At 73.0% G+C, this 45,641-nt stretch carries 39 protein-coding genes and 1 pseudogene; 17 read left to right on the forward strand and 23 right to left on the reverse strand.

The features are described 5' to 3' along the window. The first annotated feature begins 208 nt into the window (after positions 1 to 208). Positions 209 to 742 carry a DUF4396 domain-containing protein gene (locus tag ACFWJB_RS30755; RefSeq protein ID WP_385468634.1) on the forward strand — a complete coding sequence of 178 codons (534 nt, stop codon included), beginning with the start codon at positions 209 to 211 and terminating at the stop codon, positions 740 to 742. A gap of 109 nt (positions 743 to 851) precedes the next feature. On the opposite strand, the gene ACFWJB_RS30760 is transcribed toward ACFWJB_RS30755, so the two are convergent. After that, the gene (locus ACFWJB_RS30760; RefSeq protein ID WP_386926291.1) at positions 852 to 2,285 is read right to left on the reverse strand and encodes an MFS transporter; all 1,434 of its coding nucleotides are present in this window, start codon (positions 2,283 to 2,285) and stop codon (positions 852 to 854) included. Between the two features lie 148 nt (positions 2,286 to 2,433). Here ACFWJB_RS30760 and ACFWJB_RS30765 point away from each other — a divergent pair, with 148 nt between their 5' ends. Next, on the forward strand, positions 2,434 to 3,081 hold the full coding sequence (locus ACFWJB_RS30765) for a TetR/AcrR family transcriptional regulator (protein WP_385462742.1): 648 nt from the start codon (positions 2,434 to 2,436) through the stop codon (positions 3,079 to 3,081). Here the strand turns inward: ACFWJB_RS30765 and ACFWJB_RS30770 are convergent. The 3 genes from ACFWJB_RS30770 to ACFWJB_RS30780 form a co-directional block, all read right to left on the reverse strand. After that, on the reverse strand, positions 3,060 to 7,970 hold the full coding sequence (locus ACFWJB_RS30770) for a DNA repair ATPase (protein WP_386926293.1): 4,911 nt from the start codon (positions 7,968 to 7,970) through the stop codon (positions 3,060 to 3,062). The genes ACFWJB_RS30765 and ACFWJB_RS30770 overlap by 22 nt on opposite strands. A gap of 77 nt (positions 7,971 to 8,047) precedes the next feature. After that, a complete protein-coding gene (locus ACFWJB_RS30775; protein WP_386926295.1) occupies positions 8,048 to 10,081 on the reverse strand; it encodes a flotillin family protein in 2,034 nt (677 codons plus the stop codon). Positions 10,082 to 10,179: 98 nt separating this feature from the next. Beyond that, on the reverse strand, positions 10,180 to 10,527 hold the full coding sequence (locus ACFWJB_RS30780) for a hypothetical protein (RefSeq protein ID WP_386926297.1): 348 nt from the start codon (positions 10,525 to 10,527) through the stop codon (positions 10,180 to 10,182). Positions 10,528 to 10,836: 309 nt separating this feature from the next. On the opposite strand from ACFWJB_RS30780, the gene ACFWJB_RS30785 reads away from it, so the two are divergent. Both ACFWJB_RS30785 and ACFWJB_RS30790 read left to right on the forward strand, forming a co-directional pair. Next, on the forward strand, positions 10,837 to 11,265 hold the full coding sequence (locus tag ACFWJB_RS30785; RefSeq protein WP_386926299.1) for a hypothetical protein: 429 nt from the start codon (positions 10,837 to 10,839) through the stop codon (positions 11,263 to 11,265). 117 nt (positions 11,266 to 11,382) lie between these two features. Further along, positions 11,383 to 11,685 carry a heavy-metal-associated domain-containing protein gene (locus tag ACFWJB_RS30790; RefSeq protein ID WP_385462757.1) on the forward strand — a complete coding sequence of 101 codons (303 nt, stop codon included), beginning with the start codon at positions 11,383 to 11,385 and terminating at the stop codon, positions 11,683 to 11,685. A gap of 50 nt (positions 11,686 to 11,735) precedes the next feature. Here the strand turns inward: ACFWJB_RS30790 and ACFWJB_RS30795 are convergent, their stop codons facing one another. The 4 genes from ACFWJB_RS30795 to ACFWJB_RS30810 form a co-directional block, all read right to left on the reverse strand. Continuing rightward, entirely contained in the window at positions 11,736 to 13,187 is a 1,452-nt protein-coding gene (locus ACFWJB_RS30795) for an ATP-binding protein (RefSeq protein WP_386926301.1), read from the reverse strand. Beyond that, entirely contained in the window at positions 13,188 to 13,952 is a 765-nt protein-coding gene (locus ACFWJB_RS30800) for a response regulator transcription factor (protein ID WP_385462763.1), read from the reverse strand. It lies immediately after the preceding gene. Positions 13,953 to 14,013: 61 nt separating this feature from the next. After that, positions 14,014 to 14,616, reverse strand: a complete 603-nt coding sequence (locus ACFWJB_RS30805) for an FMN reductase (RefSeq protein ID WP_385462766.1) — start codon at positions 14,614 to 14,616, stop codon at positions 14,014 to 14,016. Continuing rightward, entirely contained in the window at positions 14,613 to 15,710 is a 1,098-nt protein-coding gene (locus tag ACFWJB_RS30810) for an LLM class flavin-dependent oxidoreductase (protein WP_386926304.1), read from the reverse strand. Before ACFWJB_RS30810 ends, ACFWJB_RS30805 begins: the two co-directional genes overlap by 4 nt. A 123-nt stretch (positions 15,711 to 15,833) precedes the next feature. On the opposite strand from ACFWJB_RS30810, the gene ACFWJB_RS30815 reads away from it, so the two are divergent. From ACFWJB_RS30815 to ACFWJB_RS30825, 3 genes are all read left to right on the forward strand, one after another. Beyond that, on the forward strand, positions 15,834 to 16,172 hold the full coding sequence (locus ACFWJB_RS30815; protein WP_385462772.1) for a YnfA family protein: 339 nt from the start codon (positions 15,834 to 15,836) through the stop codon (positions 16,170 to 16,172). Between the two features lie 43 nt (positions 16,173 to 16,215). Further along, positions 16,216 to 16,995: an SDR family NAD(P)-dependent oxidoreductase gene (locus tag ACFWJB_RS30820; protein WP_385462775.1), complete on the forward strand. Its 780-nt coding sequence runs from the start codon at positions 16,216 to 16,218 to the stop codon at positions 16,993 to 16,995. A 158-nt stretch (positions 16,996 to 17,153) separates the two neighbouring features. Further along, the gene (locus ACFWJB_RS30825) at positions 17,154 to 17,981 is read left to right on the forward strand and encodes an LAGLIDADG family homing endonuclease (RefSeq protein ID WP_386926307.1); all 828 of its coding nucleotides are present in this window, start codon (positions 17,154 to 17,156) and stop codon (positions 17,979 to 17,981) included. A gap of 51 nt (positions 17,982 to 18,032) precedes the next feature. Here the strand turns inward: ACFWJB_RS30825 and ACFWJB_RS30830 are convergent, their stop codons facing one another. Next, complete coding sequence (locus ACFWJB_RS30830; RefSeq protein ID WP_385462781.1) at positions 18,033 to 19,226, reverse strand: RtcB family protein; 1,194 nt, start codon at positions 19,224 to 19,226, stop codon at positions 18,033 to 18,035. Positions 19,227 to 19,430: 204 nt separating this feature from the next. Between ACFWJB_RS30830 and ACFWJB_RS30835 the strand changes: the two genes are divergently transcribed. The 3 genes from ACFWJB_RS30835 (at position 19,431) to ACFWJB_RS30845 (ending at position 22,683) form a co-directional block, all read left to right on the forward strand. Then, positions 19,431 to 20,291: a DUF3558 domain-containing protein gene (locus ACFWJB_RS30835; RefSeq protein ID WP_385462784.1), complete on the forward strand. Its 861-nt coding sequence runs from the start codon at positions 19,431 to 19,433 to the stop codon at positions 20,289 to 20,291. Positions 20,292 to 20,423: 132 nt separating this feature from the next. Then, the gene (locus ACFWJB_RS30840; protein WP_386926311.1) at positions 20,424 to 21,254 is read left to right on the forward strand and encodes a DUF3558 family protein; all 831 of its coding nucleotides are present in this window, start codon (positions 20,424 to 20,426) and stop codon (positions 21,252 to 21,254) included. A gap of 109 nt (positions 21,255 to 21,363) precedes the next feature. Next, the gene (locus tag ACFWJB_RS30845; RefSeq protein ID WP_386926313.1) at positions 21,364 to 22,683 is read left to right on the forward strand and encodes a DUF2637 domain-containing protein; all 1,320 of its coding nucleotides are present in this window, start codon (positions 21,364 to 21,366) and stop codon (positions 22,681 to 22,683) included. A 69-nt stretch (positions 22,684 to 22,752) separates the two neighbouring features. On the opposite strand, the gene lysS is transcribed toward ACFWJB_RS30845, so the two are convergent. Then, on the reverse strand, positions 22,753 to 24,495 hold the full coding sequence (lysS, locus tag ACFWJB_RS30850) for a lysine--tRNA ligase (protein ID WP_386926315.1): 1,743 nt from the start codon (positions 24,493 to 24,495) through the stop codon (positions 22,753 to 22,755). Between the two features lie 163 nt (positions 24,496 to 24,658). Between lysS and argS the strand changes: the two genes are divergently transcribed. Beyond that, entirely contained in the window at positions 24,659 to 26,416 is a 1,758-nt protein-coding gene (gene argS / locus ACFWJB_RS30855; RefSeq protein WP_386926317.1) for an arginine--tRNA ligase, read from the forward strand. Positions 26,417 to 26,455: 39 nt separating this feature from the next. Here the strand turns inward: argS and ACFWJB_RS30860 are convergent, their stop codons facing one another. From ACFWJB_RS30860 to ACFWJB_RS30880, 5 genes and pseudogenes are all read right to left on the reverse strand, one after another. Further along, positions 26,456 to 27,403, reverse strand: a complete 948-nt coding sequence (locus ACFWJB_RS30860) for a hypothetical protein (RefSeq protein WP_386926319.1) — start codon at positions 27,401 to 27,403, stop codon at positions 26,456 to 26,458. A gap of 143 nt (positions 27,404 to 27,546) precedes the next feature. Further along, the gene (locus tag ACFWJB_RS30865; RefSeq protein WP_386926321.1) at positions 27,547 to 28,392 is read right to left on the reverse strand and encodes an arylamine N-acetyltransferase; all 846 of its coding nucleotides are present in this window, start codon (positions 28,390 to 28,392) and stop codon (positions 27,547 to 27,549) included. A gap of 71 nt (positions 28,393 to 28,463) precedes the next feature. Further along, positions 28,464 to 29,693: a PLP-dependent aminotransferase family protein gene (locus ACFWJB_RS30870; RefSeq protein WP_386926323.1), complete on the reverse strand. Its 1,230-nt coding sequence runs from the start codon at positions 29,691 to 29,693 to the stop codon at positions 28,464 to 28,466. 65 nt (positions 29,694 to 29,758) lie between these two features. Beyond that, a complete protein-coding gene (locus ACFWJB_RS30875) occupies positions 29,759 to 30,658 on the reverse strand; it encodes a hypothetical protein (RefSeq protein ID WP_385462852.1) in 900 nt (299 codons plus the stop codon). Between the two features lie 774 nt (positions 30,659 to 31,432). Continuing rightward, positions 31,433 to 31,768, reverse strand: a pseudogene (locus ACFWJB_RS30880) (helix-turn-helix domain-containing protein); the annotation flags it as partial. A gap of 66 nt (positions 31,769 to 31,834) precedes the next feature. Here ACFWJB_RS30880 and ACFWJB_RS30885 point away from each other — a divergent pair. After that, positions 31,835 to 32,575 (forward strand): DUF4232 domain-containing protein, encoded by a 741-nt coding sequence (locus ACFWJB_RS30885; RefSeq protein ID WP_386926325.1) that lies wholly within the window; start codon positions 31,835 to 31,837, stop codon positions 32,573 to 32,575. 43 nt (positions 32,576 to 32,618) lie between these two features. Here the strand turns inward: ACFWJB_RS30885 and hemB are convergent, their stop codons facing one another. After that, entirely contained in the window at positions 32,619 to 33,611 is a 993-nt protein-coding gene (gene hemB / locus ACFWJB_RS30890; RefSeq protein ID WP_385462808.1) for a porphobilinogen synthase, read from the reverse strand. 133 nt (positions 33,612 to 33,744) lie between these two features. Here hemB and ACFWJB_RS30895 point away from each other — a divergent pair, with 133 nt between their 5' ends. Both ACFWJB_RS30895 and ACFWJB_RS30900 read left to right on the forward strand, forming a co-directional pair. After that, a complete protein-coding gene (locus ACFWJB_RS30895) occupies positions 33,745 to 34,242 on the forward strand; it encodes a hypothetical protein (RefSeq protein ID WP_386926327.1) in 498 nt (165 codons plus the stop codon). A gap of 1 nt (position 34,243) precedes the next feature. After that, positions 34,244 to 35,203: a D-2-hydroxyacid dehydrogenase family protein gene (locus ACFWJB_RS30900; protein WP_386926329.1), complete on the forward strand. Its 960-nt coding sequence runs from the start codon at positions 34,244 to 34,246 to the stop codon at positions 35,201 to 35,203. Positions 35,204 to 35,218: 15 nt separating this feature from the next. On the opposite strand, the gene ACFWJB_RS30905 is transcribed toward ACFWJB_RS30900, so the two are convergent. From ACFWJB_RS30905 to ACFWJB_RS30935, 7 genes are all read right to left on the reverse strand, one after another. Further along, positions 35,219 to 35,512, reverse strand: coding sequence for a hypothetical protein (locus ACFWJB_RS30905; RefSeq protein ID WP_386926333.1), 294 nt, complete (start codon positions 35,510 to 35,512; stop codon positions 35,219 to 35,221). Then, positions 35,509 to 36,186 carry an RNA polymerase sigma factor gene (locus ACFWJB_RS30910; protein WP_386926335.1) on the reverse strand — a complete coding sequence of 226 codons (678 nt, stop codon included), beginning with the start codon at positions 36,184 to 36,186 and terminating at the stop codon, positions 35,509 to 35,511. The genes ACFWJB_RS30905 and ACFWJB_RS30910 overlap by 4 nt, the downstream gene beginning before the upstream one ends. Positions 36,187 to 36,428: 242 nt before the next feature. Further along, positions 36,429 to 38,126, reverse strand: a complete 1,698-nt coding sequence (locus ACFWJB_RS30915; RefSeq protein ID WP_385462828.1) for a uroporphyrinogen-III synthase — start codon at positions 38,124 to 38,126, stop codon at positions 36,429 to 36,431. Then, positions 38,123 to 39,082, reverse strand: coding sequence for a hydroxymethylbilane synthase (hemC, locus tag ACFWJB_RS30920; RefSeq protein WP_385462831.1), 960 nt, complete (start codon positions 39,080 to 39,082; stop codon positions 38,123 to 38,125). The genes ACFWJB_RS30915 and hemC overlap by 4 nt, the downstream gene beginning before the upstream one ends. Next, entirely contained in the window at positions 39,079 to 40,809 is a 1,731-nt protein-coding gene (locus ACFWJB_RS30925) for a glutamyl-tRNA reductase (RefSeq protein WP_386926338.1), read from the reverse strand. The genes hemC and ACFWJB_RS30925 overlap by 4 nt, the downstream gene beginning before the upstream one ends. Continuing rightward, positions 40,806 to 41,573: a redox-sensing transcriptional repressor Rex gene (locus tag ACFWJB_RS30930; protein ID WP_385462837.1), complete on the reverse strand. Its 768-nt coding sequence runs from the start codon at positions 41,571 to 41,573 to the stop codon at positions 40,806 to 40,808. The genes ACFWJB_RS30925 and ACFWJB_RS30930 overlap by 4 nt, the downstream gene beginning before the upstream one ends. Before the next feature lie 274 nt (positions 41,574 to 41,847). Next, positions 41,848 to 42,189, reverse strand: a complete 342-nt coding sequence (locus tag ACFWJB_RS30935; protein WP_386926341.1) for a glutaredoxin family protein — start codon at positions 42,187 to 42,189, stop codon at positions 41,848 to 41,850. A 198-nt stretch (positions 42,190 to 42,387) separates the two neighbouring features. Between ACFWJB_RS30935 and ACFWJB_RS30940 the strand changes: the two genes are divergently transcribed. The 3 genes from ACFWJB_RS30940 to ACFWJB_RS30950 form a co-directional block, all read left to right on the forward strand. After that, complete coding sequence (locus ACFWJB_RS30940; protein WP_386926343.1) at positions 42,388 to 43,311, forward strand: HAD family hydrolase; 924 nt, start codon at positions 42,388 to 42,390, stop codon at positions 43,309 to 43,311. 343 nt (positions 43,312 to 43,654) lie between these two features. Next, positions 43,655 to 44,446 (forward strand): ECF subfamily RNA polymerase sigma factor, BldN family, encoded by a 792-nt coding sequence (locus tag ACFWJB_RS30945; protein ID WP_385462846.1) that lies wholly within the window; start codon positions 43,655 to 43,657, stop codon positions 44,444 to 44,446. A gap of 252 nt (positions 44,447 to 44,698) precedes the next feature. Continuing rightward, a partial coding sequence (locus ACFWJB_RS30950) for a DUF5667 domain-containing protein (protein ID WP_386926345.1) occupies positions 44,699 to 45,641 on the forward strand: 943 nt, incomplete at its 3' end.

Raw genomic sequence — 45,641 nt, forward strand, 5'->3', positions numbered from 1 at the left:
GTCGGCAGCGTATGTTGTGTATAAGAGACAGCGTCGGCACCCGCCCCGTCCCCTCTCCCTCCGCCCGACCGGGCGGGCGGCTCCCCCGGACTTCCCCGGATCCCCCGGCTTCCCCAGACTGTTGGCGATATACCCCCTGGGGGTATATGCTCTTGAGTCGTGAGGGGCCGCCGGCCGGCTCGTCACGACGTCGATTGGGGACGCAGTCATGGACCACAGCACGCACCACTCCGGCGCCGCGCACGACCACACCGCTCCCGCGGGCGGCCACGGCGAGCACCACGACGGGCACGGGCACGGGCACGGGCCGGCCTCGTGGGCGATGGCCGCGAAGGCGACGCTGCACTGCCTGACCGGGTGCGCCATCGGCGAGATCCTCGGGATGGTGATCGGCACCGCCCTGATGTGGGGCAACGTCCCGACGATGATCCTCGCCATCGCGCTCGCGTTCGTCTTCGGCTACTCGTTCACGCTCTTCGCGGTGCGCCGGGCCGGACTGGACCTCAGGGCCGCGATCAAGGTCGCGCTGGCGGCCGACACGGTGTCCATCGCGGTGATGGAACTGGTCGACAACGGGATCATCGCCCTGGTGCCGGGCGCGATGGACGCACACCTGTCGGACGGGCTGTTCTGGTACGCGCTGCTCGGCGGACTCGCCATCGCGTTCGTGCTCACCACGCCGGTCAACAAGTGGATGATCGGCCGCGGCAAGGGCCACGCCGTCGTCCACGCCTACCACTGACCGCACCGTCACCGGCCCGGGCGGCCCCTCGATCGCCGAGGGGCCGCCCGGCGTCCGCGCCGTACGGCCTTCCGCGCCGTACGGCCTTCCGCGCCGTACGGCCGCGGGGTCAGTGGACGTGCGGTCCGGCCGTCGTCCGGGGCCTGCCCCTGGGCACGAGGGGCAGGGCCACCACCGCCCCGACGGCCGCCACGACCGCGCACAGCGCGAACGCGTCGGCGAATCCCCCGGCGGACCCCCGTTCGAGGCCGGCGGCCGCGACCGTGGAGACGATCGCGACGCCGACCGAGCCGCCCACCTCGTGGAAGGTGTTGACGACACCCGACGCCAGCCCCGCCTCCCGGTGGTCGACCATCGCGAGCGCCGTGGTGGTCGCGGTGACGAAGACCGCGCCGAGGCCGAGGGCGGCGACGGCGAAGCCGGGCAGCAGCGTGGCGTACACGCCGCCCGTCTCCGACAGCCGGGCCAGCGGCACGGTCCCCGCGGCGGCGACCGCCAGCCCGCCGACGGCGACGGCCCGGCTGCCGACGACGCCGACCAGGCGGGAGCCGAGGTGCGCGCCGACGCCGGTGGCGACGGCCACCGGCAGGAAGACCAGGCCGGTCCGCAACGGGCCGAAGCCGCGCACGTGCTGGAGGTGGGCCGAGCCGAGGAAGAAGTAGGAGATCAGCAGGCCGGTGGCCACGAGCATCAGGAAGGCCCCGGCGAGGACGGGACGGCGGGCGAACGTGCCGAGGTCCATCAGCGGGGTCCGGCTCGCCCGCTCGACGGCGGCGAACGACGCGTAGAGCACCGCGGCGCCCGCCAGCGGCAGCAGGGCCGAAGGACTCCCCCATCCCGAGTCGCCCGCCTCCACGAGCCCGTGGATCAGCGCACCGGTGCCCGTGGTGACCAGCAGCGCCCCGGGCACGTCGAGCCCGGTCGGCCGCGGGGCACGGGCCGCCACGGCGAAGGGGACGGCGGCGAGCACGGCCAGGCCCACGGGCACGTTGACGTAGAAGACCCACTGCCAGCCGGGCCCGCCGGTCAGCGTCCCGCCGACGAGGACCCCGGCCGCGGCACCCGACCCGCCCAGGGCCGCCCACACGCCGAGGGCCTTGTGGCGTTCCCGGCCGTGGAAGGTGGTCGTCACGACGGAGAGCGCGGCCGGTGAGAGCAGGGCCGCACCGACCCCCTGGGCGACGCGGCCGGCCAGCAGCGTCGCGGCACCGCCGGCCAGACCGCAGACCAGCGAGGCCGCCGTGAAGAGCGCGAGCCCGGCGAGCAGGGTCCGGCGCGCGCCCAGGGCGTCGGCGAGACGTCCGCCCAGCAGCATGAGACCGCCGAAGCAGAGGGTGTACGAGGTGACGACCCAGGTCAGCGCCGAGCGGCCCAGGTGGAGGTCGGCCGCCATGCCGGGCAGCGCGACGTTCACGACGGTGACGTCGAGGATCAGCATGAACTGGGCCAGGCAGACCAGGGCCAGCGCGGCCCAGCGGCGGGGGTCGGCGGCCGGGTCGGTGTGGACGGGCGCGGGTGACATGTCGGGCGGCGAGTGGGCCATGGCGTGTCCTTCCGGGGCGGCGGTCGTGCGGCAGGGCGGCGAGCGCCGGGGGCAACGGCCCACGCGACGCCGGACACCTGAACTGAACTGTACGGAACAGTTCAACTGAACTCAACTGTTCAGTACAGGCGGGTGCTAGGCTCGGCGCATGGACACGGAAGGGACCAGACGGCCACCGAGCGGGGCGCGCGCGGCGCTCAAGCGGCAGGCCATCGTGCGAGCCGCCCGTGAGCTCTTCCTGCGGGAGGGCTTCGGCGTCGGCATGGACGCCATCGCCGCCGCGGCGGGCGTGTCCAAGGTGACCGTCTACAACCACTTCGGCAGCAAGGAAGCCCTCTTCACCGCCGTGATCGCCGGTGCCGTGGACGAATCCCTCACCGGAGAGCCGACGGCCGCGCTCACGCACCTGGCCGAGGCCGACGACCTCCGCCCGGCCCTGCTGGACGCCGCCCGCGGCTGGGTCCGGTCGGTCCGCGCCGACGACGACGTGACGGCGCTGCGCAACCTCGTCGCCGCCGAGGCGCACCGCTTCCCCGAGCTGGGCCGCGCCTGGCAGCGCCACGGGCCCGAGGGCCACCACCCGGCCGTCGCCCAGGCCCTGCGCACCCTCGCCGACCGGGGCCGCCTGGTCGTCCCCGACCTGGACACGGCCGTCCTCCAGCTCTACGCGCTGCTGATCTTCCCCCACATCGTCTTCGGCTCGTACGGCACGCACATCGACGACGCCCTCACCGACCGTCTGATCGTCAGCGGCGTCGACATGTTCCTGGGCTACTACAGCCCCCGGCCCGCCTGACGGGCGCGGTCGATCGCCGACTCGACGGCGCCGATCCGGTCGGCGAGCAGGCCCAGGGCGGCCACGGCCCGGGTCAGCGGGTCGTCCTCCGGGCCGCCGAGCACCCGGCCGCGCACGTGGGCGGCCTTCACCTCGGCCCAGCGCTCCGCCTGCCCGGCGTCGAGCGTCCCGCGCAGTTCGGCCAGCTTGAGGAGGTTCGCCTCGGCTCCCGTGGTGAGGGTCTGCGCCTCGGCCCGGTAGTGGTCCTCGATCAGCGCCGACAGCTCCTCGTCGTTCATGACCGGCTGGATGCGCTGGGCGATCTTGCGCATGTTGCGGTACGACCCCTGAAGCCGGAAGGGCGGCTCCGTCCGGGCGTCGTCCGTCCGGGCGGCGGAGGCGATGTACGCGGCGTTCACGGCGAGGACCGTGTCGCGTGCCGTGAGCAGATGCCGCAGCACGGCCAGGACGCGTTCCAGCTCGGCCGGCGCGTAGGGGTGGAGGAGCCGGTCCACGCGGGCCGTGCCGTCGCCCTCGGCCAGGCGGATCAGCAGGTCGAGGTCGGCGCGGTCGCGGCCGGCGAGCGGGGCGAGGACCGGGTTGGCCGTCAGGGCGTTCTCGACGAAGCTCAGCGCGAAGACGTGCTCCTTGCCGGTGAGGACGTCGCCGAGGTTCCAGACGTCGGCGCGGTTGGCGAGCATGTCGGGGACCCGGAAGCGGCTGCCGGACTCGGTGTACGGGTTGCCGGCCATGCACACGGCGAAGCGCTTGCCGCGCAGGTCGTAGGTGTGCGGTTCGCCGTTCCGCACGCCGTCGACACGGCGGGTGGCGTCGCACAGCGGGATGAACCTCTGGAGGAGCTCGGGCGAGGTGTGCTGGATGTCGTCCAGGTACAGCAGGGTGTTGCTGCCCGCCTCCAGCGCGAAGTTGATCTTCTCGATCTCCTGGCGGGCGGTGGCGTCGGGTGCCTCGGCGGGGTCGAGCGAGGTCACCGCGTGCCCCAGCGCCGGACCGCTGATCTTCACCAGCATCAGGCCGAGACGCTCGGCGACGTACTCCACGAGCGTGGTCTTGCCGTAGCCGGGCGGGGAGACGAGCAGGAGGAGCCCGCCGCCGGCGGTGCGGTGCGCGGAGTCGGCGGTGCCGAGCTGCTTGGCGAGGCTGTCGCCGATCAGCGGGAGGTACACCTCGTCGATGAGCCGGTTGCGGACGAAGGCCGGCAGCACCCGCGGACGGTACTCGTCCAGGCGCAGCCGGGCGCGCTCGGCGGCCAGCAGGGTGCCGCGGTGGTGCTGGTAGGCGCGGTGGCCGGGCACGTCGTGGGCGCGGAACGCGCGGGTGCGGGCGAGGAGTTCGTCGACGCGCACGGTGAGGGTGCCGTCGATGACGCGCGGGTGCGTGCCGAGCAGGCCGCGCACGGCCTCGGTGAGCGGGGCGTCGTACGGGTAGCGCGGCAGGTCCGGGCAGAGCTCGGCGGCCACCGCCTCGGCCAGGTCGCCCGGCGTGGTCTCGGTGCCCGTGGACTCCGTGTACGCGGTGAGCCAGGCCTCGACCAGCTGGCGGCGCGCGGCCAGGTCACCGAGGGCGGCGATGTCCTCGTCGTACGCCGGACCGCCCACCGTGCGGCGGAACTTGTCCAGCAGCGTGCGGGTGCCCGCGCCCAGGACGAAGCCCTCGGGACCGCTCGTCAGCTCGTCGAAGAGGTACGCCGCGGCGGCCTCCGCCGTCTCCTCCGTCTCCCCGGTCCGGGCGGTGACGGCCCGCGCCAGCTCCTGCCGCAGCTCGGCGATGGCGGGTGCGAGCCCGAAGGTGTCCCGGGCGCGGGCCAGCGAGACCGCGCGCCGCCGCCAGTCCTGCCGGGCCCCGTCCGTCGTGCCGTGCGCCCAGAACAGCTGGGCGGCGGCCCGCGCGGCGGGCTCGTGGCGCAGCGGGCCCGCGCCGTCGTACAGGCGCAGCAGGGCGGTGAGGACGAGGGTGGCGTCGTGGTCGTGGACGCCTCGCTCGTAGCCCTCGTCGTACGCCTCCTGGGCCGCGTCCCGCACCAGGGCCGGCAGGTCGCCGGTCTCGGCGAGGGCGGCCGGGCCGTGGGCGTCGAGCAGGCGGGCGGCGAGGTGTTCGGCGCGGTAGACCCCGGGCGACTCGGACGGCAGCAGCCGGTCCCAGAAGGGGCGGGTGGCGGCGAAGTCCGGGTCGGTGACCGGTGAGCGGTAGTCGGTGCCGGTCACGGCGAGGGCCAGGCCGTCGCCGTGCGGGACCAGGGTCAGGTCGAGGGACTGGGTGCCGACGGCGAAGCGGTGGTTGCCCAGGCGCAGCGTGCGTCCACCGTCGGCGTAGAGGTCGGTGCGGTCGCGCAGGGCGCGGGACGCCTCCTGGCGGGCGGCCTCCAGGCGGCCGTCGAGTTCCTCCGCGCGCACCGGGTCGCCCAGTTCGCGCAGTTCCGCGGCGGTGCGGCGGACCTTGGCGGGCATCGGGTCGGAGGCGAAGTACGTGGTGACGGCGTCCGCGTCGGCGAGCGCCGCGGCCCGGCGCACGACCGTCCGCAGCACGCGGGCGGCCGAGTCCGCCAGGCGTTCGGCGCGGCGGGCGCGGGCGTCGGCGAGGGACTGCTTGCGGGCGGAGAGCGCCTCGTGGATCTCGTCGCGCTTGTCCGCCAGTTCGCCGAGGAAGTCGTCGAACTCGGCGAACCGGGACTCCAGGTTCTCCACCTGGACCAGCAGGCGGGCGAGCTGCTCGTCGCAACGCTCGGGGCTGTCGGCCACCGCCAGCGCACCGGTGACCGTCTGGCCGAGCAGCGCGAACTCGGCGGCGAATCCCGCTCGGCCCTCCTGGTCGAGCAGGGCGCGGCGGCGGGCGCCCAGGACGGCGCGGGCGCGGTTGACCCCGGCGAGCGCCTCGGCGACGCGCTCCAGGATGGCGGTACGGACGGTGGCGTCGCCGATGTCGAGCCCGGCGACGATCTCGGTCACCGTGCCGAGCTGCCCGGCGAGCTCGTCGAGGCGGCCGGCGAGCGGCTCGGCCCCGGCGGCGGTGCCGATCTCCTCGGCGTCCGCGACGAGCCGCTCGACGTCCGCGTGGTGCTCGGCGAAGGCGTCCTCGCGGGCCAGGTGGGTGACGGCCCGCTGCCCGAAGGCGGCCAGGTCGGCGTCGGCGCCGGCGGCGAGGTCGTCGATGCGGGCGGTGTCCGCGTACCGCATGTCCTTCAGGGTCAGCAGGTGCCCCTGGGCCCGGCGCAGTTCGGCCAGCCCGGTCACCCAGGCGGCGGCCCCGCGCGGCGCCTCGCCGCGCAGCCGGCGCACGACGGCGGCGAGCCGGTCGGCGGCCTCCTCCAGCGCGTCGTCCGCCCGTGCGGTCAGGGCCCGCACGTTCTCGAACTCGGCGAGCACCTGCCGCGCGGTGTCACGCACCTGCTCCAACGGGCCGGCCAGGTCGCCGGCCTCGGGGTCGCCCAGCCAGTGGTGGGCGTCGGCCGCCCGGACGCAGGCGGCGGCGAGCTCGGCGTACACCTCCCCGGTCGGAGTGGTCCCGGTGGCGGCACGGGTCACGGACAGGCAGTCGGAGAGGCCCCGGACGAGGTCGGCGTTGCCGATGCGGGCCAGCGGACCGCTGCCCGCCGGCCGGGCCGCCGCGTACGTGTCGGACACGTACGGGGAGGTCCACCGCTGCACCGGGTGCACCCGGGCCGGCTCGCCGCCGTCCTCGGCGCGCAGCAGGGTGAGCGTGCCGTCGTCGAACAGCGCCCAGCCGCGGCAGGACAGCGGGGTCGCCGCCTCCTTGCGGATCAGGTTGTACGGCAGCAGCAGGCTGCGGCCGTGCGCGGGGGCGTGGAAGGCGTACAGCACGTCCTCGCCGTTGGGCGCGCGCAGCTCGCGCTCGAACTCGAGCCCGGCCGTGTCGAGTTCGTACGTGCGGTGGGTGCCGGCGGCCAGGTAGTGGCCGCCGGGGAAGATGATGCCCTGGTCGTCGGGGAGGCGCCGGCAGGCCTGCCCGATGCCGTCGAGGCGGACCACCGTCCTGGTGAGGGTGTTGAACACCAGGTACCGGTCGGTCTCCTCCTTGTAGGGGCGTACGCGCAGCAGGATCAGCGCGCCGACGCGCGCGTGGGCGATGTCCGCGTCGGCGAGGGCCTGGAGCGGTTCGGCGACCGGCTCGCCGTGGACGCCCCGCTCGGTCTCGGTGTCGTTCTCCACCTTGACGGTGAGCGTGCCGCCGACGGCGGAGACGAAGACCTCGCCCCCGACGGAGACGTGCGGGTGGCGGCCGAGGACGTGGTCCTCGCGGGTCGTCCGGGTCCACGCGAAGTCGTGGGCGGGCGGCAGGACGTGGTCGCGGTCGCCGCGCGCGTCCAGGAACGACGCCCGTCCGTCGTCGGTGAGGGCCCAGCGCAGGACGCGGATGTCGTCGGCCTTCTCGCCGGTGCGGAACACGGCGAGCAGCCTGCCGTCGACGCGGCGCAGCCGCAGCAGGGTGGCCTCGCGGTAGTAGCGGTACAGGGCCGCGAACTCCCGGACGAAGGCCGGGTCGTCGAGCAGGCCCGGCACGGCGTCCTCGGGCAACCGGTTCAGGTCCCGGTCGTGCAGCGCGAGGACGTCGCCCACGGCGGTCTCGGTCCGGGTCGTGTACGCCGTGTTGTACCCGAACAGCAGCGTCCCGCCGACGGCGACGACGTCCTGGGGGACGCAGGGCCGCTCGGTCCGCAGCCGTTCGGTGCCGGCGAGTTCCAGTCCGGCCGAGCCGAACTCCTCGATCCGGCGGAGGTTCAGCGCCTCGGCCCGCCGGGCCAACTCGGCGGCCTGCGCGGTGAGCCGGTCCCGGAGCACCTCGTAGGTGCCGGTGTCCAGCGCTTCCTGCGGCCCTTCGTGGAGGCCGCTGTCCGGTGTCTCGTGCGCGCTGGTGTCCGCCCCGGTTGCCATGGGGCTCCTTTCCGCGAGTGGGCTCCCCGGCCGCCGCTGCCGTGCGGCGGCCGGGGGGCTGCGTGGTCGGGCGGCCGTCAGCCCCTGGAGCTGCCGTTGAGGGAGGTCAGCGGGGCGTCCGCGAGCCCCAGCTCCCCCGCCCTGTCGAGCAGCTTCTGCAGCTGGCCGGCCTGCGGGTCACCGGTCTTCATCAGCTTCATCAGCAGGGCGGAGACGGTCAGGTTCTGCACGTCGGCCGTGGAGACCGAGCCGAGGATCCGGCCGAGGTCGTCGGCGATGTTCGACGTGCCGTCCAGCCACGGCCCGGCCAGCGCCTGGGCGGTCCCGGAGTTCTCGACGAAGCCGTCGACGCTCTTGCCGAGCGCGATGGAGGACATCAGGCGGTCGAAGAACACCGACTCGCCGCCGACGATGTCGATGTCGGCGTTCTCCAGACCGGTGGCGAGCACGGTGGCCTGCGCCTCGGCGACCTGCCGCTGCACGTCCAGTCCGGCGAGCCGGATCTCCTTCTCCGCCTCCAGGCGCAGCCGGTACTCCTCGTGGGTGCGGGACGCCTCGTCGAGCGCGGCCATCGCCGCCGCCTTCTCGGTCAGGCCGGCCGCCTCGGCCTTGAGCTTCTCGCCGATGCCCTCGGCCTCGGCGAGGGCCTTCGCCCGTACGCCCTCCGCCTCGGCACGCATCCGGGCCTCGGCCGCCTCGGCCTCCGCGCGGCCGGCCTTCTCGATGACCTCGGCCTCCTTGTCGCGGACCTGGACGGCGGCCAGCCCCTCCGCGGCGCTCTCCGCGCGGACGGCCTCGGCGAGCCGCAGCTTGGCCTGGGCGTCGAGGTCGGCGCTCTTCAACCGGGCCTCGGCCAGGGTCAGTTCCTCGGCGGCGCGGTGGGTGGCGGCCTGCTCCGCGGCCTCCGCCGCCTTGATGTCCTTGACCAGCTTCTCCTGCGCCTCCGCCTCGGCGGCGATGATCACGGCCTGCCGCTGCCGCTCCGCCTCCTCCACCGCGCGGAGCTTCTTGATGGACTCCTCCTGCTCGGCGACCGTGCGGTCCACGGCGACCCGCTCGCGGATGACCTCGGCGATCTCCCGCTTCTCCGCCTCGACCTCCTTCTCGGCCGCGATCCGGGTCAGCTCGGTCTCCCGCTCCCGCGCGATGACCTCCAGCAGCCGGTCCTTCTCGATGCGCTCGTTCTCGATGGCGATGACCCGTTCCCGGTTCTTCGCGGCGACGGCGACCTCCCGGGCCTGGTTCTCGCGCTGGACGCCGAGCTGCTCCTCGGTGCGCAGGAAGGCGCCCTGCGCGCGCAGCCGCTCCTCCTCCACCACCCGCGCGGTCTCGGCCTCCTCGCGGGCGCGCACGGTCTCGATCTCCCGCCGCTGCTTGATCTCGGCGTCGGTCTGGCGGCGCTCCAGCTCCAGGATCGCCTCCCGGGCGTCGACGTTCTGCCGGGTGATCTCCTTCTCCTCGGTCCGCTGGGCCTCGTTGGTGCGCACGTGCTCCACGGCCGTCAGTTCCGTGATCTTGCGGATGCCCTGCGCGTCGAGGACGTTGGCCGGGTCGAGCTGGGACAGCGGCGTCTGCTCCAGGTAGTCGATCGCCGCGTCCTCCAGGTGGTAACCGTTGAGGTCGACGCCGATGACCTCGATGATCCGGTACCGCAGTTCCTCGCGCTTGGTGTAGAGGTCGGTGAAGTCCAGCTGCTTGCCGACGGTCTTCAGCGCCTCGGAGAACTTCGCGTGGAACAGCTCCTGCAGGGTGTCGCGGTCGCTCGCGCGCGCCGTACCGACCGCCTGCGCGACCTTGACGACGTCCTCGACGGTCTTGTTGACCTTGACGAAGAACGAGATGCGGATGTCCGCGCGGATGTTGTCCCGGCAGATCAGGCCCTCCTTGCCGGCCCGGGTGATCTCGATGGTCTTCACCGAGATGTCCATCACCTCGGCCCGGTGCAGCACCGGCAGGACGACCTGCCCGGTGAAGGTCACGTCGACCTTGCGCATCTTGGAGACGATGAGCGCCTTGCCCTGCTCCACCTTGCGGAACAGCCGGGAGACGACGAGTAGGGCGAGCACACAGAGGACGACGAGCGCGCACGCGCCCACGGTCATGGCATTCATCAGCACGTCCTTGGCGACTGGGAAGGGCGAGCCCGAGCAGGGCTCGGAGGTGTCACAGCGGCGGCCGGTGCGGATCGCACGGCACGGCACCGCGGAGTTCAGGCGGCCGTCCGGGACGGCCCGGGTTCGTCGGGGGAGAGCCGGCGCCTCGGCCGTACGGCGGGCCGGAGCGCGCGTCGTGCGGTGACGGGCGCGGCGGCGAGGTCCGCGGGGCCGGCAGGCGCCGATGCCTGGGCGACGGGACCGGGACGGGCGCCGGCGTCCAGGGCGCGGGGCCCGGCGAGCGCCGTCGGCAGCGGGTGCGGGGCCGCGGCCGGTACCCGGCCGGGACTCCGGACGCCGGCGTCCACGGACCCGACGGCGCGGCGGAGGCCGGTGGCAGTGCGCGGCGCGGCGGTGCGGGGGACGGCGGGGACTGCCTCGGCGGTTTCGTCGAATGTCCGCATGCCCTACCCCCCGTGTCCTGCCCGTTTCCCGCCCGGGACGGCAACGGCACGTCCGGGCTCCGACGGCTCCGACGGATCACCTGCCGGTGCCCGGCACCGGAGCCGTCCCACGCGCTCCCCTCGCGCCCATCCTGCCGAACGGCACGTCTCGCCGCATTGCCGACTTCCGGCAGTCTTGCCCCACGTCTTCATGCCGGACTCCGTCGGCACCCTCACCCGAGCGGCCCACACCGGCTCGCCGCCTCCCGGCCGCGGGCCAACACTCGAAGTCCCCCGAACATCGGGCATTTCCGAGGGACGGAGAAGACCATGGCCAACGCGACCCACAGCACCGGCGGCCGGGCCGGCGGCAGCAGGAGCGCCTGGGCCTCCGGCGGCGTCGTCTTCGCCGGGGTGCTGATGCTGATCGAAGGCGTCTTCGGCATCTTCAACGGCATCGCCGCCATCGCGAAGGACGACGTCTACGCGTCCGTCGGCGACTACGTCTTCAAGTTCAGCCTCACGTCCTGGGGCTGGATCCACCTGATCGTCGGCATCCTCCTCGCCCTCACCGGCCTGGGCGTACTCAGGGGCGCCCCGTGGGCGCGGGCCCTCGGCGTCGGGCTCACCGCGCTCTTCGTGATCCTCCAGTTCATGTGGCTGCCCTACACCCCGCTCTGGGCGATCATCTCCATCGGCGTCGGCGTCTTCGTCATCTGGTCGCTGTGCACCGACCGCGGCCACACGTCGTCGGTCTGAGCGCCGGCTCCGGCTTCCCAGGTACCCCTAGGGGGTATACAGTGGGCGGTGCGGGAGCGCAGTGAGAGGCGCGCATCCCGTACTGCCCATCTGCCGACGAACCCCCAGGGAGACGCCATGACCGCCGACCAGAAGAACTCCGGCTCCTGCTGCACCACCGACGGCTCCTGCCACAGCGGTGCCGCGGCGGAGGGCGGCCAGGGCGCCGGTGTCACCACCGTCTACCGGGTGACCGGCATGACCTGCGGTCACTGCGAGGGCGCGGTCTCCCAGGAGATCTCCGCGCTGGCGGGCGTCACCGCGGTCAAGGCCGTCGCCGCCACCGGCGAGGTGACCGTCACCTCCACCGCCCCGCTCGACGAGGAGGCCGTCCGCGCCGCCGTCGACGAGGCGGGATACGAGCTGGCCGGCCCGGCCTGACCCGACGCGCCCCTGCCCCGAAGGACGGCCACCGCCGCCGGCCCGCCCCGTCAGCCCGGTCCGGTGCCCGGCGGGTCGTCCGGGGCCGGGTGCTCGCCGACCGTGAAGCCGATCACCGACCCGCCCCCGTCCCGCCGGGAGGCGAACGGCGTGCCGCCGTGCGCCAGCGCCACCTCCCGCACGATGGACAGGCCGAGGCCCGAGCCGGGCTGGGAGCGGGCGTCGGCGGCGCGGTAGAAGCGGTCGAAGACGCGGGCCAGGTCGGCGTCGGTGATGCCGGGGCCCCGGTCGCGGACCTCGACGCGGATCGTGCCGGGGCGGGCCGGTCCCGCTACGGTGACCTCGATGGGGCCCGTGCCCGCCCGGTCGAACTTCGCGGCGTTCTCGACCAGGTTGGAGATCGCCCGGGTCAGCATGACGGGCCGGCCGTCCGTCGTCGTGTCGCCGCAGGCCCGCACGCTGATCTCGCGCCCGGTGCGGCGCCGCGCGTGGGTCGCCACCTCGTACGCGATCCCGCCCAGGTCGACCGGCCGCACCGGCTCCGTCTCTGACTGGCCGGCCGCCAGCTCGACCAGTTCGTTGACCAGGTCGGTCAGCTCCCGGGCCTCCTGCCCCAGGTCGGCGACCAGTTCCTCGCGGGCGGCGGGCGGGAGCTCGTCGATCCGGCGGAGCAGCGAGATGTTGGTGCGCAGCGAGGTCAGCGGGGTGCGCAGCTCGTGGCCCGCGTCCTGGACCAGGCGCCGCTGGTCCTCCTCCGACTGGGCGAGCCGCCCCAGCATGCGGTCGAAGGCGCGGCCCAGCCGGCCCACCTCGTCGTGGCCGGTGACCGGGACCTGGATGCCGAGCCGCCGGGTGCGGGCGACGTCCTCGGCGGCGGAGGTGAGGGCGATCAGGCGCCGGGTGATGCGCCGGGCCAGCCACCAGCCGAACAGGCCCGCGGCGGTCACCACGGCGGCCATCAGCACCAGCGTCCGGCGCTGGAGCGCCCGCAGCAGGTCCTCGGTGTCGCTGAACTCCTGCGCCACCTGGACGGCGCCCCGGCCGTCGCCGAGGGAGACGGTCGCGATCCGGTAGACGTCGCGGCCGACGTCCACGTCCTTGTGCTGCACCATCCGCCCGGCCACCGCGGCGCCCGCGGTCCGCCGGTCGCCGCCGGTCACCGGCAGCCGGCGGCCGGCCGGGTCGGAGACCTCGCCGTCCGGCCCGAGCACCTGCACGTCGGTACGGGCCGGGCGCACGATGTCGTGGCCGGGCGCGGAGGAGGAGAAGTCGCCGGGTGACATCGGCCGCTGGCGCACCTCGGCCCGCAGGTCCTGGACGACCTGGTCGAAGACGGTCTCCTGGTCCACCCGCACCAGGCGTGCGGCGGCGTTGTACGACAGCACGCCGACGAGGACCGTGACCACGGCCGTGACCGTCGCGAACGACACCGCGAACGTGGTCCGCAACGACAGCAGCCGGGGCCGCCGCCCCCGGCCGCCCGGTCCGGGCGAGGTGCCCACTCAGTCCTCCCGCAGCACGTAACCCACCCCGCGCACGGTCTGGATCAGCTGCGGGGCGTCCGGCTGGTCGAGCTTGCGGCGCAGGTAGCCGACGTAGACGGCCAGGTTCTTCGAGCCGGGGCCGAAGTCGTAGCCCCAGATGCGGTCGTAGATCGTGGAGTGGTCGAGGACGATGCCCGCGTTGCGGACCAGCAGTTCCAGCAGCTCGAACTCGGTGCGGGTCAGCTCCAGCTCCCGCCCGCCCCGCCAGGCGCGGCGGGCCTGCGGGTCCATGCGCAGCCCGGCCGCCTCCAGATACCGGCCGTCGGCCTCCGCGGCCGGCCCGGGCGCGTCCTCACCCGCCGCCGGGACGGGGGCGTCCCCGGCGGTGGCCGCCCCGGCGGCGTCGGGCTCCGTCCGGTCGGTGCGGCGCAGCAGCGCGCGGAGCCGGGCGAAGACCTCCTCGACGTCGAACGGCTTGACCACGTAGTCGTCGGCGCCCGCGTCCAGGCCCGCGATGCGGTCCGCGGTCTCCACGAGCGCCGTCAGCATCAGGATCGGGGTGCTGTCGCCCTCGGCGCGCAGCACCCGGCACACCTGGAGGCCGTCGATGCCCGGCATCATCACGTCGAGGACCAGCACGTCCGGGCGTCCGCGGTGCGCCTGCGCCAGCGCCTCGACGCCGTCGGCGACCGCGGTGACCCGGTAGCCCTCCAGGGTGAGGGCGCGCTCCAGGGCGTGCCGGATGGCGCGGTCGTCTTCGGCGAGCAGAACAGTCCGGGGCACCCGTCCAGTCTGCCAAGGCCCAGAGCCCCGCGACCGGGCGGCCGGGCTTCTTACCGAGATCTCACCCGGCGGGCCGCAGCGCCGCGAGCCGCTCCTCGAAGGGCACGACCTCGACGGTGTCCCCGGCCGGCTTCCGGGCCGTCGACAGCCCGGTCATCAGCGCGGCCAGTTCCTCCGCCGCCCGCCCGATCCGCCCGTCCAGCCCCTCGGCGCCCCAGTCCTCGGAGGCGGCGTAGACGCCGGTCGGGACGACGACGGCCTTCAGGTAGGCGAAGAGCGGACGCAGCGCGTGCTCGAGGACGAGCGAGTGCCGGGCCGTGCCGCCGGTCGCCGCGATCAGCACCGGCTTCCCGGCGAGGGCGTCCGGTTCCGTGGCGCCCAGCGCGTCGAAGAACGACTTGAACAGTCCGCTGTACGACGCGGAGAACACCGGCGTGACGACGATCAGGCCGTCGGCCGCCCGCACGGCGTCGAAGGCGGCGGACAGCTCCCGTCCGGGGAAGCCGTTGGTGAAGGTGTGCGCGATCTCCACCGCGAGGTCGCGCAGCTCCACGACCCGCACCTCGGCCGAGGTGCGCCCGGCGGTCGCGGCGGCCAGCCGGTCGGCCAGCAGCCGGGTGGAGGACGGGACGCTCAGTCCCGCGGAGACGGCGACGAGCTTCATGCGCGTGCTCCTTCCTTCTCGGTGTTCTTCGCGCTCAGCAGCGAGGCGTGGGTCGGGGCGTCCGGCACGTTCGCCGGGCGGTTCTTCGCGAACTCCTCGCGCAGCACCGGCACGACCTCCTCGCCGAGCAGGTCGAGCTGCTCCAGCACGGTCTTCAGCGGCAGTCCGGCGTGGTCCATCAGGAAGAGCTGGCGCTGGTAGTCGCCGGCGTACTCGCGGAACGCGAGGGTCTTCTCGATCACCTGCTGCGGCGAGCCGACGGTCAGCGGCGTCTGCTCGGTGAACTCCTCCAGCGACGGGCCGTGTCCGTAGACCGGTGCGACGTCGAAGTACGGGCGGAACTCGCGCACCGCGTCCTGCGAGTTCTTCCGCATGAACACCTGGCCGCCGAGGCCGACGATCGCCTGCTCGGGCGTGCCGTGCCCGTAGTGGGCGTACCGGGACCGGTAGAACTCGACCATGCGCTTGGTGTGGTCGGCGGGCCAGAAGATGTTGTTGTGGAAGAAGCCGTCGCCGTAGTACGCGGCCTGCTCGGCGATCTCCGGGGAGCGGATCGAGCCGTGCCAGACGAACGGCGCGACGCCGTCCAGCGGGCGGGGCGTGGACGTGAAGCCCTGGAGCGGCGTACGGAACTTGCCCTCCCAGTTCACGACGTCCTCGCGCCACAGCCGGTGCAGCAGGGCGTAGTTCTCGACGGCCAGGTTGATGCCCTCGCGGATGTCCTTGCCGAACCAGGGGTAGACCGGGCCGGTGTTGCCGCGCCCCATCATCAGGTCCGTCCGGCCGTCGGCCAGGTGCTGGAGCATCGCGAAGTCCTCGGCGATCTTCACCGGGTCGTTCGTGGTGATCAGGGTGGTGGAGGTGGACAGGATCAGCCGCTCGGTGCGCGCGGCGATGTAGCCGAGCATGGTGGTCGGCGACGAGGGCACGAAGGGCGGGTTGTGGTGCTCACCGGTCGCGAAGACGTCGAGCCCGACCTCCTCCGCCTTCAGGGCGATGGCGACCATGGCCTTGATGCGCTCACGCTCGGTCGGCGTACGCCCGGTGGTCGGGTCCGGAGTGACGTCGCCGACGGTGAAGATGCCGAACTGCATGGTCGCTCAACCTCCAAGTTGTTTACGCTTCAACTATACCGTCGAAACGACCTGCCCCCGGACGTTATTCCGGCCCCGTCCCCCCGCTCCGCGCCCCACCCCCGCCGTGCGAAGCTGGCCCGCATGCTCGTCCTGCGCTCCGCCGCCCTCTTCGTCGTCGCCGCCCTCTTCGAGATCGGCGGCGCCTGGCTGGTCTGGCAGGGCGTGCGCGAACAGCGCGGCTGGCTGTGGGCGACCGGCGGCGTCCTCGCCCTGGGTGCGTACGGCTTCGTCGCGACCTTCCAGCCCGACGCCCACTTCGGCCGTATCCTCGCCGCGTACGGCGGGATCTTCGTGGCCGGCTCGATCCTGTGGGGCATGGCGGCCGACGGCTACCGCCCCGACCGCTGGGACGTCACGGGCGCCCTGATCTGCCTGGCGGGGATGGCCGTGATCATGTGGGCGCCGCGCAACGGCGGCTGACTACCCTGGGCGGCGACCGGTCGTACGAACCAAGGAGCAGCCCATGGCCCCCGCAGCCGCCCCGTCCGCCGCCTCCCGCATCGCCGTCGTCACGGGTGCGAGCAGCGGCATCGGCGCCGCCACGGCCCGGCAGCTCGCCGCCGCCGGCTACCGCGTCGTCCTCACCGCCCGCCGCAAGGACCGGATCGAGGCGCTGGCGGAGGAGATCCAGGCCGCGGGCCACCAGGCGACGGCCTACCCCCTGGACGTCACCGACCGCGCGGCGGTCGACGAGTTCGCGTCCGCGTTCAGGACCGTCGGCGTCCTGGTCAACAACGCGGGCGGAGCGCTCGGCGCCGACCCGGTGGCCACCGGCGACCCGGAGCACTGGCGCCGCATGTACGAGACGAACGTCATCGGCACCCTCAACCTCACCCAGGCCCTGCTGCCCAAGCTGGAGGCGAGCGGCGACGGCACGGTCGTGGTCGTCTCCTCCACCGCCGGCTTCGCCACCTACGAGGGCGGCGCGGGCTACGTCGCCGCCAAGCACGCCGAGCACGTCCTCGCCGAGACGCTGCGCCTGGAGATCGTCGGCCGCCCCGTCCGGGTCGTCGAGATCGCGCCCGGCATGGTCAAGACCGACGAGTTCGCCCTGACCCGCTTCGCCGGCGACACGGAGAAGGCCGCCAAGGTCTACCAGGGCGTCGCCGCCCCCCTCACCGCCGACGACGTCGCCGACACCATCACGTGGGCGGTCACCCGCCCCGCCCACGTCAACATCGACCTCCTGGTCGTCCGCCCCCGCGCCCAGGCGTCGAACACCAAGGTGCACCGGGAGGGCTGACGCCGGTGGGTAACTCGCAGGGGTGAAGCGGGTTCGATTACCCGAACGGCTATTGAACTGGCGGCCTAGGCTCGCGCCACAACATCCAACGTGACGGCCCTCGGCCGGGATGCCGGTCCCGACCGAGAGCCTGACCAACATGGAAGTGGAGCTTCCCTGTGGCTGAACGCGAGCCTAGCGGTCATCAGTTCATGGACCTGACGGTCCCTGAGTACGCGTACATGTTCGGCTTCCTTCAGGCGGACGGACACCTTCAGCAGAGCGTCGGACGGAAAGGCAAGTTGAGCGTCGAGCTTGCCGCCCGAGACGCCGACCTCCTGCGCGAGTTCCAGAAACTCACGCCCTACAGCACCAGCATCACCGAGCGCACCCGGTCCACAAATTTCGCAGCGACCTACACATCGACCACCTGGACCTTGTGTTCCCTCGAAGCGAGGACCATCCTGAACGACCTCGGGCTCCCATACGGGCGCAAGTCGAAGACGATCGCTCCGCCGCGCGTCGAATTCTCGGGCCGCGACTACCTCCGAGGCGTCATCGACGCCGACGGGTCAGTGGGTTACACGAACAAGGGATTCCCCTTCGTTTCCCTCACCACGGCCAGCACTGCCATCGGCCACCACCTCTGTGACTACGCCCAGGAGGTGACCGGAGTCCAGCGCATGATCAAGCGCAACGCACGAGACGGCATCTACAACGTCCTCTACGCCATGGAGGCGGGCCAGCGTCTGGCAGCCGACCTGTACTACCCCGGCTGCCTGTCCTTGGCACGCAAGCGCGCCGCCGCCGGCTCACTCGCCGCTTGGGCGCGCCCGACCGGAATGAGGTCCGCGTACACGGCACGCCGCTGGAACGAGACCGAGGACCGAGTCCTGTTGAAGCTCAATAGCCCTACAGCGGCCGCCGAGGCGCTCGGCAGAACTCCGCAGAGCTGCAACCTTCGCATGTGGCGGCTGCGCTCTGGCCGAATGCCCATGCCCCGCTAACCGTCACCAGATGAGCCAGGCCCCCCGGTGTGGACCGGGGGGCCGCTCGAGTCAGCCCTTGACACAGACGACCTGCTTCAGCTTCGCCACGACCTCCACGAGGTCGCGCTGCTGGTCGATGACCTGCTCGATCGGCTTGTAGGCGCCCGGGATCTCGTCCACGACGCCGGAGTCCTTGCGGCACTCCACGCCCCGCGTCTGCTCCTCCAGGTCCTGCGTGGAGAACCGCCGCTTGGCCGCGTTCCGGCTCATGCGCCGGCCCGCGCCGTGGGAGGCGGAGTTGAAGGACTTGTCGTTGCCGAGGCCCTTCACGATGTACGAACCCGTGCCCATGGAACCGGGGATGATCCCGTAGTCCCCGGAACCCGCGCGGATCGCGCCCTTGCGGGTCACCAGCAGGTCCATGCCGTCATACCGCTCCTCCGCCACGTAGTTGTGGTGGCAGGAGATCTCCCGCTCGAAGACCGGCTTGGCCTTCTTGAACTCCTTGCGGACCACGTCCTTGAAGAGCGCCATCATGAGCGTGCGGTTGTACTTCGCGTACTCCTGCGCCCAGAACAGGTCGTTGCGGTATGCCGCCATCTGCGGGGTGTCCGCGACGAAGACGGCGAGGTCGCGGTCGACCAGGCCCTGGTTGTGCGGAAGTTTCTGTGCCACGCCGATGTGGTGCTCGGCCAGTTCCTTGCCGATGTTCCGGGAGCCGGAGTGGAGCATGAGCCACACCGAATCGAACGTATCAATGCAAAATTCCACAAAATGGTTGCCTTGGCCAAGGGTTCCCATCTGAGCAGCCGCCCGGTCCCTACGGAAACGAACCGCCTCCGCCACCCCGTCGAACCGCCCCCAGAAGTCGTCCCACCCGGCGGTCGCCAGCCCGTGGAACCGCCCCGGTTCGAGGGGGCTGTCATGCATCCCGCGGCCCACCGGGATCGCCTGCTCGATCTTCGAGCGCAGTCGGGACAGGTCGCCCGGGAGGTCGTTCGCCGTCAGGGACGTCTTCACCGCCGACATCCCGCAGCCGATGTCCACGCCCACCGCCGCCGGGCACACCGCGCCCTGCATCGCGATCACGGACCCGACCGTCGCGCCCTTGCCGTAGTGCACGTCCGGCATGACCGCCAGGCCCTTGATCCACGGCAGGGTCGCGACGTTGCGGAGCTGCTGCAGTGCCACGTCCTCGACCGTCGCCGGATCGGTCCACATGCGGATCGGCACCTTCGCGCCCGGCATCTCCACGTACGACATATCGCCCTCATTCCCCCGGAAGTACAACAGAAGTCTCAAAGCGCAGAACCGGCGCCAAGGGCAGCCAAAGAGACAGCTGACCGGCGTTCACGGCGGCGCGTGCGATACACATTGTCTCCAGGGGTCGCCCCCGCGCGGCAAGCGAATAACCAGCGGGGACACTGGAGTACCGACCACAGCCACACCGGCGAGAGGAGCCGCACCGTGCAGCGGAAGGCCTACGTATCCGGCGTCGCCGCCCTTCTGGCGGTGCTGCTGGCCGGCTGCACCGGCGGCTCGGACGACGGCGTCACGACGGACGACTCCCAGCCCGGCCGGCCCGGTGTCGCCAGCGAGGCGGCCCAGCCCGGCAGGTACCGCACGCTCCCGGAGCCGTGCCGCGTGGTCGGCCACAAGACGCTCGACTCGCTGCTGCCCGGCGTCCGGGAGATCGCGGACGAGGTCCAGCGCGAGAAGGCCTACCAGGGCGAGCCGACGCTCGCGTACAACACCGACCGCAAGGTCGGCTGCCGTTGGAAGGTCGAGTCCGCGGACGCCACCGACCATCTCTTCGTCGACTTCGAGCGGGTCGTGTCCTACGACAACTCCGTGAGCGACGACAGCCAGGCCGAGCAGCTCTTCGCCCGCCAGGTGGCGGCGGCCGACCTGCCCGAGCCGGTCGCACCGGAGTCGTCGGACCCGGCCTCCGGGACCCCGTCCGGCGCCCCGTCGTCCGGGGCGCCGTCCGCCGGTCCGAGCACTTCGCCGTCCGCGTCCGCCTCCGGCTCGGCGTCGGCCACCGCACCCTCCTCGGGCCCGTCCGCCTCCGACGGCACCCCCACCGACCTCCAGCCCCGTCTCCTGGACGACCTGGGCGACGAGGCGTTCCTGAACGACGAGCTGAGCAGCTCCGGCTCGACGGCGGAACGACGCACGGTGACTGTGGCGTTCCGCACGTCGAACGTGATGGTGACCATCGAGTACGCGGAGCAGCCGGCGACGGTCGGAGTCGTGCCCGACAGCAAGGAAATGCAGGACAGGGCGCGGAAACTGGCTTCCCAGCTGGCGGACTCGCTGGGCGGCTGAGCCCGATCGAGGCCCCGTGCCGGCCGCCCGTGAAGCGCGCGAAGCCGGACCGCGCACGGTGCCCAACGCGTACGGTGACCTCTCGGACCCGATCCGAACGCAGGAACCACGAGTGCCATGAGTGAAGGAACCATGCAGCGACGAGCCCAGCGTGATCAGCGAGCGAAGCGACTCACCCGTGTCCTTGCCGGCGCGGCCGCCGTACCCGTGATGCTGGTGGCAGCCGGCTGCTCCTCGGACTCCGGCTCGGACGACGGCAAGGACAAGGCCGCGGACACGACGACCGCGTCGGCGTCGGCCAGCCCGTCCCCGACGGTGCAGGCGGCGAAGTTCGGGAAGCTCCCCGAGCCGTGTGCGGCCCTGTCGAAGAAGACGCTGGACAAGATGGTGCCGAAGGCCGGCTCCGGCAAGGAAGGCGCCTCGAACGACACGGCGAACCGCGGCAGTTGCTCCTGGGACAGCCTGGCCGACAACGGCGTCAAGGGCTCGCAGTTCCGCTGGCTGAGCGTGTCCATGCTGCGCTTCGAGTCGGACGTGGCGCGCGGCGCGGGCGACGAGCTGGCGAGCGCCCACTACACCAAGCAGCTCCGGGACGCGCAGACCGCCGAGGGCGCGCAGGCCGTGAAGACGACGCCGGTGAGCGGCACGGGCGACGAGGCCGCGATCGTGCGCTACGACCTGAAGAAGAAGGAAGGCACCTTCAAGCAGCAGACGGTCGTGGCGCGCGTCGAGAACGTCGTCGTGACCGTCGACTACAACGGTGCGGGCCTGGCCGGGGACAAGACGCCGGACGCGGACGACCTGGCCAAGGCCGCCCAGAAGGCCGCCCAGGAGGCCGTGGCCGCGGTCGCGGCCGCCAACGGCAGCGCGGCGGGCGGCTCGTCGTCGCCGTCCGGGGCACCGTCGGCGCCGGGTTCCACGTCCGCGTCGCCCAAGTCGTCGTCCACGCCGGGCAAGAGCTGACGTCCGCCGCTCGGGGTCCCAGGCGCCGGAGGACCCACCGGCCACCCGTTCCCCGGACACATGTGCCACCCTGTTGCGCGCAACAACAGGCACACGGAGGGGAGTACGGGTGGCCGCGCCACTTCAGCTGACACGGACGCATCGCGTACTGATCGGCATGGTCGTCTTCGGTGCCGTCGTCATCGCCGGGATCGGCTTCGCCGGTTCGTACGCGGCGGTCCGCGAGCTGGCCCTCAAGAAGGGCTTCGGGAACTTCAGTTACGTGTTCCCGATCGGCATCGACGCGGGCATCTGCGTGCTGCTCGCCCTCGACCTGCTGCTCACCTGGATCCGCATCCCGTTCCCGCTGCTGCGTCAGACGGCGTGGCTGCTGACGGCGGCGACGATCGCGTTCAACGGCGCGGCGGCCTGGCCGGACCCGCTGGGCGTGGGCATGCACGCGGTGATCCCGGTCCTGTTCGTGGTGTCCGTCGAGGCGGCCCGGCACGCGGTCGGCCGAATAGCCGACATCACGGCCGACAAGCACATGGAGGGCGTCCGCCTCACCCGCTGGCTGCTCTCCCCGCTGCCGACTTTCCTCCTCTGGCGCCGGATGAAGCTGTGGGAGCTGCGCTCCTACGACCAGGTGATCAAGCTGGAGCAGGAGCGCCTGGTCTACCAGGCCCGGCTGCGCTCCCGCTTCGGCCGCGCCTGGCGGCGCAAGGCCCCGGTGGAGTCCCTGATGCCGCTGCGGCTGGCCCGCTACGGCGTCCCCCTCGGGCAGACCGCCCCGGCGGGCCTGGCGGCGGCGGGCATCGAGCCGGCGCTGCTGCCGCCCGCGCCGCAGCCGGAGCCGCAGCCGCGGGCCGAGGCCCCCGCCACGCCGGCGGCCCCCTCGCTGGAGAAGCGCCCCGAGCTGGTCCGGGCCGGCGCGGCCGGCCGGCCGCAGCAGGGGCCGGAGGCGGACGCCGAGGCGCGGGCGGAGGCGGAGGCGGAGGCGGAGGGGCCGGAGCAGAGCCCCTGGTTCAACACCCCCCGCCAGGTGGCGTACCAGGGCGGCTACGACCCGACGTACGACCCCGCCGAGCAGTACGCCCAGTGGTACGAGGAGCAGCAGCAGGCCGACGAGTACCGGGACCAGTACGAGGAGGAGCCGCCCGTCGAGGAGCCCTCCCCGGAGGAGACCGGAAGCTTCCCCATCCCGGTGGTCCCGGGCCGCACCCGCGAACTGGGGGACGGCGGCGGCACCCCCGCCGCGGAGCCGGACGAGGACGCGTACTACCAGGTCTTCAAGCAGTCGATCGACGACAGCTTCCCGACCCCGCGGGAGTTCGGCGAGAACATCGAGGCGACGTACGGCACGTCCCTCGCGGACGCGGAGGCCAAGCGCCTGGTCGTCCGCTTCGCCAACCGCTTCAACGCGGAGCTGGAGGAGAACCACATCGCCTGACGGCGTGGCGGTATGACGAGGGGGCGCCCGGTGTGCACCGGGCGCCCCCTCGTCGTCGTACCGGGCCCTCTACTCCCCGAGCAGGGTCCGCACCCGCTCCTGCCCGACCGCCAGCAGCAGCGTGGGCAGGCGCGGGCCGGTGTCGCGGCCGACGAGCAGGTGGTACAGCAGCGCGAAGAAGGTCCGCTGGGCGGTCTTGATCTCCGGCGGCAGTTCCTTGGGCGTGGCGTCGGCGGAGAACCCGGCCTGGACCTTGGGCACGCCGTAGACCAGGTGGGTCAGTCCGTCCAGCGACCAGTGCTCGGCGAGCCCGTCGAGCAGCAGCCGCAGTGACTGCCGGGACGGCTCGTCGAGGCCCTTCAGCAGCTCGGCGTCGGGCGCGTCGCGGACGATGGTGCGCTGGTCGGCGGGGACGTGGGTGTTGATCCACGCCTCGGCCTTGTCGTAGCGCGGCCGGGCCTCGGCCAGGGAGCCCAGCGGGTCGGACGGGTCGAGCTCGCTGAGGATGCGCAGCGCCTGGTCCTCGTGCCCGGCGGTGATGTCGGCCACGGACGCGAGCGTCCGGTACGGCAGCGGGCGGGGCGTCCTCGGCAGCTCACCGGCCGCCGTGCGCACGGCACGCGCGTGCGCGGCGACGTCGGCGGGCAGCGCGCCGCCGTCGGCCACCTTGGCGTCGAGGCGGTCCCACTCGTCGTAGAGCCGCTGGATCTCCTGGTCGAAGGCGATCTTGAAGGACTGGTTGGGCCGGCGGCGGGCGTACAGCCAGCGCAGCAGCTGCGGCTCCATGATCCGCAGGGCGTCGCCCGGGGTGGGCACGCCGCCCTTGGACGAGGACATCTTCGCCATGCCGCTGATGCCGACGAAGGCGTACATCGGGCCGATCGGCTGCTCGCCGCCGAAGATCCCGACGATCTGCCCGCCGACCTGGAACGACGACCCGGGGGACGAGTGGTCGACACCGCTCGGCTCGAAGATCACGCCCTCGTACGCCCACCGCATCGGCCAGTCGACCTTCCAGACCAGCTTGCCGCGGTTGAACTCGCTCAGCCGGACCGTCTCGGAGAAGCCGCACGCGGTGCACGCGTACGTCAGCTCGGTCGAGTCGTCGTCGTAGGCGGTGACCGTCGTCAGGTCCTTCTCGCAGTTGCCGCAGTACGGCTTGTACGGGAAGTACCCGGCGGAGCCGGAGCTGCCGTCGTCCTCGGCGGCGGCACCGGAGCCCTCGGCGGCCTCGAGCTCGGCCTCGTCGACCGGCTTCTGCTGCTGCTTCTTCGCCGGGGCCTTCTTGGTCCGGTACTGGGCGAGGATCGCGTCGATGTCCTGCCGGTGCCTCATGGCGTGCAGGATCTGCTCGCGGTAGACGCCGGAGGTGTACTGCGCGGTCTGGCTGATTCCGTCGAACTCCACGCCCAGTTCGGTGAGGGCGTCGACCATCGCGGCCTTGAAGTGCTCCGCCCAGTTCGGGTACGCCGAGCCCCGCGGGGCCGGGACGGAGGTCAGGGGCTTGCCGATGTGCTCGGCCCAGCTCTCGTCGACCCCGGCGATGCCCGCCGGCACCTTGCGGTACCGGTCGTAGTCGTCCCAGGAGATCAGGTGCCGGACCTCGTGGCCCCGGCGGCGCACCTCGTCGGCGACCAGGTGCGGGGTCATGACCTCGCGCAGGTTGCCCAGGTGGATGGGACCGGAGGGCGACAGGCCGGACGCGACGACGACCGGTTTGCCCGGGGCACGACGCTCCGACTCGGCGATGACCTCGTCCGCGAAACGGGAGACCCAGTCGGTGGTCTCTGTGCTCTGAGCCACGATCGGCACGTCCTCTTTCCCTGGTGTTCCTGGAGTACAGCTCGGGCAGCCCGTACGGCTGACCGCTCCATTCTCCCAGCCCGGCCCGCATCCGCGAAAACCGCTTTTCACCGCGTGGGATACTCGGTTTCCGTAGTACTCCAGGAACCCGAGCAGAACGGCGAATCCCTCCATGGCCTCGGTCACGTCCCTCAGCGACTCCGTCCAGCAGCACCTCGCGTCCGCCCTCTCGGCCGTCCGGCCCGAGGCCGCCGGCGTCGACCCGCTGCTGCGACGAAGCGACCGGGCGGACTACCAGGCCAACGGCATCCTCGCCCTGGCCAAGAAGTCCAAGGCGAACCCGCGGGAGCTCGCGGCCGAGGTCGTCTCGCACATCACCACCGGTGACGTGATCGCGGACGTCGAGGTCTCCGGACCCGGCTTCCTGAACATCACGATCGGCGACCGGGCGATCACCCGGAACCTCGCCGCGCGGCTCACGGACGGTGAGCGCCTCGGCGTGCCGCTGAAGGAGGACGCGGGCGTCACGGTCGTCGACTACGCCCAGCCGAACGTGGCGAAGGAGATGCACGTCGGCCACCTGCGGTCGGCGGTCATCGGCGACGCCCTGCGCGGCATGCTCGACTTCACCGGCGAGAAGACGATCGGCCGGCACCACATCGGCGACTGGGGCACCCAGTTCGGCATGCTCATCCAGTACCTGTTCGAGCACCCCGGCGAGCTGGCCCCGGCCGGGGACGTCGACGGCGAGCAGGCCATGTCGAACCTGAACCGGGTGTACAAGGCGTCGCGCGCGGTCTTCGACTCGGACGAGGAGTTCAAGGAGCGGGCCCGCAAGCGGGTCGTCGCCCTCCAGTCCGGCGACAAGGAGACGCTGGAGCTGTGGCAGCAGTTCGTGGACGAGTCGAAGGTGTACTTCTACTCCGTCTTCGAGAAGCTCGACATGGAGATCCGCGACGACGAGATCGTCGGTGAGTCCGCGTACAACGAGGGCATGCCCGAGACCGCCCGCCTCCTGGAGGAGATGGGTGTCGCGGTGCGCTCCGAGGGCGCGCTGGTGGTGTTCTTCGACGAGATCCGCGGCAAGGACGACCAGCCGGTGCCGCTGATCGTGCAGAAGGCCGACGGCGGCTTCGGCTACGCGGCCTCGGACCTGACCGCGATCCGCAACCGCGTCCAGGACCTGCACGCGACCACGCTGCTGTACGTCGTCGACGTGCGCCAGTCGCTCCACTTCCGGATGGTCTTCGAGACCGCCCGCCGGGCCGGCTGGCTGAACGACGACGTCACCGCGCACAACATGGGCTACGGCACGGTGCTCGGCGCGGACGGCAAGCCCTTCAAGACGCGTGCGGGTGAGACCGTGCGCCTCGAGGACCTGCTGGACGAGGCGGTGCAGCGGGCCGCCGAGGTCGTCCGGGAGAAGGCGCGGGACCTCACCGAGGACGAGATCCGGGAGCGGGCCGCGCAGGTCGGCATCGGCGCCGTGAAGTACGCGGACCTGTCGACGTCTCCGAGCCGCGACTACAAGTTCGACCTGGACCAGATGGTCTCGCTCAACGGCGACACCAGCGTGTACCTCCAGTACGCCTACGCCCGTATCCAGTCCATCCTCCGCAAGGCCGGCGAGGTCCGCCCGGCCGCTCACCCGGAGCTGGGGCTGCACGAGGCGGAGCGCGCGCTGGGCCTGCACCTGGACGCGTTCGGTGACACGGTCTTCGAGGCGGCCGCCGAGTACGCCCCGCACAAGCTGGCCGCGTACCTCTACCAGCTCGCCTCGCTGTACACGTCCTTCTACGACAAGTGCCCGGTGCTGAAGGCCGAGACGCCCGAGCAGGTGGAGAACCGCCTGTTCCTGTGCGACGTCACGGCCCGCACGCTGCACCGGGGCATGGCCCTGCTGGGCATCAGGACGCCCGAGCGCCTCTGAGCGGGCGGGCCGGGACGCACCCGGCCCGTCCGTCGGGCGTCAGGCGTAGTAGTGGATCGTCCCGCGCAGCGCCGGCTCGGCGCCCTCGCAGTGCTGGACGAACGTCGCGGCGAAGGCGGTGACCGCGCCGTCCTCGCCGCGGGCCAGCTTGGTGATGGTCAGGGTCCCGTTACTGGCGTTGCAGCCGCCGAAGCCCGACACGTCGAGGCCGGCCACACCCGGTCCGCTGCCGCGTTCCGTCCGGTAGACGCCTCCGGCCTCGAAGCTCTCGCCGGCCGGCGGGACGAGCAGGGCCGACCAGGTCTCGCGCTTGCCGGACACGTCGTACTGGAGTCCGCCGATGCCCCACTCCTGGAGCGAGAAGAGGCTGGTGGCGCCGGTGTGGGTACCGCTCCTGCCCTGGCCGGGGTAGTCACCGGGCTCGCTGACGTAGGTGAAGGAAAGCGAGTGGGCGCGGTATTTGACGACGCCCTTGAGGACCGGGGCGTCGGCCGCCTCGCAGCGCTGCGTGTAGGTCGCGTCCAGCACCGTGATCGCACCGGTCGCGTCCGCCTCGATCTGGTTGACCGAGAACTGCCCGTAGACCCGGTTGCAACCGCGTGAGTCGCCGCTGACGTCGAGGCCCGGGGCCCGCCCGGTGCGCGAGGACGCCCGTTCCGCGCCGCGGTAGACCCCGGGGTGGAGCTTCTCACCCGCCGGAGCGGCGAGCTCGACGGTCCACCGGTCGGTCTCGTTCTCGATCCGGACGGTCAGCGCCTCCCTCTCCCCGGACACGGTGATGTCCGCCGTCCTGGGCGTGTAGGCGACGCTCCCGCCCTGACCGACCCAGTCGCCGGGTGCGCTGGTGTGGCTGTACTTGGTGACGGCCACCGGTGTCCCGGTCGCCGCCGCGGCGGGCGCGGACAGTCCGGCCGTCAGGCCGATCGTCGCCGTCAGGCTCGCCAGCGTGCCGAGCAGGGCACGCCGCCATCCGGTGCGAGTACGCACGGATGCCTCCCCCTCTGTGTGGCGGGCACCACCCGGGCGCCCGAACTGGTGTTGCACAACGCCCAGTTGACTGTCCCGGAGTGCTTCACATAAACCACCGGAACCCCACGCGTTCCGCCAGAACCGGTCGCCGGCGCGTCGTGTCAGCGGAGCAGCCGCAGCCCCTCGGGCACGTCGATGCCGAACTCCGCCGCCAGCACCCGGCGGACCTCCGCGTCGTCCTCCAGCTTCCGCTCGGTGACCGTGCCGTCGGTCCCGGTCCTGGTGAGGACCCGCCCGTCGAGGAGCAGGTGACCGTCCGGCAGCAGCCGCTGCGCGTAGGGCCGCCGGGAGAACGGCGAACGCGGGTTCGTGGCGATGTGCCAGTTGACGACCTCGTAGTCGAGCTGCTCGAACGGCTCCACGGTGAAGGCGTACTGCGCCTGCCAGCCGGCCCCGGCGGACGCCCCGTGCGCCTGGAGCACCCACATCTCCAGCGGCCCCCGGTGCGGCACGTGCACCAGCCGGTGGCGGCGCCCGGCGTCGTGGAACTCGGTGTCCGCGACCAGCGGCACCGGCTCCAGCAGCGATCCGACGGCCCCGAAGCCGACGTCGGCCAGGTACGGCCGCGGTTCGCCGGGGACCTCGGCCAGCAGGGCCATGTGGGTGCGCGGCCGGTCCTCGATCCGGTCGGCGCCGACGACGACCCGCGCGGTCAGCCGGGTCACCCGGAAGCCGAGCGCCTCCAGGGCGAGCGCGAGCAGCGTGTTGTGCTCGTAGCAGTACCCGCCGCGCCGCCGCCCGTGGACCAGCTTGGCCGTCAGGCGGGCCGGGTCGAGGGAGGGTGCCGTACCGCCCAGGGCGTCGAGGTTCTCGAACGGGACGGCCCTCATGTGGGCGAGGTGGACACCCCGCAGCGCGGCCGCGTCGGGCTCCCGGTGCCCCTCCCAGCCGATCCGCCCGAGGTACGCGTCGAGGTCGAACGGTGCGGTCAGTTCGCTGTCAGCCATACCGCCAGCCTAGGGACGCACCGCCCGCCCCGTCCGCCGTCCCCGGCCGGACCCGCACCCGGTCTTTCGTCCTAGGCCGGCAGCCCCTGTGCGGACAGCGCCGCGCCCAGCCGCCGCAGGCCCTCCGCGATCTCGTCCGGCGTCTGCGTGACGAAGCACAGCCGCAGCGTGGCGCGGTCGGGCTCACCGGCGTAGAAGGGGGCGCCGGGCACGTACGCCACGTCGTGCCGGACCACCTCGGAGAGCAGGGCGGTGGTGTCGTGGCCCTCCGGCAGCCGCGCCCACAGGAACATGCCGCCCTCGGGGCGGTTCCACACCGACCCCGCCGGGAGCGCGTCCGCCAGGCCCGCCAGCATGGCGTCCCGGCGCTCCCGGTAGGCGGCGGCGACGCGGGCGACGTGGGCGTCCAGGTCGCGGTCGGCCAGGTACCGGGCGGCGGCGAGCTGGTTGACGGTCGGGGTGTGCAGGTCGGCGGCCTGCTTGGCGACCGCGCAGGCCCGGCGCAGCTCGGCGGGGGCCCGCAGCCAGCCCAGGCGCAGGCCCGGCGCCATCACCTTGGAGAAGGAGCCCAGCAGCACGGTGCGGTCCCGGGCGCCGTCCAGGGAGGCGATCCACGGCACGCGGTCACCCTCGAAGCGCAGCTCCCCGTACGGGTCGTCCTCGACGATCCACAGCCCGCACCGGCCGGCGACCTCGGCGACGGCGGCACGGCGGGCGGCGGGCATGGTGCGGCCCGTCGGGTTGGAGAAGGTGGGCACGGTGTAGAGCAGCTTGGGCCGCTCGCGCACCACCAGCTCCTCCAGCGCCACGGGGTCCGGCCCGTCCTCGTCCCCCGGCAGGGCGATCACGCGGGCGCCCGCGAAGCCGAAGGCCTGGAGGGCGGCCAGGTAGCAGGGGCTCTCGACGAGGACCGTGTCGCCCGACTCGATCAGGGCGGTCGCGAGCAGGGACAGTGCCTGCTGGGAGCCGGTGGTGACGAGGATGTCGTCGGCGCCGGTGTCCAGTCCGCGTGCCGAGGTCCGGGCGGCGAGCGCGGCCCGCAGGGCGGGCTCGCCCTCGGTGGTGGAGTACTGGAGCGCCCGCGCCGGTGCCTCGGCGAGGACGGCCCGGTACGCGGCGGCGATGCCCTCCGCGTCGAACAGCGAGGGCGCCGGCAGCCCGCCCGCGAAGTTGATCACCTCGGGGCGGGCGGTGACGGCGAGGATGTCCCGTACCGGCGAACCGCCGATCGACCGGGCCCGCGCGGCGAGCGGCGGCAGGGGTGCGGTGGCGGTGGGGGCGGCGTCCTGAGTCACTGTCATGCCCGCAGCCTAGGGAAGTACGTGCCGTCTACAAGGACGTTTCCGTGATGCGGACACCCCGCCGGTCAGGTCCCCTCGACGAACTCCCAGGCGTGGCTGCCGAGGGGGTACGCGTAGTAGGACGCGTCCTTGGAGGCGCTGGTGCGGAACGGCCTGCCGTGGTCGTCGACGCGCAGGGTGCCCTCCCGGTCGCCGCTCGACCACTCCAGCTCCAGGTACCAGCTCACGTCGTGGCCGCTGGTGTGCGCCTTGACGTGGAACACCTCGGGGTCGGACTCGGTGACGCTGTACGGGAAGTCCCGCTGTCCGGCGACCGGCATCGCCAGCGGGGTGCCCAGGTCGAGCGAGACGTCGAACGACGCGGTGTCCACGCCGCCGCCGCAGCCGTTGCCCATCACGTACTGGTTCCAGTCCAGCGCCGGCCCGCTGTCCACCACGCGGACGTGCAGGTCCTTGAGGACCACGGTCTCCTCTCCGGTGCCCTGCACGGTGAGGACGACCGTCTGCCGGTTCGCGGAGACCGCGCCGTAGGCGGTGGCCCAGCCGACCGAGTCCTGCTGCGGGGGCGGGGGCAGCACGTTCTGCGGGCTGCGGTCGACGAGGAAGGCGTGGTCGCAGGGGGAGTCCCAGAAGTACGGGGTGGTCGACACGGTGAGCGCCGGGCCCGAGGCGGGGGCGCGGCGGCTCGGTGCGGCCGTGCCCGGGCGCGTCGCCGGTGCCTCGACGGACACGGAGGTGGACGGCGACGGGGTGGCGGACGCCGAGGCTGAGGCGCTCGCACGCGGGGACGCCGGGCGGGTGGCGGTCCCGGACACCGGCGCGGGGGACGACACGGCGGCCCCGGCGGCCCCGGCCGGACCGCGCCGCCCGGCGTCGCCGTCGCCCTGCACGAGGTTCGCCACGAGCGCCACGGCACCGGCGATGGCGACGACGCCGGTCGCGGCGTACAGGGCGGCACGCGGCACCCGACGACGCGGCCCGCCCGCCCGCTTCTCCACCGGCCGACCGGCCGGCCGGAACGCCGCGGCCGACGGGGAGGCGACGGAGCCACCGCGTCCCCCCGCAGGCCCCCGACCGCCGGCCCCGCCCCCGACCTCTCCGACCTCTCCGACCTCTCCGACCACCCCGGCGACTCCGGATGCCGCCGCGGCTCCGGCCGGGCCGGTCCGGGCGGACCCGACAGCCCCGGCCGACCCGGCGCCTTCGGATGCCTCCGCCTCTTCGGCCGGCCCGGTCGGAGCGGCTCCGGCGGACTCAGCGCCCCGCCCGGCCCCGGCGGCACCGGCGGTCCCCGTCCGGGCGGCTTCGTCCACCCCCGCAGTGCCGGCGACCCCACCGGCCCCGGCAGCCCCGATCGGCCCGCCTGACCCGGCGGTTCCGACCGGCCCGGTCCGGCCGGCCCCGCCGGCATCGGCGGCCTCGGTCGCCCCGGCAGCCCCGGACCCCTGGGCCGGCCTTGTCCGGGCCGCTCCAGCGGTCTCGGCGCTCCCGCCAGTACCGGCAGCGTCGGCGGCCCCGCTTTCCCCAGAAGCCCCGGCAGCCCCGGCAGCCCCGGCAGCCCCGGCAGCGTCCCGTGCCCCGGGCTCCGGCTGCCGAGGGCGGGCGTCCCCGGCCGTCCCTCCGGGCGCCCCGGTGTCCGCCTCTCCCGGCGTCTCCGCCCCCTCCCCGGTCCTCTCCTCCGCCTTCTTCACGCCGCGCAGCGCATCCGCCCGGATCCAGCGGCGGTGGAGTTCGAGCAGTTCCCCGGGGGTCGCCCGGCACGCCCGGGCCAGCCGCTCGACGGGCGCGAACTCGACGGGCACGACCTCCCCGCTGACGTACCGGTGCACCGTGGACGCGCTCATGTGCAGCCGCTTGCCCAAGGCCCCGTAACTGAGCCCGGACCGCTCCTTGAGCTCCCGCAGCAGTTCCGCGAAGTCGTCCCCCGCCACCGTTCCTCCCTCTCCCAGCATCCCCGTACCGCATCCCAGAGGGACACCGTTTCCACAGGTCAGAGCCCCCTTCGGCATCCCAGCGTCCCGCATGCGGCGGCGCTGCTGGCGCGCGGGACGACTCGGACCCCAAGCTGTGGTCATCCAAGCAGCCGCTCCCGGCGAACGGTCGAGCGGCTCACCCAACTTCCACCGAAACGGGGCCCCTTCATGTCCGCACGCACCACCCGCACCCGCCTCTTCGCCGCCACCACCGTCGCACTGGCCGCGCTCGCCCTGACGGCCTGTGAGGGCGATTCGGACACGGGCGCCGAGAGCGTCCCGTCCTCCTCCGCGGCGGCCACGGGCCCGAGCACCCCGTCCGCCGGCGCCTCCGCCTCCACGGGCGGGGACAAGGCGCCGTCCGGCTCGGCCGGCTCGGGCACGGACTCGCACGGCTCGGCGGGCTCCTCCGGCGAGGCCGGCACCTCGGGCTCCGGCCAGAAGGGCAAGGGCTCCTCCGCCGGTTCGGCGAACGGCGGCGACACCGACAGCCAGGACGACATGCCCGGCAAGTGCTCCGCGGCCGACGTGAAGATCACCGCGCAGAAGCTGTCCCGCCCGCTCAACCACCTGCTGCTGACCGCCACCAACACCGGCTCGAAGACGTGCATGCTGCCGCCGTACCCGGCGGCCCGCTTCGGCGAGGCCCAGGCGGTGCCGCCGGTCGCGGAGGCGACCAAGCCGCAGTCGCTGACCGGCGTCGCGCCCGGCGAGGCCGGCTACGCCGGGGTGCTGCTGTCGGCCGGCGACGGCAGCGGCGAGAACGGCTACGAGACGAGCACCCTCACCGTCCCCTTCGAGGACGGCTCCATCGCAACGGTCGCCCTGCCCGCCGGCGGCGTGTACGTCGACACGGCGCTGACGGTCACCTACTGGCAGACCGACGTGGACGCGGCGCTCGGCTTCTGAAGAGGTGCCCGCACCCCCTGTGCGCCGCACCGGGGGAGGCCGTTCAGCGCAGCGTGCGAGCGACCTCGGTGGCCCAGTAGGTCAGGATGTTGCGCGCACCGGCCCGCTTGATGCCGGTGAGCGTCTCCAGGATGGCCCGGTCGCGGTCGATCCAGCCCTTCTCCGCGGCGGCCTCGATCATCGAGTACTCGCCGGAGATCTGGTAGGCGGCGACGGGCACGTCGACGGCCTCGGCGACCTTGGCCAGGATGTCGAGGTAGGGGCCGGCCGGCTTGACCATCACCATGTCGGCGCCCTCCTCCAGGTCGAGCGCCAGCTCCCGCAGCGACTCGCGCGCGTTGGCGCCGTCCTGCTGGTAGGTCTTGCGGTCGCCCTTGAGCGAGGATCCGACGGCCTCGCGGAAGGGCCCGTAGAAGGCGGAGGCGTACTTCGCGGTGTAGGCGAGGATCGCGACGTCCTCCCGCCCGATCTGGTCGAGGGCGTCGCGGATGACCCCGATCTGCCCGTCCATCATCCCGCTGGGCGCGACCACGTGGGCGCCGGCGTCGGCCTGGACCTGCCCCATCTCGGCGTACCGCTCGAGCGTGGCGTCGTTGTCGACCCGGCCCCGGTCGTCGAGCACCCCGCAGTGCCCGTGGTCGGTGAACTCGTCGAGGCACAGGTCGGACATGACGAGCAGTTCGTCCCCGACCTCGGCCCGCACGTCCCGCAGGGCGACCTGCAGAATGCCGTCCGGGTCGGTCCCCGCCGTCCCGGCGGCGTCCTTCTTGGCCTCCTCCGGCACGCCGAACAGCATGATCCCGGAGATCCCGGCCTCGACCGCCTCGGCGGCGGCCTTCTTCAGGCTGTCCCGGGTGTGCTGCACGACCCCGGGCATCGCCGCGATCGGCACCGGCTCGCTCACGCCCTCGCGCACGAAGGCGGGCAGGATCAGGTCGGCGGGATGCAGCCGCGTCTCGGCGACCATCCGACGCATGACGGGAGTGGTCCGAAGCCGCCGGGGCCGGGTGCCGGGAAAGGATCCGTACGTCGTCATACCACCTACGCTACGCCCGCCCCCGCCATGCCTTTGCCGACGCGGAGTCGGCCCGCGGCCCTCCGCTTCCGGCTCCTGCCGGGCTCCTGCCGGGCGACGGAACCGATCACCGGCGAACGGTGTCCGTACCGGCATGACGGCCCTGCTCTTCCTCGCCCTGGCCTTCGCCCCGTTCGTCGCCCTGGGCACCGCGGGCATGCTCGCCGTGCGGGCGTGGCGCCGGGAGCTCGGGGCCGGCTGGCGCCTGCCCGACACGAAGTCGCTCTGCCTGCTGACCGTGATGGCCGGCGCGACAGCCCTGTGCGCGTACGCCTACGGCGTGAGCCGCGGGTTCTACATCCTGGACCCGGACCAGATGTGCGCGGCCGCCGGCGCACGCGGCGACCACGTGGTGACGCGGATGACGCCGCCGGTCAGCGCACAGTGCGTGACGCCGGACGGCACGGGCACCGAGCTGGTGCCGCCGTGGGTGAACCCGGTCGTCCTCACCGGCCTCGCGGTCCTCGTGCTCGCCCCGGCGACGGCCGTCGCCCAGGTGGTGCGCCGGGCGCGCCGGCACCGTAACGCAGGACAATCCCAGGACGCCCGCCCGTCCCGCGGCGGCGGTACCGGCCTCACCCGAGAGGACTGACATGCGCCTGCGCTGCGCCGTGCTCGACGACTTCCAGGACGTCGCCACCACCGTCGCCGACTGGGGCCCCGTCGGCGACCGCGTGGAGGTCACCGCCTTCACCGAGCACTTCGCCACCGAGGACGAACTGGCCCGGGCCCTCGCCGACTTCGACATCGCGGTGACCCTGCGCGAACGCGTCCCGTTCCCCGCCTCCCTCCTCGACCGGCTCCCCCGGCTGAAGCTGCTCGTGGCGTCCGGCATGCGCAACTCCGTCATCGACCTCGCCGCCGCCGAACGGAACGGCGTCACGGTCTGCGGCACCCAGAGCTCCCCCACCCCGCCGGTGGAACTGACCTGGGCGCTGCTCCTCGGCCTGGCCCGGGGCATCGTGACGGAGAACAACGCCCTGCGCGCGGGCGGCCCCTGGCAGTCGACGGTCGGCGCGGACCTGCACGGCCGCCGCCTCGGCCTGCTCGGCCTGGGCAAGATCGGCGGCCGGGTGGCGCGGGTGGGCCTCGCCTTCGGCATGGAGGTCACGGCCTGGAGCCCCCACCTCACCAAGGAGCGCACGGACGAGGTGGGCGCCGAACTCGCGCCTTCGAAGGAGGAGTTGCTCCGCACCAGCGACTTCCTCTCGCTCCACCTGGTCCTGGGCGAGACCACCCGGGGCATCCTGGGCGCTCCCGAACTGGCCCTGATGAAGCCGGACGCCTACCTGGTCAACACCTCCCGCTCGGCACTCGTCGACCAGGACGCGCTGCTCACCGCCCTGCGCGAGCACCGGATCGCGGGCGCGGCGGTCGACGTCTTCGACGCCGAACCCCTCCCCGCCGACCACCCCATGCGCACGGCCCCCCGCCTCCTGGCCACCCCGCACCTGGGCTACGTCTCCCACCTCAACTACCGCACGTACTACGGCCAGGCGGTGGAAGCCATCGGCGCCTACCTCGCCGGCACCCCGATCCGCCGCCTCGGCTGACCCCCTTCGGGGAGGTCACCCGGAAGGGGACGCCTCGGCGAGGGTGCAGACGCCGTCCACACACCGGCGCTCCAGACGGCCGCGGGACATGGTCTGCGCCAGACCGGCCATCCAGCAGGTGGGGCAGCCGCGAAACGCGACCAGGGCCAACGGGGCCGCCAGCAGGGTGGCGGGGCCGGCGACGGGCACCAGGGCGACCGATCCGATGATCAGCCCGAAGCCGATGGCGCCGCGCGCCAGGTGGCGCGGGACGGACTTGCTCGCGAAGTTCTTCCCGGGCGACGGGGACTGTGCCGGCTTCACGGTCATGACTCTCCTCCGACTGGTGGCTCGATGACTGGATCGAGGGCTGGATCGGTCGCCGCCAGTGAGTGACGCAGTGCCGCGCGAGCGCGGTGCAGCCGCGACTTCATCGCGGCGTTGCTCAACCCGAGCGCATGGGCGACGGCCCTGCCGGGCAGGCCCTGGACGTCCCGCATGAGCAGGACCTGCCGCTGGTCACGGGGAAGGGCGCCGACCGCGGCCGCGACCCGCTCCACCTCCAGCCTGCGCAGCACCGCGTCCTCGGCGGACGGTTCCGCGGGCCCCTCCGGCCCGGCCGGCGCCGCGTCGCTCCGCGGGACGAGCAGCCGCACCTGACGGAGGCATTCGTTGCGCACGATCCGGAACATCCACGAGGCGAGCGCGCCGGTGGCCCGCAAGGTGCCGATCTTCCGGTAGAGGATGATCAGCGCCTCCTGCGCCGCGTCCTCCGCGTCCTGCGGTGAGGCGCACAGCGACAGGGCGAACCTGCGCACGTGGGGCTGCGATTCCATGACGACGGTGGTGAGCGACGTCGCGTCACCGTCCTGAGCGGCCCTGATCAGCCGCTCGTCCGGCCAGCGGAAGCGCCGGTTCGTCCGCTCCCCCGACGGGGAGCCGCCCCACGCGCGGGCACCGGTCAGTTTCCGCTCCTGTAACGCCGCGTCAGATGCCGAGCGCACGCGCCCACGAGCAGGACTCCGACCACTACGAGCCCGGTGACCATCATCGGTGTCTCCTCCCGGTTCCGCCGGCCCGTTCGGCCGGTACACGGACAAGAGGCCGGGAGGTCCGGAAAGGATTCACCTCCTCGCGCGGACCGGCCGCCGCCCGGGGAGGCGGGCCGCCCAACGAGCGGTGGCGGGACGCGCCCAGCACGTCCCGCCACCACCTCACGCGTACGACCTCGCCCCGCCGGGCGACCTCAGGTCGAGGACCGACGCCTCCGTGCCCCCGGCCGGCGCTCGCTCGGCCGCGTCACCGGGTCGCCGGCGTCCAGGGCCGCCGCGCGGCGGCGCAGGCCGAAGTCGGCGAGCGCCTCCGCCAGCTTGTGGACGGACGGCTCGGGAGCCATGACGTCCACGCGCAGCCCGTGCTCCTCCGCGGTCTTGGCCGTCGCCGGGCCGATGCAGGCGATCACCGTCACGTTGTGCGGCTTGCCCGCGATGCCGACCAGGTTCCGCACCGTGGACGACGACGTGAACAGCACCGCGTCGAAGCCGCCGCCCTTGATCGCCTCGCGGGTCGTGGCCGGCGGCGGCGAGGCGCGCACCGTGCGGTAGGCGGTGACGTCGTCGACCTCCCAGCCCAGCTCGATCAGCCCGGCCACCAGGGTCTCGGTGGCGATGTCGGCACGGGGGAGGAACACCCGGTCGATCGGGTCGAAGACCGGGTCGTACGGCGGCCAGTCCTCCAGCAGGCCCGCGGCCGACTGCTCGCCGCTCGGCACCAGGTCCGGCTTCACGCCGAAGGCGATCAGCGCCTTGGCGGTCTGCTCGCCCACCGCGGCGACCTTGATGCCCGCGAAGGCACGGGCGTCGAGGCCGTACTCCTCGAACTTCTCCCGGACCGCCTTCACCGCGTTGACCGACGTGAACGCGATCCACTCGTAGCGGCCCGTCACCAGGCCCTTGACCGCCCGCTCCATCTGCTGCGGGGTGCGCGGGGGCTCCACCGCGATGGTCGGCACCTCGTGCGGCACGGCCCCGTACGACCTCAGCTGGTCGGAGAGCGACGCCGCCTGCTCCTTCGTGCGCGGCACGAGGACCTTCCAGCCGAACAGCGGCTTGGACTCGAACCACGACAGCTGGTCACGCCGGGCGGAGGCGCTGCGCTCGCCGACCACGGCTATCACCGGGCGGCCGCCGTCCGGGGACGGCAGCACCTTGGCCTGCTTCAGCGTCTGCGCGACCGTGCCGAGCGTCGCCGTCCAGGTGCGCTGCCGCGTCGTCGTACCGGCGATGGTCACCGTCAGCGGGGTGTCCGGCTTGCGGCCGGCCGACACCAGCTCCCCGGCGGCCGCGGCCACCGAGTCCAGCGTCGTCGACACCACGACCGTCCCGTCGGAGGCGCCCACCTCGGTCCAGCAGCGGTCCGACGCCGTACGGGCGTCCACGAACCGCACGTCGGCACCCTCGGCGTCCCGCAGCGGCACACCGGCGTACGCGGGCACGCCGACGGCGTTCGCGATGCCGGGGACGACCTCGAAGGGCACCCCGGCCGCGGCGCACGCGAGCATCTCCTCGGCGGCGTACGTGTCGAGCCCGGGGTCCCCGGTCACCGCACGCACAACCCGCCTGCCGCCCCGCGCGGCCTCCATGACAAGATGTGCGGCATCCCGCACAGCGGGGACGCCGACGCTCGTTGACGCACCGTCAACTACCGTCAGCTGGGGCGTGCCCGTGCCCGGATCCGACGGATCGGCATCCGTGAGCACCTCGGACACGCCCTGCCTCGCGTGCGTCCGTACGACGTCGAGCACCTCGTGCTCGGCGACGAGGACGTCCGCGTTCGCCAGCGCCTCCACGGCGCGCAGGGTCAGCAGTCCCGGATCTCCGGGTCCGGCACCGAGGAAGGTGACGTGCCCGTGTTCGGGACAGGCGGGAAAGGTGGTGGGGCTCAATGTGCTCGCTCCCCCATCAGACCGGCCGCGCCCTGGGCGAGCATCTCGGTGGCGAGTTCGCGACCGAGTGCCAGCGCCGCATCGTGCGTCTGGGGCACGGGACCGGTGGTGGACAGCTGCACCAGCGTCGAGCCGTCGGTCGTACCGACGACGCCGCGCAGGCGCATTTCCTTGACAGTCTGCCCGTCGGTCAGCAAGTCGGCCAAGGCGCCCACGGGGGCGCTGCAGCCGGCTTCCAGAGCGGCGAGCAGTGACCGCTCGGCCGTGACGGCGACCCGCGTGAACGGGTCGTCGAGCTCGGCGAGCGCGGCGATCAGCGCAGCGTTGTCCGCGGCGCACTCGATCGCCAGGGCCCCCTGGCCGGGGGCGGGCAGAACCGTGTCGACCGACAGGAAGTCGGTCACCTCGTCGATGCGTCCGACCCGGTTCAGTCCGGCGGCGGCCAGCACGACGGCGTCGAGCTCACCGCTGTGGACGTATCCGATGCGGGTGTCGACGTTGCCCCGGATCGGGACCGTCTCGATCTCCATTCCGTGGGCGCGGGCGTACGCGTTCAGCTGTGCCATGCGACGCGGCGCGCCCGTGCCTATGCGGGCCCCGCTCGGCAGGTCGGTGAACTTCCGCGCGTCCCGGGCGACGATGACGTCCCTCGGGTCCTCGCGCACGGGGGTGGCCGCCAGGACCAGGCCCTCGTGCTGCGCGGTGGGGAGGTCCTTGAGCGAATGAACCGCGAAGTCCACGTCACCCCGCAGCAGGGCCTCGCGCAGCGCGGCGACGAACACGCCCGTGCCGCCGATCTGGGCCAGGTGCTCGCGGGACGTGTCGCCGTACGTGGTGATCTCGACGAGCTCCACAGGCCGTCCGGTCACCTGGCTCACGGCATCCGCCACCTGCCCGGACTGGGCCATGGCGAGCTTGCTGCGCCTCGTCCCCAGTCTCAGTGCCTTCTCAGTCATGCCGGCCCTCGGTTCTTCTCAGTGCTGTTCTCGGTCCGCGAGACGGAGGCCACCGTCTCCTGGTCGAGGTCGAACAGGGTGCGCAGCGCGTCCGCGTACCCGGCACCGCCGGGCTCGGCGGCGAGCTGCTTGACCCGGACCGTCGGCGCGTGCAGCAGCTTGTCGACCACACGCTTGACGGTCTGGGTGATCTCGGCGCGGTGCTTGTCGTCGAGACCCGGCAGCCGCCCTTCCAGCCGGGCGATCTCACCGGCGACGACGCCGGCGGCCATGCTGCGCAGCGCGACGACCGTGGGCGTGATGTGCGCGGCCCGCTGGGCGGCGCCGAAGGCCGCGACCTCGTCGGCGACGATCCGGCGGACCATGTCGACGTCGGCGGCCATCGGTGCGTCGGCCGACGCCTCGGCGAGCGACTCGATGTCCACCAGGCGCACCCCGGCCAGCCGGTGCACGGCGGCGTCGATGTCGCGCGGCATGGCGAGGTCGAGCAGGAAGAGCACGGGCTGCGGGCGCGGCACGTCGGCGACGGGCTCGGGGCGGCGGCGCTCGGGGATCCGGCCGACGCTCGCGGCCGTCGCGGCCAGCGCGCCGATCAGCTCGGTCTCCGCCTCGGGGACGGTCCGCACCGCCTCGCGCGGCCGGTCCACGGCCGTACCGCCCGCGACCCAGGCCCCGTGCTGCTCCAGCGTCGCCGCGTCCATGCCGGCCACCGCGGCCTCCCCCATCACGGAGAAGCCGGTGGGCACGGAGGACAGGTCCAGCGGGCAGTTCTCGTCGGCGCCGGCACCCGGCAGAGGCGTCTCGGCACTCTGCCGTCCGTCGGCGGGACCGGCGTCGGCGGCCGGGCGGGCGTCGGCGGACGGGGTCACGACCGTGGGCGCGCCGGTGCGGCCCTCGACCGTCGCCACCACGGCGTCCGCCGTGAGGACCAGCCCGGTCGCCCCGGTGCAGGAGACGGCCACGTCGGCACGTGTCAGCTCGGCCGGCACCGCGTCCATCGGTACCGCGCGGGCCAGCACGTCCGTGTCGTCGCCCTCGGTCAGGATCCGGGCGAGCCGCTCGGCCCGCTCGAAGGTGCGGTTGGCGACCACGATCTCGGCGATCCCGGAACGCGCCAGCGTGGCGGCGGCCAGCGAGGACATCGAACCGGCGCCGATCACCAGCGCCTTCTTGCCCCGCGCCCAGGTCTGGACGTCGGCCCCGGCGGCGAGCTGCTCCAGGCCGAAGGTGACCAGGGACTGCCCGGCGCGGTCGATGCCGGTCTCGGAGTGGGCGCGCTTGCCGACCCGGAGGGCCTGCTGGAACAGGTCGTTGAGGAGCCGGCCGGCGGTGTGCAGGTCCTGGGCGCGGGCCAGGGAGTTCTTTATCTGACCGAGGATCTGGCCCTCGCCGACCACCATCGAGTCGAGCCCGCAGGCCACCGAGAACAGGTGGTGGACGGCCCGGTCCTCGTAGTGCACATAAAGATAAGGAGTGAGCTCGTCCAGGCCGACCCCGCTGTGCTGGGCGAGCAGCGTGGACAGCTCGGCGACACCGGCGTGGAACTTGTCCACGTCGGCGTACAGCTCCACGCGGTTGCAGGTGGCCAGCAGCGCGGCCTCGGCGGCCGGCTCGGCGGCGACGGTGTCCTGCAGCAGCTTGGACTGCGCCTCCGCGTTCAGCGACACCCGCTCCAGGACGCTGACGGGGGCACTGCGGTGGCTCAGCCCGACGACGAGGAGACTCATGCCGGCATCACGGCGGGCACGTCCCCGTCGGGTCCCTGGTCGGCGGACGGCTGCTTGCGGGCGACGGCGGGCGGGACCGCGCCGGCGTCGGCCGCGGCCTCCTCGCCGGCCTTGCGCTGCTCGTGGAACGCGAGGATCTGCAGCTCGATGGAGAGGTCGACCTTGCGCACGTCGACGCCCTCGGGGACGTTCAGCACGGTCGGCGCGAAGTTGAGGATGGACGTGACACCGGCGGCCACGAGCCGGTCGCAGACCTGCTGGGCGGCACCGGCGGGGGTCGCGATCACGCCGATCGAGACACCGTCGTCCTGGATGATCTTCTCCAGCTCGTCGGTGTGCTGCACGGGGATCCCGGCGACGGGCTTTCCGGCCATCTGCGGGTCGGCGTCGATGAGCGCGGCGACGCGGAAACCACGGGACGCGAACCCGCCGTAGTTGGCGAGCGCGGCGCCGAGGTTGCCGATACCGACGATCACGACCGGCCAGTCCTGGGTCAGCCCGAGTTCACGCGAGATCTGGTACACGAGATACTCGACGTCGTAGCCGACCCCCCGGGTCCCGTAGGAGCCGAGGTAGGAGAAGTCCTTGCGGAGCTTCGCGGAGTTGACTCCCGCCGCGGCCGCCAGCTCCTCGGAGGAGACCGTGGGGACCGAGCGCTCCGACAGTGCGGTGAGGGCTCGGAGGTACAGCGGAAGCCTGGCGACGGTGGCCTCGGGGATTCCTCGGCTGCGGGTCGCCGGTCGGTGTGTTCGGCCAGTTGCCACGATGCTCCTGCGGGTAGAGCGGGGCTGTAGGCGGTCATACGTCCCTACATGACCGCCCCGTCGAATGCAGGCTATGTCTTTGTGAACGCGTGCACAAAGATGGTGTCCGATTTGCCCGGCCAACGTGACCGGGGTCACGCGCCCCCGGCGCCCGAACGGGGAACCGGCGCACTCGCACCCGCGTTCCTGTCCCATCGGGGGCAAAGCCGCTCACGCTCCTCACGATCAACGCCCCCGAGACCATGTCGCCATCGATCCTAAGCGACCATCCGGACTACTTGTACTGCTCGGTCAGTGCCCTGCGCAGGCGCTCCTCGTTCACACGCCAGAAGGTGTGCTGCCTGCCGTCGACCAGGACGACCGGGATCTGCTCCCAGTACTGGTCGTGGAGCCGGCTGTCCTCGGTGATGTCCTTCCCCTCCCAGGGGACACCGAGCTCGGCACACACCTTCTCGACGACGAGCTGTGCGTCATCACACAGATGACAGCCGGGTTTGCGGATGAGGGTGACGAGATGGTTCTCGGAGTGCGGAGGGCTTGGCGGGTGCTCGGCGGTCTCGGGGGCCCCGGGCGCCTGCGGGGCCCTGCGGCGGAAGAGGGGACTCATGCCGGCCATTCTCGCGCGGACCCGACCGGAGGGAGCGCCTCCGCCGACGACCGCACCCCGTGCGGAGCCGGCGACCGGACGGCCCGGGGGACCGGCGGCCCGACACGCCCGCGGGCCCGGCCCGGCAACGCGACGGCCGCCCAGAGTTCACAGCCCCCCAACCTCTCGGGTCCGAAGCCTCCGAACAAACTGGCTATGCTCACGGACATGGCCGCTCTCGGATGGCTCACCCCCCGTAGGCGCTCCGCCACGGCGCGGAGCGTGTTGGCAGGCGAGGCCTCGGCGGAGGCCGCCCGCAAGTCCACCCAGGACCTTCCCGACGCCGCCCCCGGCGGGGAACCCGACTTCCCCGTCCACGGCGACGACCGCGCCGCCGCCTTCTTCGACCTCGACAACACCGTGATGCAGGGCGCCGCCCTCTTCCACTTCGGCCGGGGCCTGTACAAGCGGAAGTTCTTCGAGACCCGCGACCTCGCCCGGTTCGCCTGGCAGCAGGCGTGGTTCCGGCTCGCCGGCATCGAGGACCCGGAGCACATGCAGGACGCCCGCGACTCGGCGCTCTCCATCGTCAAGGGCCACCGCGTCTCCGAGCTGAGGTCGATCGGCGAGGAGATCTACGACGAGTACATGGCCGAGCGGATCTGGCCGGGCACCCGGGCCCTGGCCCAGGCCCACCTCGACGCCGGGCAGAAGGTCTGGCTGGTCACGGCCGCCCCGGTGGAGATCGCCCAGGTGATCGCCCGGCGGCTGGGCCTCACCGGCGCGCTCGGCACGGTCGCCGAGTCCATCGGCGGCGTCTACACGGGCAAGCTGGTCGGCGAACCGCTGCACGGCCCCGCCAAGGCGGAGGCGGTACGGGCGCTGGCGGCGGCCGAGGGCCTGGACCTCTCCCGCTGCGCCGCCTACAGCGACTCCCACAACGACATCCCGATGCTGTCGCTGGTCGGCCATCCGTACGCGATCAATCCCGACTCGAAACTGCGCAAGCACGCCCGCGAGCTGGAGTGGCGGCTGCGCGACTACCGCACGGGCCGCAAGGCCGCGAAGGTCGGCATTCCGGCCGCGGCCGGCATCGGCGCGGTGGCGGGCGGCACCGCGGCGGCCATCGCGCTGCACCGTCGCCGCCGCTGACCCCGGACCGGCACCGGCGCCGCACGTGCGGGCGCCGCCCGGTCAATCGGTCCGGCATACCCCCGGAGGGCTCTCTTCAGTCCCCTTCTCCCACATCGGGCACAACACGCACTGTAGTCACCAGGAAGCCGAACCGTTTCGGTCGTCAAGCGATCAATCTGCGGCACTTGACCGGGCGTCAATCGGCCACGGAAGCGACGTAATCGATGATTTGAGCAACTGGGCGTAGCAGCACCTGTACGAAGCGTTATTCTCCTCAGACGCAATCCGGTACCCCACCTTCGCTACGACGGGTGAATGGTTCCGTACTGCACGTGATGGAAGCTCTGCCTCTGGGAGTCCCGTGTACCCACACGTCGGGGTTGACGCCTCGGGCCTGGCTACGCTGCGCGCAACGGTCAAATCAGCCCAGGACCTGCTGCGCGTCTTCGTCCCCACCGCGTACGCCGTCCCCGCCCTCGCCGCGGCCGCCGCCCCCGCGGGCCCGTGCTATGCACTGGCCGAGGGCAGCGCCGCCGTCGGCAGACGGGCGCGGTCGTCCTCGTCGGGGGCCGCCGCCGCCCACCGCCGCCCCGCCGCGGACAGCGACAGCGCCCGCATGATGGACCTGGTCGAACGCGCCCAGGCCGGCGAGGCCGACGCGTTCGGGCGGCTCTACGACCAGTACAGCGACACCGTCTACCGCTACATCTACTACCGCGTGGGCGGCAAGGCGACCGCCGAGGACCTGACCAGCGAGACGTTCCTGCGGGCCCTCAGGCGCATCGGCACCTTCACCTGGCAGGGGCGCGACTTCGGCGCCTGGCTCGTGACCATCGCCCGCAACCTCGTCGCCGACCACTTCAAGTCCAGCCGCTTCCGGCTCGAGGTCACCACCGGCGAGATGCTCGACGCCAACGAGGTCGAGCGCTCCCCCGAGGACTCCGTCCTCGAGTCCCTCTCCAACGCCGCCCTGCTCGACGCCGTCCGGCGGCTCAACCCACAACAGCAGGAGTGCGTCACCCTCCGCTTCCTCCAGGGCCTCTCGGTCGCCGAGACCGCCCGTGTCATGGGCAAGAACGAGGGCGCCATCAAGACCCTCCAGTACCGGGCCGTCCGCACCCTCGCCCGACTGCTGCCGGACGACGCCCGCTGAGTCCCCGGCGCCCCCGAGGCGCCACCACCCTACGCATCCCCCAAGTCACCGTCTGTCGAAGTCGGTTGAGACCTCGGTCCGGTCATCCGTCGTCCGTAACCCAAGTGCCGCGCCGCTCGTTGTGCGGGATGCAGGCTCCCTGTGGTCACCCCCGACCGGCTCCGATCACACGTTCGTGTGGTTTCGGAAGGGGCGTGCAACCCTCAGGACCCCCTGGGGAGTCGACCGTGATGACGAGAGGAGGTGCCGCCAGTGATCGCGAACGTATCGGCGCACCGGCGGGCGAACGCCTTCGCCCAGGCTCTGGAGGACCAGTCCGATCCCGGGGCGGCGGCCGAGCAGTCCGAAGGCCCGGCACCCGCCGGGACCGCCGCGGACCAGACCGGGCAGGGACGTCTGCTGTCCCTCGCCGCCGGCCTGGAATCGCTGCCCCGGCCGGAGCTGGACCCCGAGGTCAAGGTCGTCCAACGGGCCCAGCTGGTGGCCGCGTTCGAGGCCATGATGCAGGAGGGCACCGCGGGCGGCGGGGCGACGGACCCTTCGGTGCCCGAGCAGCGCCGGGCCCGCGGCGCCCATCGGGCGACCCCGCTGGGAAGGCTCCGGCCGCGCTCGCGGCTGGCCAAGGGCCTCACCGCGGGCGGACTGAGCGTGAGTGTCGCCGCCGGAGCCCTCGGCGGAGTCGCCGCTGCCAGTTCGGACGCGCTGCCCGGTGACTCGCTCTACGGCCTCAAGCGCGGCATAGAGGACTTCAAGCTCGGCTTCGCCGACGGCGACGACGAACGCGGCCGGGCCTACCTCGACCTGGCGTCGACCCGGCTCAACGAGGCACGGCGCCTCATGGAGCGCGGCCGCAGCGGCCCCCTCGACCACGAGGATCTCGGCGAGATCCGCCGCGCCCTGTCCGGCATGCGGCACGACGCGTCCGAGGGCCACCGCCTGCTCAGCGCCGCCTACGCCCGCGACCCCGAATCCCTGGCCCCCATGCAGGCGCTCTCCGCCTTCTCCCGCTCGCACCGGGAGGCCTGGGGCGCCCTGCGCGAGCGGCTGCCCGTGCAGCTCGGGGACGTCAGTGAAGAGGTGTCGTCGGTGCTCGACGCCATAGAGGACGACGTCGCCCCGCTGCGGTCTCTGCTGCCGAAAGCGCCGGCCCAGGACGGCACTCCCGGCGACGACGGACGACCGGGCGGTTCCGGCC

It is taken from the genome of Streptomyces sp. NPDC127100 (genome assembly GCF_042724095.1).
Classification (GTDB): Bacteria; Actinomycetota; Actinomycetes; order Streptomycetales; family Streptomycetaceae; genus Streptomyces.

Coding starts and splice junctions, on each gene's coding strand:
- ACFWJB_RS30895 (WP_386926327.1), top strand. CDS start 33,745: ATGACGGCCCTGCTCTTCCTCGCCCTGGCCTTCGCCCCGTTCGTCGCC.
- ACFWJB_RS30765 (WP_385462742.1), top strand. CDS start 2,434: ATGGACACGGAAGGGACCAGACGGCCACCGAGCGGGGCGCGCGCGGCG.
- ACFWJB_RS30770 (WP_386926293.1), bottom strand. CDS start 7,970: ATGGCAACCGGGGCGGACACCAGCGCGCACGAGACACCGGACAGCGGC.
- ACFWJB_RS30940 (WP_386926343.1), top strand. CDS start 42,388: ATGGCCGCTCTCGGATGGCTCACCCCCCGTAGGCGCTCCGCCACGGCG.
- ACFWJB_RS30840 (WP_386926311.1), top strand. CDS start 20,424: ATGCAGCGACGAGCCCAGCGTGATCAGCGAGCGAAGCGACTCACCCGT.
- ACFWJB_RS30810 (WP_386926304.1), bottom strand. CDS start 15,710: ATGCAGTTCGGCATCTTCACCGTCGGCGACGTCACTCCGGACCCGACC.
- ACFWJB_RS30820 (WP_385462775.1), top strand. CDS start 16,216: ATGGCCCCCGCAGCCGCCCCGTCCGCCGCCTCCCGCATCGCCGTCGTC.
- ACFWJB_RS30775 (WP_386926295.1), bottom strand. CDS start 10,081: ATGAATGCCATGACCGTGGGCGCGTGCGCGCTCGTCGTCCTCTGTGTG.
- hemB (WP_385462808.1), bottom strand. CDS start 33,611: ATGACGACGTACGGATCCTTTCCCGGCACCCGGCCCCGGCGGCTTCGG.
- ACFWJB_RS30870 (WP_386926323.1), bottom strand. CDS start 29,693: ATGACAGTGACTCAGGACGCCGCCCCCACCGCCACCGCACCCCTGCCG.
- ACFWJB_RS30885 (WP_386926325.1), top strand. CDS start 31,835: ATGTCCGCACGCACCACCCGCACCCGCCTCTTCGCCGCCACCACCGTC.
- ACFWJB_RS30905 (WP_386926333.1), bottom strand. CDS start 35,512: ATGACCGTGAAGCCGGCACAGTCCCCGTCGCCCGGGAAGAACTTCGCG.
- ACFWJB_RS30900 (WP_386926329.1), top strand. CDS start 34,244: ATGCGCCTGCGCTGCGCCGTGCTCGACGACTTCCAGGACGTCGCCACC.
- ACFWJB_RS30830 (WP_385462781.1), bottom strand. CDS start 19,226: ATGTCGTACGTGGAGATGCCGGGCGCGAAGGTGCCGATCCGCATGTGG.
- ACFWJB_RS30815 (WP_385462772.1), top strand. CDS start 15,834: ATGCTCGTCCTGCGCTCCGCCGCCCTCTTCGTCGTCGCCGCCCTCTTC.
- argS (WP_386926317.1), top strand. CDS start 24,659: ATGGCCTCGGTCACGTCCCTCAGCGACTCCGTCCAGCAGCACCTCGCG.
- ACFWJB_RS30780 (WP_386926297.1), bottom strand. CDS start 10,527: ATGCGGACATTCGACGAAACCGCCGAGGCAGTCCCCGCCGTCCCCCGC.
- ACFWJB_RS30925 (WP_386926338.1), bottom strand. CDS start 40,809: ATGAGTCTCCTCGTCGTCGGGCTGAGCCACCGCAGTGCCCCCGTCAGC.
- ACFWJB_RS30755 (WP_385468634.1), top strand. CDS start 209: ATGGACCACAGCACGCACCACTCCGGCGCCGCGCACGACCACACCGCT.
- ACFWJB_RS30790 (WP_385462757.1), top strand. CDS start 11,383: ATGACCGCCGACCAGAAGAACTCCGGCTCCTGCTGCACCACCGACGGC.
- ACFWJB_RS30785 (WP_386926299.1), top strand. CDS start 10,837: ATGGCCAACGCGACCCACAGCACCGGCGGCCGGGCCGGCGGCAGCAGG.
- ACFWJB_RS30760 (WP_386926291.1), bottom strand. CDS start 2,285: ATGGCCCACTCGCCGCCCGACATGTCACCCGCGCCCGTCCACACCGAC.
- hemC (WP_385462831.1), bottom strand. CDS start 39,082: ATGACTGAGAAGGCACTGAGACTGGGGACGAGGCGCAGCAAGCTCGCC.
- ACFWJB_RS30935 (WP_386926341.1), bottom strand. CDS start 42,189: ATGGCCGGCATGAGTCCCCTCTTCCGCCGCAGGGCCCCGCAGGCGCCC.
- ACFWJB_RS30805 (WP_385462766.1), bottom strand. CDS start 14,616: ATGAAGCTCGTCGCCGTCTCCGCGGGACTGAGCGTCCCGTCCTCCACC.
- ACFWJB_RS30865 (WP_386926321.1), bottom strand. CDS start 28,392: ATGGCTGACAGCGAACTGACCGCACCGTTCGACCTCGACGCGTACCTC.